This is a genomic window from Nostoc sp., from assembly GCF_036918015.1.
Taxonomy (GTDB): domain Bacteria; phylum Cyanobacteriota; class Cyanobacteriia; order Cyanobacteriales; family Nostocaceae; genus Nostoc.
Window position 1 is genome coordinate 1 of the sequence record NZ_JBALEO010000074.1, and the last position, 57,391, is coordinate 57,391.

Below are 57,391 nucleotides of genomic sequence, written 5' to 3' on the forward strand. Positions count from 1 at the left end.
CAACCTCACTGTTGCGCCAGATGAAGAGAACTTGGAATCTAATGCCCCAGCAGAAACTGCAATTGAGCTAGATCGAGCGATCGCAGTTTCTGAAGGACTGGCAATTACTACAGATGGCAACCTCACTGTTGCGCCAGATGAAGAGAACTTGGAATCTAATGCCCCAGCAGAAACTGCAATTGAGCTAGATCGAGCGATCGCAGTTTCTGAAGTACTGACAATTACTACAGATAGCAACCTTGCGATCACTGTTGTACCAGATGAAACGGAAGAAGATGAAGATATTCAGCCTGTAAGTCCTGTGTGGCTCAAAGGAGAGACGGCAGAGCAGATTTTACAAAATTTAATAGATTTAGCTTTACCCACCTCTGAACTGCTGCCCAAAGATGAAAAGGTTACAGATTCTTCGGCAACACAACTACCCCCACCATTACTGCTAACTTTAAGTCAGGATAATTATATTGCTCGTTGGGGACAAGCTCTGATAATCAACGGGTACATAGAATTCCAAGAAAAGACAAATCTAGATTGGGATGAAACATTATCTCCAAAAAGCTTGCGGGCGCTTGAAGTAGAAATTGAACTGCGATCGCCCAATAACTCGAAAATCTTGACTAAAGTACGGCAACCCTTATCTGATAATAAGGAGTTGCCCTTTAGTATCAATACCTCAATTGATATTCCTGCTGATTGTGAATCCAAGCTAATTTTGGCAGACATCAGTTTGTATGGTAGATTCGCCGATGCTGGTGAAGTCATTCGGTTAGCCAGCCAGTCTTTTACAATTACAGCAGATGTAACAGAATTACTGGCAATCACAGCCGCAGCAAAATCCAGTACATCTTTAAATAACCTCGTAGCAACATCGGACTTATCTGCTGCTTTCACAGAAACAGAGACACCTGTTAGGCTAGATTTGAAACTATTAAATCTGGTCAAGACTCCAAAAACAGACCAGTCTCAGATAGTTCATCTATCTCCAAACACACCTTTACCAGCGCAAATTAACCTGCAAGTTCTGCGAGAAGCTAATCTGCGCACATCTAAGTTCAAGAATTCAAGCATTTCGTTGCCTCAATTACCGAAACTACCTCCTATTCAAAGTAATGCCAACATTCCCACAGATGTTGTTGCAGAACCACAGACACCGGAGGAGCTTGTAGAAAAGGATGCTACTGCTACTATAGCCACTATCAACTTAGAGCAGTTGGTCATCAAGCAACGTCGAATGCCAATACTTGAGACTACTTTGCCATACTTGAAACGGCTACAAGCTTCGCCAGATGATGCCGAAGAAAAAGTAAAAAACAATGTTCCTCCAGATGCATTGGAAGTTAAAGCGGCTGAAGACTTGCCAAAGTTGGACGCAACTGTGGCTGAAGATGAAAATATACCTGAATTAGTAGTAGGTGATGCACAATTCCAGGAAGAATCTGTTGCTGAAGTCGTAGTCCCACAAAATGCACAATTTCAGGAAGAATCTGTTTCTGAAGTAATAGCCCCGCAAAATGAACAATTTCAGGAAGAATCTGTTTCTGAAGTCGAAACCCCCCAAAATGCACAATTAATTACAACCGGAAACCTTTATTCATCTCCCCTGCTCAGGAAGTGGATGCAGAGCCAAGGATACTCTTTGCCTGAATCTATCAACGATCTGCAACTTCAAGATTACAATAACTATGTTCCACCACAGCAAATACCCCTTCCTCCTAGTGCAGAAAATGCGAATGTTGATGTTAACTTGCCGTTAGACCTAGATGCCAACACGGAGAATAATCTGAGCGAAGATTGGAGCAGTTCACAACTTCTCCTGACTGAAACGCCCAAGGGACAAGAGACATGGGAAGAAGTCGAAGGGTTGGCTCCTGAACTTGAGAATTTTGGGGAAGATATAGACACAGCCAAGGAAGTGGAACTAGGGATTGGAGAAGATACGGAAATAGAAAAATTACTAGAAGAATCAACAATCTCATCGGCTTTGTTAACACAAGTACCGCCCCCTCCCCCTCCAATAAAAATGAATATAGCGTCAGCTTGGTTGGCGCAAGAAATCGTTGTAGATGATACAGATAGCGAACTGGAAGGCGATACAACAGAGAATTATACCTTTGAAGAAAAGGAGCAACCACTGTTATATTCATCTTCTTCCTTACCTCTAATTGCAGCAGCCACTGAGCCTTTGCCAACTCCACATTTGTATGTGCCAGAAGGTGAATTAATTGCTGGCAAGTCTGTCATCGTGCGCGTAGTACTGCCGGAAGTACCTCTGCAAGTTGTTGTCAAGTTATGGCTGGAAGATTATCAAACTCGCTGCTTACTAGATGGCCCCCATTTATTGACAAATTTACTTCCTAATGTGTCGGGAGATTTGGAAGTGATGACACAATTAAACATTCCCTTTGGCTGTTTGGAAATTCGCTTAGGAGCGATCGCACTCGATCTTACAACCCAACACGAGAGTCATAAAGTCACAATAGTGCGAACCGTGATTCCTCCAGACTTGCCAAGCTTGCAACTAGATGAACTCTTGGGTATGTGAGGTGGTACAGGAAGTTTTTGGTAAAGCTGATTGCGCTATTTTGCTGACATAGCGCAATCAGCTTGCCACTGAAGGGAAGTGAGGTAAGCAATTAACAACGTAAATAAATATTAAAAGCATCGGAGGTTTGAGGTGTTTTCTAGGTACGCGAATTATACCACTTGTATTCGTTCAGACAATTTTGATGCGATCGAACAGGAAGTGACGCGCTTGTTAGAACAGGAGCCAGACTGTCTGCGTATTCCCCAGCCTCCTCAGCTTGTATGCAATCTGGATGAATATCTGTGGGAAGTAATTGTACGCAAAGAGGGAATTGTATGCTTTTTTAATGGAAAGGGTGGGTGGATTGTTGGCTTGTTTGCTGGTAAGAGCGGGTGGACGATTGTTAAGACTTGGCCAGTCGATCTGCTTTGTGCGCGTGCAGAAGGTGCTAGTCGTCCTCGTTTGTCAGCACTGGCAATGGAATTAGGGTGCGATGCTTTTCATTTTTGGGTGACTCGTGACATCAACGGTATCTTGGTAGAAACTGATGCAACAGGTCACATCTTCATTTCTGGTTCGGCTGACAATGAAGAAGGTGAAAGTTATGAGTTTTATGGCGAACAAATTGATGCACCAGGCTTGTTCCCGCAGTTTTATCTATTGTCTGTGCCACAATCGATGGAGGCGGCAATGCGAGTGAACGAAGATCCTGAAATTGCAAGGATTGAAACTGAGTACGAGCGGGTGTTGTTAGAAGCTCCAGATTCAGAGTCATTATTTAACTTAGAAGATGAAGTACTTAAAGGTTCTGCCGAACGCATCGATAACGCTTTGGCGCAAGTCATAGACAGATCCAAATCCTGGTATGTGAATCTAGCTTACGATGTCTACACAGAACCACAGGAGTTAGAAGCCAAAGGGGTACGTTTGCTGTACTTCCAACCCCCAACTACGTACAATCCTCATCCTGTCATCCTGCTAGCACCTGAGCCTCTGTCTAAAGATGATGAGGACGAATCTTTCTAATTTTTAATTCTCAGTAACAGGTGATAATTGTCACTGAATTCACTAATAAAGATTTTAGATTAAGAGCTTTAGGGGCGGTAGTGCGTAGCTTGCCACTTTAAGCATCGCTGATTTCCCTATTCAGCTAGAGGTAGAAGTCCCAGCACTCTCAAAACTGGACAATCAATTAGACAGACTTAACAACCTAGCAGACAACAGGGAAAAGCTTACAGTATCAAGTCTTATAGTTGGACTGCGTGAGAAAATGATGGATTATATGGTGAATAGGCGATCGCGGCCTCATATCTTCCCCTGTGTTAAAAATATGAAAGAATTTTAAAAATTTGGCAGAATTTGCAGTAAGCTCATCTTGAATTGTAGTGTGATTTCATAGGAACCTTTACTATGGCAACTTCTTTTTTACCTACTGTCTTGGCTAGTACTTCGTACTTGTCTGCTATCTTCGTGCCCATAATTGGTTGGGTTTTGCCAGGTGTAGTCTTCGCGTTTCTGTTTTTATACATTGAAAGCGACGATATCAGCGATATCAACTGATACTGATGTAGTCATTAGTCACTTCTACTGAGCGTTCGCGCAGCGTCTCGTAGAGAAGCCGTTGGCGCAGCCTCTCGTAGAGAAGTATTAGTCATTTGCAAAAAACAAATGACAAAAGACAAAGGACAAATGACCAAAATTAATACCGCCCATCTCATAGAGACAGGCGGTTTTTTTAACGTTGATTTCTCAACAAATGCTAGAAAAGTTCTAACTTATAGTATTCGGTTCAAACTAACTAATGTTAAATCGAAGAACCGAGTCCGGCGTAGGCACCATAAAAGAAAATGCCCAAGACTGTAATTATACCTAAACCTGCGATCGTAGCGACGACCCACAGGGGAATTCTCCCACTTCCAGACACAGCTTCTCTCCTCCCTTAACAACAAATCAACACACGTTCAATAAACAAAGACTAACAACACTAGTTCTCAGTTAGTTAAAGAAGTAACTGGAAAACAGAATCCCCAGAACGAAAACTAGTAGTAGTCCCAGGTATAGCGAAGTCCGGTTTAGTTCAACCGGCTGATTATTGGGATTGGGCGATCTTTCTGCCATAGTTGCTCCTAACGATGAATAAATTGCATTGCGGCGATCGCGCCCAAAAAGAATACAGTTGGTACACCTAATGTGTGTACTGCCAGCCATCTAACGGTAAAAATTGGATAGGTAACTGGTTGATTGATGTTGTTTCCGCTAGTCATGATCTCAAACTACTTTCCAATAAATTCTTCAACTTGTTTTTTCGCTTCAAAACGGTTCTTCACAATTGGCACTTCTTGGCGTGCTGGTGTGAAATATTCGTTGGGACGGGGTGTACCAAAAGCATCATAAGCCAGTCCGGTGCTGACAAATAGCCAACCAGCAATAAATAATGCCGGGATGGTGATGCTGTGAATTACCCAGTAACGAACGCTGGTAATGATGTCCGAAAACGGACGTTCTCCAGTGGTACCTGACATTTAGATCCCTACCTTATACATAGAGTGTTATTGAGTTTATTATCCTACAAAGATAAGAAAGAGTTACAAGTTGCAACGTTCTTCTCAGAAATAAGTACTGGGGATTGGGTATTGGGTATTGGGAAAACTCGTATCCAGTCCCCAGTCCCCAGTCCCCATTAAGCTGCTTCAGGATTTGGTAGATATTTGAGCAAAACGCCGCGATCGCCAATTATAAATCCCCGCTCTGGCTCTAAGAACACAATCTTGTACAAATTAGCCGCAACTTCTTCTATGTCACGGTCTTTTTCCCAGGTTTTGCCACCGTCGCCGCTGCGTAGCAAATTACCGCTACCGCCACCTATCCAAATTTCATCGGGTGTGCGATATGCCAAATCCAGTAAACCCCAACTGGTGGATAACTCTGGATATTTTGGCTCTTGCCATTCTTCAGATTTAGTTGGGTCACTAAACTGAACTTGACCTCCTCTAGCTAGCAACCACAATTGCCCATTATCACCAAAGCCCATGTTTTCTACTCGTCGAGAACTATTGCGGTTATGGGGAACCCAAGCATCTTGGCCTGGTTCCCAAGTCGAGTAGAAGCTACCCTTAGCAGAAACGGCAACATATTTACCATCAGGAGAACGTTCCAAGTTACGCACCACACCCACTGCTGATTCCACCTGGGCTTTCCAGTTTTTGCCGCCGTCTGTAGTTTTATATATGGCTCCCACATCAGTAGCCATTTCAGCTGTATTGTCTGCTAGCGCCTTAACTGCGATCGGGCTACCAGGTAGCTTTTCGCTCAGGGGGATACGCGACCAAGAAGCACCTTCATCGGTAGTGTGTAGTAACAGTCCAGGCTCTCCGGCAATCCAGCCTTCTTTGCCTGTAAAACTTACTGAGTCAAAGCGATACTTCTGCTCATCCAGTTGCAGTGTTATTAGTTTCCAGGTATTACCACCGTCATTGGTTTCCAATAGGGTGGCATTGCTACCGACTAAGTAGCCATGCTCAAGGTTATCAGTAAAAGCAATATCCAGTAAATTCGAGTCTGTTGGCACAGAAATTACTTTCCAAGGGTTGTAGCTAACAGAGGGAACTTGGCTACAACCTATGCACATCACGACTACTATTAACAAGGCAAATATTCGTTGCCAACCTTTCACAATTGAATGCATCAGTATTTCTTAGTTATTTCTAAATTTTTGTAGGAGTTGGCAGCCAGGATGCTGTAAAGTCCTGGCTTTTTCATTTTGAATTTTGTTAGCGCAGTGTAAAGCCTCTGGTAGAGAGCGTTATTTGGAATTTCTTAAAGGCTGTCATTGTAAGCCGTAAAGACTGATAAAAAACAAGAAGCCAAGAGCCAAAGCACCAAAAATTAGGATATTCTTTTGGGTTGGCGTTAGGTTGTTAACACCCAAACCATAACCGAGATTTTCTTTAAAGCCGGATGCAGTACCGGCAGGGCCGATGTTGGCAAAAGCGGTCTTTTTAGCAGAACAAACTGGACAGCGCCAATTTATGGGCAGTTCTGCAAAGAGTACCCCGGAAGGAATATCATGCTTGTCATCTCCCTTCTCAGGTTCGTAAACATAACCGCAGGCGCGACACTCGTAGCGGTCTAACACCGGAGTCTCAACAGCTGGTTCGCTCATGGCTAAGGCCTCGCAGAGAAGAAATCTTAAATATACGTTAAAAATTATGACATAATTGTTAGACTTTTCTATCACTAGCAAAAGTGAATCAAATACTTGAAGTCCGTCTGTTTCCCAGATTTCAGAAAAACCAAACAGATATAATGTAAAAGAAAGTTACGCAGTTAAGGGATTGGGCGTTGGGTAAAACAGTTCCGAGTTCCGAAAGTTCTGAGTAAAGAAGTGAGATTCCCTACTCAGCACTCAGCACTCAGCACTCAGCACTCAGCACTCAGCACTCAAAACTCACTACTTAAAATACTCCATAAGCGGTAGATACTCATTGTGTTTGTCCTCAGCGGTTACGAGTACCTTCTAGGCTTCTTCATCATCTGTAGCCTAGTACCTGCCTTAGCGCTCTCAGCTTCCAAGCTCCTACGACCCAGTGGTTACAGCCCAGAACGTCGCACCACCTATGAATCTGGCATGGAACCCATCGGGGGAGCCTGGATTCAGTTCAACATCCGCTACTACATGTTTGCTCTGGTCTTTGTCGTCTTTGATGTGGAGACCGTATTCTTGTATCCTTGGGCGGTAGCTTTCCACCGTTTGGGGCTATTGGCTTTTATTGAAGCGCTAGTCTTTATTGCAATTCTTGTAGTCGCTTTAGTTTACGCATGGCGTAAAGGAGCTTTGGAATGGTCTTGAATTCTAACTTAACAACCCAGGGTAAAGAACGAATCATCAACCCCATTGAGCGTACCAATGTCACTCAAGACCTTTCAGAAAACGTCATTTTGACGACGGTTGATGACCTCTACGACTGGGCGCGGCTTTCTAGTTTGTGGCCGTTGTTATTTGGTACTGCTTGCTGCTTTATTGAGTTTGCAGCTTTAATTGGTTCCCGATTTGACTTTGACCGTTTTGGACTAATTCCCCGTTCTAGCCCCCGCCAAGCTGATTTAATTATTACGGCAGGGACTATTACGATGAAGATGGCTCCGCAACTGGTGCGTCTTTATGAACAAATGCCAGAGCCAAAGTATGTAATTGCGATGGGTGCTTGCACAATTACTGGCGGGATGTTCAGCGTTGATTCCCCCACAGCAGTGCGCGGAGTCGATAAACTGATTCCTGTGGATGTGTACTTACCTGGTTGTCCTCCCCGTCCAGAAGCAATTATCGACGCAATCATTAAGCTGCGGAAGAAAATCTCCAATGAATCGATGCAAGAGCGGGATAAAATTAAGCAAACCCACCGCTATTACAGTACGACTCATAACCTGAAGCCAGTAGAAGAAATCTTAACTGGTAAGTATTTGCAGTCAGACACTCGCTATGCACCACCGAAGGAATTGGCGGAAGCGATTGGTATGCCAATACCACCTGCACTGCTGACAGAAAAGGCGCAAAAGGAGGAACAAACCCGTGGCTGAAGAAGAATCTAAACCAGTACCAGCAGCGAAAGAAGAGTCATTGGTACAAGCGGGTAAAGTTTCCCAGTGGTTGACGGAAAATGGTTTTGACCATGAGTTTTTAGCACCAGACAAGAATGGTGTAGAGATAATTAAGGTGACGGCAGATTTTTTGCTTCCTACCGCTACAGCCCTTTATGCTTATGGGTTTAATTATCTCCAGTGTCAAGGTGGTATTGACCTTGGCCCAGGACAAGAATTGGTGAGTATGTATCACTTGATTAAAGTCGGTGATAATAGCGATCGCCCCGAAGAAGTTCGAGTTAAAGTGTTCTTACCACGGGAAAATCCTGTAGTGCCTTCTGTGTACTGGATTTGGAAGACCGCAGATTGGCAAGAGCGCGAGTCTTACGATATGTACGGCATTATCTACGAAGGACACCCAAATCTCAAGCGGATTTTGATGCCGGAAGATTGGGTAGGTTGGCCTTTGCGGAAGGATTACATCTCGCCTGATTTCTACGAGTTGCAAGACGCTTATTAGAGATTGCTGAATCGAGACGCGATTAATCGCGTCTGTACAAGATAGTGGTTTCGGCAGTGATTAACCCCTTTCCGGTGGCGGAGAGGGGTTATGTTTTTGGTGTTTCATGTCAAGTCGGTTGACAAAATTTGCTGTAATTCATTGACTGTATTTACTGTTTTAATTGCCTGTTGAATTGCTTTTAATTTTTGCAAATCTGTAATTTGAGAGATTATCGGCATCAATTCTAAACCTTGATTGCCAAACTTAATTTCTAATGCTAATTCAATTCCTGAATATAATTCCTCCTTTCTTCCTCGCAGTTCTCCACGTGCTTCCCCGCGTGCTTCCCCGCGTGCTTCTCCACGTGCTTCTCCTTCGCGTAAAATTTCTTGATACCAAGGCGATTCATGTAATACAGCCATATCCCACCTCATAATTTCTTGAACGAGCGTACTCTCTAAAACAAACGTAGCAAAAAAAGCCAAGACTGTTTCTAGTTGGTTTAGTTGTTCATCAGCACGAAGAATTTGTAATGCTTCTCTAATAGTAGATTCATTTTCACCACCTTTGAGAATGGGTACAAACGGCAGTAAGGATGGTAAGGGTTGTTGAAAAGCAATCTCGACATCAACTTCCCACAGGTTAATGACACGGTAATCTTGAATAGCACGTAAACCAGCAATATTTGATGCATAACTTGTCGGTATTTCAGCGTCACTTGCCTTGAGGATATTAATTAGTACTGGATACGTTGGCAAATTATATTTTTCTTCTGCAAGTGCTGCATAGGCACGCATTCTGCGCGGCATTTCCGGTTTATAGCGGAGTTGTAATTCGTTAAGAACGAGAAATTTTCCCTGCTGGGGACTTTCGACACGGATTAAAACATCACTTTCTCGACTTATCCACTGAAATTCTGAGTTGAGAATTTCGCCAGCAACAATATCAGGAATTTGCGTTACCCATTTTACCCAGTTATCAGGTGCAAGGCTGATTAAGCGTTTGGTGCTGACATCGGCGGGTTTTATCATGGGGTTGTAAACGCATTGAAAGTTATCAAATAATTGTACTTAAGACTGGATTACAGATATTCAGATTTTTGATTGGACTATTTAGAGAAAGCGTAGACAAAGCCCGCACTTCGACTTGGCTCAGTGACCATCGTAGACATCGCACCCAATCTGAGATAATTTCAGTGCGATCGCTAAAATGCTCAGTAAGATTTCCTAGTAATCGGAATCGCTATCTCTACCGTTGTATCTGTATTTGTGGGACAATTTAATCTAAATATTTAAAGTAATATGTCAGAAACACCCCAAAACGACGGCATTTGGATTGTGACGGATGAAGTGCCGCAAATATCGATTCCTGATGGTGCTAAAGGCGTGAGTACTAATACACGCAGTTGGGGAGAGGAACCTATCAGGGATAGTACTGGTAGCAAAGGGGTAGGAGATGCCGTTAAGGTTAGCGCTCAAACATTAGAGCAAAATATGACTCACTTTCTCAAACTCGTGGGAAGTTTGTTTAGTCAAGCTGAACAGCAAGCAAAAGTCAACTCCAAGATGCAGCTAGATGAAATTGAGCTATCGGTAGAAATTAGTGCAGATGGGGAAGTTAAATTAATTGGCAGTGGTGTCAAAGCTGGGAGTAAAGGAGCGATTAAGCTGAAGTTTAAGCGCCAAGAACCAGGGTGAGATGGCAAAAAATTGGGCGATCGCGATCGGTATTAACCAGTATGATTATCTGCAACCGCTAAACTATGCCAAGCGGGATGCACTGTTAATGCAAGAGTTTCTGGTCAATGAAGCTGGATTTGAGCGGATATTCTTCTTCTCCGATGACTCACCTGAACTTGCTGGAAAATCGACTCGCCCAACTCGCACTAACTTGCTGCGAGTCTTACGACAGTTATTTGAGAAACCCTTTATGGGAGCAGGGGATAATTTCTGGTTTTTCTTCAGTGGTCATGGGATAAGATACGCTGACCGTGATTATCTCATGCCCTGTGATGGCGATCCAGAGGATATTGAAAACACGGCAATTGCGATTAACTTTGTGAGTGAACGTCTGCGTCGCTGCGGTGCTGATAATGTTATCTTGATTCTGGATGCTTGTCGCAATGAAGGCAAAAAAACAGGTGAAGGAATTGGGCGACAAACCGCAGAAGAAGCACGTCAACAGGGAGTTATCAGCATTTTTTCTTGTATTCCCCAGCAATATTCTTATGAAATTGATGCTTTACAACAAGGTGCTTTTACCACTGCGTTACTAGAAGGGTTAGGAATTCAAGGTAAATGCGCTACTGTTGAACGATTGGAGCAATATCTCAAGTTTCGTGTGCCTGAATTGGTTCGCCAGTATAAGAATACAAGGCAAACGCCTTATGTGATTGCTGAACCTGTGAATAAATCTCACCTAATACTTGTGCCACGATATGCAACTCTAGCAGATATCGCCACGTTGAAAAATGATGCTTACCAAGCAGAAGTAAACAGGAATTTAGATTTAGCAGAGCAATTATGGATTCGGGTATTAGCTGCGGCTTCAGGGCAAGATATGGAGGCAATCAAAGCAATTCAAAGAATTGAAAGGTTGCGGTGGGAACCTCAAGAACCATCTTCACCATTGCCTAATTCTAGGATTGAAAATTCCACTAAGGGAATATTTACAGTTGAAAAAAATCCCTTAAAAACCTTTCAATTTGAAGTGGTTACAGTAAATGTAAAAGGAAATATCACTAACCGCCATAATGAAGAAGCGGAATATTTTGAAGAAGATTTAGGGAATGGTGTCACCTTGGAAATGGTGCAGATACCAGGGGGAACCTTTACGATGGGTTCACCACGAGGGGAAGCGGAACGATACGATAGTGAAAGTCCACCGCATCAAGTAACAGTTCCTGGGTTCTTCATGGGGAAATATCTAGTTACCCAGGAGCAGTATCAAGCAATTATGGGTAGTAACATTAACATTTTTCAAAAAATTCTAGGTAATAACAATAATCCTTCTAATTTTAAAGGTGATAAGCTACCTGTAGAACAAATAAGTTGGGATGAAGCGGTAGAATTTTGTAAAAAACTAAACCAGAAGACAAGACGTAAATATAGATTACCTAGCGAAGCTGAATGGGAATATGCTTGTCGTGCGGGGACAACTACACCGTTTTATTTTGGTGAAACGATTACCACAGATTTAGTTAACTACAACGGTAACTATCCTTACGGCTCTGCACCAAAGGGCGAATATCGTGAACAAACAACAAATATAGGAATATTTCCACCAAACTCTTTCGGTTTATACGATATGCATGGCAATGTATGGGAATGGTGTCAAGATGCATATAATGACAATTACCAGGGTGCGCCAAAAAATGGTAGTGCGTGGCTAACTAGTAAAAATAATGACATTAAGCTGCTGCGTGGCGGTAGTTGGCTTGACAGCATGCGTAATTGCCGTTCTGCCATTCGCGGCAATTACGCTCGCGCGTTTCGTATAACCGATGTTGGTTTTCGTGTGGTGGCGGTGGCTGTGACCTGAGTACTCCCCAAAGTCAGAGTTAATAAGTGGGAATTTATCGAGCGTACACCAGGGAGTCCAGACCTGAATCAGCGAGGAAGGCGACAACCTCCGAATATAAAACCGAGTCGGATAGCTTGGTAGGTTGCAAAACCGAACAGTTGTTCGACTCAATTAATTTTGCGAGATTCCCGACTTTTTGAAAAAGTCAATAATTTGACCACCCCAACTTACAATTAAGTCTAATTTGAGGTTTGACAATACCTTTAGCCCATTTGCGATCGCACTCAGCATCTCTATCGTAATTGGTGCGTAGGCGTAGCCCGTCGTAGACATCGCTGGACTGATTAAAATCCTAAAATCTGGCTAATACCAATATCTAGTGCAGGTTAAAATTAAATATGCTCGTGAAAAAAGTTGTATTCATAGCAGAGCTACTACAAAAATTAAAAGCTTATGACAGCAAGCAATATTAGGCAGCAAATTTTAGAGCGTCTTAAAACATTACCCGGAGAACAGGTGAAAACTATCCTGTTAACGTGGCTGACTGGTACATCCACTTCTTTAGAAGATTTTGAACGATTACTGACACATCAAGCTACTCAAACAACAGAAGAATCATTTGAGTACGGAGAGATAGACACAGAATTAAATTTTCAACCTCTTACTGAAGCCCAAATGGTTCAACAGAGCCAATCTGCTCTCGAAGCTTACCGTTCTACAGGTTCAGGAATAGCCCACGATCGCGTGCGTGAATGGGCAGACAGTTTAGGAACAGATCGAGAACGTCCATGTCCCAGATAGTTTGGACAGAAACTGCAATTGACGACTTAAATCGTCATTACGATTTTGTAAAACTGAATAATCCTGATGCAGCAGCACGCGCAGTACAAGCAATTGTTTCTTCAGGCGAAAGTCTAGAGCAGAATCCTCGTCGAGGTGCAATTGTAGATGAAATAGCAGGCTTACGAAAACTTTTGGTTTCTTTTGGTAAGTACGGCTTTATAATTCACTACGTTATTTTTGAGGATGATGTTGTTATTCTACGCATCTATCACGGGCGAGAGAATCGACCTCGTTAGTATTAATTTTAATGGTGCGTTGTCACAAAGGTCAACGCACCCTTATTTAAAGAAGCGGCGAGTCCAAACAATTACTTCACAGATGTCACTGTTTGGTTTACTACTGGGCGTGGTTTCTTGCGGTCTGACCTGCGCGTTCCACCAGCCATCCCATACTCATCACTATTTTTGCCATAGTGAGATGCAACATTCAACAGCATTTGCTCAGAATAAGTATTCAACTCACGTTCTGCTTCTATTAATGCATTGTGTGTCTTATCTACTATTATTTGTGCTTGATTATAAGCGGCTAACTTTTCTCGTAACTCAATTACTTTAGTGTTGTAAGTAGCAATTGAAAACCCATTACTAAAGTCTAACTCAGGGTTAATTGTCTGCATTCCTTCAATCCGTCGTTCAGCTTTAGTCAGTGAGATGGAGTTTCGTTTCCGTTGCATATAGTTTTCCTATTTGGATTTATTTATAAATAACCCTGACTTTATACACTGAGTTACTTATATATCATCAGAATACGCAATAGGCAGATGCAGCAGCCACAGTGAAGTTACAGAATTATAAAAGCATTGGATGGCATTAGCCAACTTGATAGATGCGGGTATATTTGCTGAAATTTGTTGAGAAAAGCTGGTTTTAATGTCGCAAAAGCTAGTTTTGATGTCGCAAAAGCAGGTTTTGATGTCGCAAAAGCTAGTTTTGATGTCACAAAAGCTAGTTTTGATGTCGCAAAAGCTAGTTTTGATGTCACAAAAGCTAGTTTTGATGTCGCAAAAGCAGGTTTTGATGTCGCGGAGCTTTATCTCATGTAGAGACGCGATTTATCGCGTCTAAAAAATTGACGCGTTAGAGAGACGCGATAAATCGCCGTCTCTACAAAGAATGTACTCGTCAATTATTCCTTGACAGACTACTAACTAATAGTAACAACAGCTACCATTACATCCGCTAGAGGGGGATGAGACGAAGCGCACTAAAAATTTATTTTTATAACTGAAAATTTTATTTTATTTATGTGTTAAGTAGCTTTCAGGATGTTATCTGTATAATCTATCATTCAGTTTAAATTATCGAATGTATAATCTATCATTCTATATTATTGATTATTGACCTCTGTTACTTATTGATAGGTTGAATGTTGGGAATTAGGGTATCTCTTTTTAAGACATAACATACCACTCACCTAGTAGTTATTTATTAACGGAATTTGAGAAATTATGTAGGCATACTCTATTCTAGACATGACCTAAACTTGTGCTTCAAAAATCATGAGCCATTATATGAATAGTTAGCACGTTTACGGCACTATCCAATGTCTGAAGACTTATTAAACTCCTTTCAAGAAGCATACAGCAATCTCGAACTGTTTCCGTTGATGGAACGGAACGAAATGGAAAGATTTCGAGTCGAATATGGTGATGATTTGATTGCAGACCTGAACCAATTAGTGGAAGATAGCCCTAATGGAGATGGCAAAATAGTCTTTACAGGACATCGAGGATGTGGTAAGTCTACTTTGTTAGCTGAGTTTAGCCGACAAATTCAAGATAAATATTTTGTAGTTCTCTTTTCTATTGCTGACAAAATTGAAATGTCGGCTGTTAATCATATTAATATACTGTTTGCGATCGCAGTTAATTTAATGACCGAGGCCGAAGCCCGCAAAGTTGATATTCCACAATCTACTAAAGAAGCTCTTTATAAGTGGTTTGCTACCCGCACTCGCACTGAAGAATTAAATTTGCAAGCAGAAGCTAGTATAGGTTTTGACCTTTTAAAATTGATTAGTTCTAAATTAAAAGCTGATGCTAGTGTTCGAGATGAAATCAAACAAGAATTTGAACGCAAGTTATCAGATTTAGTTGCCAGAATTAACGAAATCGCTGCACTAATTCAAGCTGCAACTAAACAAAACGTTTTAGTAATTATTGATGATTTAGATAAACTTGACTTAGGCAGAGTTAACGAAATTTATCGAGATAATATTAAAGCTCTCTGTCAACCTAATTTTCAAATTATCTACACCATCCCGATCGCAGTTCTTCGAGAAACATTTATTAGCACAATTATTGCCACTGAAACCAACGATCAAGTTGTGGCAATGCCTGTCTTAAAAATATTTGATAAAGGTAAAAATCGCTTCCCAAATGCCCAACCTCGCCCGGAAGCAACAAAGATTCTCGGTGAAGTTTTACAAAAGCGGATTCCTAGTGAATTAATTGCGCCTGAAACGGCTGAAAAAATCGTAATTTACAGTGGTGGCGTATTGCGAGAGTTAATTCGCATTTCTAAGGAATGTTGCCGCATTTGTTTGCGAACGATTCGGCGTAATCCTTCAGCCAAAGTTATCATTGATGATAAAATTCTTCTGCAAGCAATCAATAAAATTCGCAATGATTTTTCCATACGCTTAGGAAAAACTGATATCGATATTTTGCAGAGTGTGTATGAACAATTTATGCCCAACGATCCCAAACAAGCAGAGTTTTTAGATTTGTTACATGGGCTATATGTTCTAGAATATCGCACCGATGAAACTTGGTATGATGTTCATCCAATTATTATCGAAAGCTTGAGAAGACAGGGAGCCATTAATGTTAAATGAAGATTTATTAGATGATGAAGGAGAAAATCAGGATGCGTATGATGATTTAATTGTTTCTATTGAAGCTCAAAAGCGGGGATTAAATTTACTGATTGCGGTTTGCGATGATGCTAGCTTTCGCGAGCAGATTATTGCTCAATATGAAGCCGAACTACAACCCGCCTTCGGTGCATATCGAGTAACTTTAGCACGTCAAGAACCAAGCCTGAAAGCTGCTCTTAACCAACTGGTACAACAAGAAGAATATCTCCGTCAGCAGCATCCGGCGGTAATCACTGTGACGGGTGCTGAACAATTGTATTTTCTCAGGTTGGGAAATGAGCAATCGGAACAGGAGAAATTTTTTGGTTACTTACAGTGGACAAGGGAAGGATTGCGCGAATTTCCATTTGCGATCGTGCTTTGGGTAACTAACCAAATTTTAGTCAGCCTGATTAAAAAAGCTCCTGATTTTTGGAGTTGGCGCAATGGTGTATTTCGGTTTGAATCTAAAAAGACGAATGCTATTCCTGGTAAAGAACTAGAAAATATCCGCTTTGTTTTTCGAGACACAGAATTAGCCAGCACAGATACTAATGAAACTAATCGCTTTTTCTTACCTATTCAAGATTTACAAAAGCTAATCGAGAAAGTAGAACAAGAACAGGGAACTAAAGATCCTACCTTGGCTACTTTATATTCAAGATTGGGCGATATTTACCACAGCAGATTAGATCGGGGTGAATCTCAAAACTATCAAGAAGAACAGGAATTAGCAATTAAATATTGGCGTCAGGCGAGTGAGCTACAAAATGAATTGGGTTTGCAGATAGACTTAGCTAATAGCCTCAACAATTTAGCAGGAATATATCGTGCAACGGGAAACTATGCTGAAGCCGAACCACTATATAAACAAGCTTTAGAACTGAGGAAACGCCTGTTAGGAGAAAATCATCCTGCTTTTGCCACTAGCCTGAATAATTTGGCAGGATTATACAAATCAACTGGACAATATAATAAAGCAGAACTCCTATATCAACAAGCTTTGGAACTGAGGAAAGGATTGTGGGGAGAAAACCATGCCGATGTTGCCGTCAGTCTCAACAATTTGGCATTACTATATGATGAACAAGGACGTTATAACGAAGCAGAACCTCTGTATCTGCAATCATTAGAACTCGAAAAACGTCTGGTTGGTGAAAATCATCTTTCTTTCGCTCTCATACTAAATAATTTAGCGCTACTTTATTATCATCAAGGACGCTACAGTGAAGCTGAACCGTTATCGCAACAAGCAATAGAATTAGATAAGCAATTTTTGGGAGAAGAAAATCCTGATGTTGCCACAGATTTGCACAATTTAGGTTTAATATACCGCGCTCAAGGACGCTACAGTGAAGCGGAATCTTTGTTTTTAGAATCATTGGAACTCAAGCAGCGTGTATTACAAAAAGCGCATCCGCTTTTAGCAGATACGATCTATGCTTTGAGTTATATGTACAGGGAGCAGGGGCGTTACAATGAAGCGGAACCCTTATGTATAAAAGCCTTAGAACTTGATAAGCACCTATTAGGAGAAAATCATCCTAATGTTGCCGAAAGTCTTAATAATCTGGCAGAAATTTATCGTGCAACTGGACGTTACAGTGAAGCAGAACCGCTTTATTTACAAGCTTTAGATATTTGTGAACGAGTCTGGGGTGTAAATCATCCCCGTAGTGTTACTGTTCGTCAAAATTTAGAGAAGCTTGCCGCAGCAATGCAGAATAATTAAAAGGAAGTAGCGATTTGAATGATCTGTGATGAAAAACCTAATAACAATGACTTATAGCGGTTCTCGGTTGAGTGAGGTACAAGAACCCCACCCCCAACCCCCTCCCCGCAAGCGAGGAGGGGACTATGATGTACCTTGTAAGTAGTAGTGCAAAAATATTTATACATTTTGAAAACTTCAAACCCTTGTCATTGCGAGGAACGAAGCAATCGCAATATATATTTATATATATTTAATTTTGCTTAACCACTTATGATTAGTAAACGCTATAAGGTAGGCAATTTATGACTCAAGCTATACCCAAATTAGTAACCTTTGAAGATTTTGCAGCCTGGCGTCCTGAAGGTGGAAGGTATGAATTACATGATGGCGTGATTGTTGAAACGGCACAACCAGTAGGAGACCATGAAGATATTGTCGGGTTTTTGGTTGAAAAAATTGCCGTTGAGTACGTTCGCAATGGTCTACCTTATTTCATCCCAAAAACAGCATTAGTTAAATCTGCTATTAGTCAGTCTTGCTATTCTCCAGACTTGCTATTACTCAACCGTCCTGCTTTAAAATTAGAGCCACTTTGGCAGAAATATTCTACAGTTGAGTTTGCCGATTCTATTCCTTTAGTGATTGAAGTTATTAGTACTAACTGGCGAGATGATTATTATAAAAAGCTAGGTGAATATGAACAAATAGGGATAAAAGAATATTGGATTGTTGATTATTTAGCTATTGGTGGTAAAAAGTTTATCGGTAATCCTAAACAACCTACTATCTCTATCTACCAATTAGTTGACGGTGAATACCGAGTTACTCAATTTAGAGGTGATGACCGCATCGTATCACCTATTTTTCCCCAATTAAACTTGATTGCTCAACAGATTCTGCAAGCTGGTAGTTCCCAGTCGTAGCCGCGATCGCGCACAAGTCTATACTTCTAGATAAGATACCCGACCTCTTAAACAAGTCGGGTATCTCTGGAAAGCTTGCTCAATTGTCCTTCAAATAAATCTACTAGCGAACTCCAACAAAACCAGCTTGTTCAATTGCCCTTTGCCCCTGGTCAGTTAATAAAAGATTGGCATAAGCATTTCCAATCTGCTGTTCTGAACCTTTATTCTGCTTAATAATCACAAACAAATTAGCAATCATTGGATAGCTACCATTTTTGATCGCTTGAGTATTTAGCTGGTTGCGCTGACGCGGACACTGTTCAGGCGAAACCATCGGCTCCTGATACGGGGTAATTAGCTGACCAGAAGTGTTACCCAATGGTAAAGCTTTCACACTACATTGAAAGATTACTGAACGGGCAGAAGCGTAATACACACCACCAGGGGTTTTACTGAGTTGGCGCACTGCTTCTGTAGCAGAGTAGACATATTGCACATTAGCGCCAAATGCTTGCCCTTTTAAGTCGCTATTGCTAGGGAATATTACTGTATCTGCGTCCTCTGGTCGTTGCGAAAAAGCTGTGATGGGTAGATTTGGCCCGCCGACTTGACTCCAGTTTGTAATTTTCCCTAAATAAATCTGCTGCAATTGTTCAACAGTTAAACCAGGCACATTGAGTGATGGATTGACTACCACTGCTATCCCATCCATACCCACTTGACGTTGCTCAAGGGTGAAGCCTCGCTCTTTTGCCGTAGCTTTTTCTTCATCTGTGAGGGGACGGGAGGACTGAGCAAAGTCTAGTTTCCCATCAAGCAACATCCGAATGCCGGAGCTAGAACCAGGACTAGCATTAACAGGGTTTACATAGCGTAATTGTAGTTCGGGGCGATCGCTCTGGATCTGAGAATCTACTAATTGCCGAATAGATGCCCAAGCGGTACTACCTCCGTAGTTGAATGAGGCAGGGGGAACATCAGCAACTGTCTGAAAAGTTGATGCATTATTAGAGACGCGATTGAAATTTTGATTAGAGGAATTAACGCTGTTGCGGGACAATAAATTTGGCTTCAATAACCACCAAAGTAATCCGCCAATAACCATAAGTGTGAGAACTTTACCAATAATCAAACCTCTGAGAAAGAGGGAGATTTCGCTGTTAATTAAAGCTTTTCTTTGATTTGTATTGTCCATATTTTTAAATTTTGTTTAGTTGTATTTATCTTACAGGAATATCTAAGTATTTATCCTACAGTAATCTTGAAATATTTAAATTTACAGTAAATTTGTAATAGCTAGTTAATAGCCAGTCTGATGATTGCTGCTAGATGATTAACTTTTCTAATGTAGTGAAATTAAATTTGCTCTTTGGTAGTTTTTGCAATGGTGCAATTGCTTTGACAGATTCTTCTGTTAGGTGCTGCTTTAGCTAGTAGACTACTTGTATTAGTTAACGGGAACTCAACAAATCTTTCTAGAAAACTCTTTAGTGGAGTAGGTTGATTTGGAAGCGATGTCCCCGTATTAATAAATGTGTAGATTAAAACTATTACTATTAAACTAGTGGTTGCACCAAGACCGATGCCCAGCAGCAAAATAAAGTTTCTATAAGTTAGCAAATAGGTATCATCAGCCTTGTGGTTGATGTCAGCAGATTGTGGAGAATGTGACAACGTTACATCAGAATTAAGCGCTTGTAAAGCTTCTGTGGCAGACTGATAACGCTGGTTGTAGCGATCGCGAACCATTGTATCTAAAATATTTGCCAGAGTATCACTTACCTCTGCCTTGTCGCGCCAGATAACTTCTCCAGTACTGGGATCTTCTGGTAATTGCTCAGGTATTGTACCTGTTAAAGCTTGAATGCCAATCATCCCGACTGCATAGATATCGCTGCAAAGTTTTGGCTTTCCCTTAGCTTGTTCGCTTGGCATATAGCCAGGAGTACCAACAGCAATTGTTAAGCCTGCTCCCAAGGCACCAATTTTCTTAATACTCCCAAAATCAATTAGCACAATCTTTCGATCGGAGTACCGCCGCATTAAGTTTTGAGGCTTAATATCTCGGTGAATAATATCGTGTTGGTGGACGAAAGCCAGTACTTCTAGGATATCTTTTAATAAATTTACGACTGTATTCTCGTTAAGACGCTGACCTGGGACAATTTCTTGAGTCAACGCATGACCGTCAATGAATTCCTGGACTAAATAGAAATCTCCATCTTCATTAAAATGGGCAAACAGTCTCGGAATTTGATCGTGGTCATTGCCTAGCTGGTATAAAACTTCCGCTTCCCGATCGAATAGCTTTTTAGCGATGGGTAGAACAGCAGGGTTGGAATCTTTCGGGTGAAAATGTTTAACGACACAATGAGGTTGTCCTGGTAAATCCAAGTCAATAGCCAAGTAGGTATCACCAGAACCGCCACTTCCTAACTGTTTGACAATCTCAAAGCGATTCCGAAGTGTTTTTCTGTTGAGAGAGTATCTATGCCTGCTACGTGTAGCACCCCCTACTAAGTAAGTATTACCAGATTCTCCGCTTCCCATCACTTTGACAGTTTCAAAGCGACTTCGGAGTGTTTTTCTGACTAGAGGGTTCTGGCTCATGTGGCGTATACTACTTCTTAATTTACTGACCATTCAGAGCTTGAGTGAGGTTATGGATAACTGCTTGCTGCTAGATTTACTGGTATTTGTGGCAGTTAGCCATCGCGCGACCTATGCTTTAGATACGTTTGCTACTTAGTTGCTTGATTGCTTTGTTTAATACCCTTATAAGTATCTTAATACAAAATTAATTTATGAAATACTTCTGTAATATTATCACTTAAGTAAATTTAACACTAGTCCACAGGATTTAAACTGTGGGCAGAGAATAATTAATATTCTATGAGTTAGGATGGTTATTTATTTTAACTGCCAAGTCTGATTACTGACAAAACCTTGAATATTGAAATTTAAAGGCACAAATACCCTTACAGTGTTCGCCACAGTTTTGTTACCAGATTTTAGTCGTTACTAAGTGCGATCGCGTTGTCAGATCAATGTGGGTTTGACGAAAAAACTAAAAAATATCGGGTAAGTTTTTGAGTTAAATATCAAGTAATGGTTTTTGAGTTAATACCAATTTAATGTGAAGTTGCACATATCTTAATCCCCCTAAATCCCCCTTTTTAAGGGGGACTTTGATAGATGTTTTTCCGGTTCCCCCCTTATTAAGGCTACGGTGTACACACAGGTCGAATTACCCCACTTAACCCCCCCCGATATTTTGGGGGGAAACAGGAAAAGCCAGTTCCCTCCCCTTTATAAGGGGAGGGTTAGGGTGGGGTAAAACCTTGGTTAATCAATACTTTCTCCAAAACATCCTACTTTTCCGACCTTTCCCACCTTTTACTTTACTTGCATCCATATCACTTCCAATAACTCAATTGCATCTATAGGATTACTATTTGATTTTTGAACAACACGTAGGGTGTGTTATCGCGAAGCGTAACGCACCATTTTCAAGGCTTTGGTGCGTTAGACTAAAGTCATAACGCACCCTACAAATACTTAATTTTTTTCAGAAATCAAACCGGATTCCTATAGTAAAAGTAATAGTGGGAATAGTCTTAGCTTGTTTTTGTATATTTTTTATTTAACTTTTTTAGGCAAACAATAAATATGTGTTATCTGTAGCCATTGTATAAGGGTAGCACTGCTACGTCTCTACAATCTTTTACACTGATATTTTTATTCTGTTAATTAAAAAAGCCCCCTAGTGGGGGCTTATTAAGTTGTCCGCGTGGATTGAACAACTAATTAATTAATACTCACAGTAGATACAGTAATCCGAACAAAATAATCCAAATCACGTCAACGAAGTGCCAGTAGATTTCGGCTGCTTCAATACCAAAGTGCTTTTCGTTACTATAGTGACCAGGAACGCGCGATCGCCACAACACAGCAACAATTGCCAAAACACCGATAGTAACGTGCAATCCGTGGAAACCAGTCAAAACGTAGAATGCACTGGCAAATAAATTGGTAGTTAAACCAAATTCTAAATGGGTATATTCATATACTTGACCGATCAAGAAAGTAGCACCCATTACAGCGGTAATTGCTAACCAGATTCGCGCACCCCGTGTATCGTTCTTTTTAATAGCAGTGTCGGCATTGTGCATGACAAAACTACTAGAAATTAGATTGATGGTGTTAACTCCAGGTAGCAATAGTTCTAATTCTGGGGTACCTGCTGGCGGCCACACAGGTAAGGTCGCACGGAAAGCCAAATAGGCTCCGAACAGTCCCATAAAAATCATCCCTTCAGCAATCAGGAAAACAATTAGCCCAAACAGCCGATGGTCTGGATGTTCTTCATGATGACCGACAGACGCTTCCGCCGCGTGGTGATGATTCAGTTCCGTTTTAGCTGGGTCAATAGTTTGACTTTGCATGAATTTTGATAAGTGGGGAATGGGGAATGGGGAGTTAAAAGTTAGGAGTTAGGAGTTAAAAATTTTGAACTAACAACTTTATTAAAGTCATAACTCATCATTCATAACTCCTAACTCATAACTCTACTATTTCCGGTCTTCGGGATTGGCAGCAACCGCTGGGTCGGGTTCTGCTCTTAATACTGAGTTGGGGCCACCAGATAAGATTGGATTGGGATCGGATAAAGGTACACCTTCATTAGCATTTTCCAAACCGTAGTCGTAGGGGCCTGTAGCCAGCACTGGGGTTTGATCGAAATTTTCGATCGCAGGTGGTGAGGTTGTCATCCACTCTAAGGTAAGTGCCCTCCAGGGATTATTACCAGCTTTCTCGCCGTATAACCAACTCCAAATCGCATTGATGATGAAGGGAAATGTCGAAATTGCCAGTATGTAAGAACCATAGGTGCAAATTTCGTTTAGTGTGGTGAATTTGGGATCGTATTGAGCAATACGGCGATTCATGCCCATTAAACCCAGTTTGTGCATGGGTAAAAAGGTCATGTTTAGACCCACAATAGTCAGGGCAAAGTGAACCTTACCCCAAAATTCGTTTACCATCCGTCCCGTCATTTTCGGGAACCAATGGTAAATGGCTGCAAAAATCCCTAGAACGCTACCGCCAAATAGGACGTAGTGTAAGTGGGCAACCACAAAATAAGTATCGTGAACGTGAATATCAAAGGGCACTGCTGCCAACATCACGCCACTAATCCCGCCAATTACAAAAGTGCCAACAAAGCCGATGGCAAATAGCATGGCACTGTTAAGGCGGATTTTCCCACCCCACATCGTTGCTAACCAGCTAAATATTTTAATTCCTGTGGGTACGGCAATGATCATGGTGGTGATCATAAAGAACATCCGCAACCAACCGGGGATACCGCTGGTAAACATGTGGTGCGCCCAAACAATTAGCCCCAAAAAGCTAATGGCAAGAGACGAATAAGCGATCGCTTTATAGCCAAAAATCGGCTTGCGGGAATGGATGGGGATAATTTCTGAAATTGCGCCAAAGAAGGGCAAAATCATGATGTAAACCGCTGGGTGGGAGTAAAACCAAAACATGTGTTGGTATACTACCGGGTCGCCACCGCCAGTTGGGTTAAAAAATGTTGTCCCGGCAATTAAGTCAAAGGAAAGCAGAATCAGACCTGCTGCTAAGACTGGGGTTGATACCAAAACCAGTGATGAAGTGGCGAACATCGCCCAGCAGAACAAGGGCATTTTGTGTATGTCCATGCTGGGGATACGCATCTTGATCAATGTCACCAGGAAATTTATCGACCCCAAAATTGAGGACGTACCTAGCAGCAGGACACTCATAATCCAAATGCCTTCACCCACTTGTCCTGTCACCAAACTCAGGGGAGGATAGGAAGTCCAACCGGCATCCGGTGCATCGCCCACTACTAAACTGGCGATTAGCAACACACCCGCAGGGGGAATCATCCAAAAGGCAACAGCATTCAGCCGAGGAAATGCCATATCTTTTGCCCCAATCATCAGGGGAATTAGATAGTTAGCAAATCCTGCCCCGGCTGGCACGATCCAGAGGAAAATCATGATCGTGGCGTGCAATGTGAACAGACTATTGTAGACTTCCGGGGTAACAAAATCTACCTCTGGAGTTCGTAGTTCTGTACGAACCAAGTCAGCCATCACGCCGCCAATGCAGTAGAAAATAAACGAAGTGACTAGGTATTGAATCCCAATCACCTTATGATCGGTTTGAAAGCCAAAGAAGTCTTGCCATTTTCTAACCCCTGGTTCCTCAAGAAGGGCAGGGATATTGGCAGCTTCTTGCAACTGAGCTTGTGTCATAGTCGTTAGTTATCTTTTGTCATTTGTCTTTTGTCAGTTGTCCTTTGTCATTTGTCATTTGTCATTTATTTAGACCAATGACTAATGACTAATGACCAATGACCAATGACTAATGGTGAACTTGATGAAGGATTTCTGGCTTAATTCCCATGTCCTTGGTGTAAGGCGCGAGAAATTCATTTGGGGATAGATCGGCAGGGTTAACAGCGATCGCTTGATTTAGTGTTTCTTTGCTGGCAACTAGCTGTTCTTGTACCCATTTATCAAAGGCTTCTTGTGGCTCAACAACTACTGGCGCTCTCATTGCACCGTGGTAGGGGCCACAAAGTTCGGCACAGATCAGGACATAATCTCCTGCTTTTTTGGGGGTGAAGCGAATCTCGCTTTGCCTACCGGGGATCGCATCTTGTTTCAGGCGGAACTCTGGAACCCAGAAAGCATGAATGACATCGTTGGCTGTCATACTGATTTCCACTTCTCGCCCAATGGGGACGTGCATTTCACCTGTAGTTATACCAGTTTCAGGATAGGTGAAAATCCAGGCATATTGTAAACCAGTGACGTTGACCTGTAATTGTGCTGGTTTGCCTGCTTTATCAGGAGTTCCCCCAATTGTCGGAGCAACAATACCTACACCTGGAGCATTCCGCAGTTGAGGAATTTGGTCAGCATTGCGGACTTCTGCTGTAGCTGGATCTTGCATTGCCTCATCAGATTTTTCTTGATTGAGGTTGGGTTCAGTGCCAGGAGGTGTATCGCTTAAAGTTGCAGCGATCGCGGTTCCAGGCATTGCCATTGACTCCTGATTCATCATCGGTGCTTGATGGATAGCATGGGGATCAAAGCCACCGATTTCGTTGTACACATCAAAGCTGTAAACAGAAATACCGATAACGATAATTGCTGGGATCGCTGTCCAGAGAATTTCTAAAGGTACATTGCCCTCAACTGGTGGGCCGTCTTTATTGTCACCTGCACGCTGACGATATCTAAATGCAGAGTAAATTAAAATACCTTCAACAAGCAGAAATATCCCTGTAGAAACGATCATCATCGCGTTGAACAGACCATCCACCAAGACGGCTTCATCAGTGGCGGCTGCTGGCAACAGACCGTGATTTTGACCGTACCAAAGGCTGGCTAGCGTTAGCACGATGCCAATGAGTAATGTCCAGATGGAACTTGGAATCTTCACGGCTTACTTAATTGAATTTACTATGTTATCTCGAAGCTACTCACTTACTAAGGTAGTCTAGGCTGTCAGACATGGGGGACAAAGGTCTGAAATTTTTATTAATTTTTTTGGCTATTTTAGTAATCTTGAGTATGAGTCTAATATCATGCAACCCCCAAAATAGATGCAAATCAGTGAAAAAATTTAAGGAAAAATTTAGAATGCTTAAATTAATTGTCATTAATCAATTTCTGACATCTTGAAAAATACCTAAAGCTTCGGGCAAAACATTGCTGGAGTGATTCAAAGTATAAGTGAGTGCTAATCTATAAACCTTTAGCCTATACGCTAGGGTGAAGATGGGACACTAAAAGAAAATTGAAAATTTTAAGAGATCCACCAAGAGCGGGCAGAAGGTATCGTTCATGAGCGAATTTGTCCTACAACAACAAAATGAAGCGGTAGTTGAGCAGCAAAAGCCCAAGGAAATGATTCGGCGCTTGGTGTGGAAAATGTGCATAGCCACCTTAATTTTGATGGCCATAGGCAGTGCCACCCGCGTTATGAATGCTGGACTTGCTTGCCCAGACTGGCCCTTATGCTATGGCGAACTCGTGCCAGCCAAGCAAATGAATCTCCAAGTGTTTTTGGAGTGGTTTCACAGATTGGATGCAGCTTTAATTGGTGTAAGCGCGATCGCACTTTTTGGTTTGTCCTGGTGGCGTCGTCGCTTCTTACCCTCTTGGCTACCTTGGGCATCCACATTCGCCCTATTTCTCATCGTCTTCCAAGGCATCTTGGGGGGACTCACTGTTACCGAACTGTTGCGGTTTGATATCGTTACCGCCCATTTGGGAACGGCGCTGTTATTTTTTACCACCCTCCTGATTATCGGCACAGCACTCACACCATATCAGGGGAATGGAACCGTTGGTAAGTTGCCTTGGGTTGGTTTAACTGCCGCTGTTCTAGTTTACCTGCAAAGTATTCTAGGTGCTTTGGTAGGCTCTCGCTGGGCGCTACACCAATGCCTTGGCGGTTCTCAACTTTGTACTGTAATGTACAGTCATATTGCTGGTTTGGTGCCGCCAACAGTGGCAACCTTGGCAATGGTATTTATCTGTTGGCGGACACCAGCACTACATCCAGCCTTGCGGCGACTGGCAAATATGGCTGGTGCGTTGTTAACCTTACAAATCTTGTTGGGATTTGCCACTTTCAAATTACACCTCCAAGTCGAGCCTCTCACCGTCTCTCACCAAGCTATAGGAGCTACTTTACTAGGTACTTTGGTGGCTTTCACAGTTTTATCACTACGTGACTCAGTGAGTCCTGAGTCACGAGTGCTGAGTGCTGAGTAGGGAGTGGAGGAGATGAGGGAGCAGGAAAAGAACTCCTAACTCTTGTACAGGCGCGATTAATCGCGTCTCTACTCTTAACTCAGCCCTCAGTTTTCATTTGTCTGAAAGAGCCAGCTTGAGCGGGGGCTGCATATACAGCGGATTTCAAGGAAAGTGAAGTACACAAGCTTGCGTCTCAAAGCCAGGTATAAAGCCTGTTTTACTTCTGAATTCTGACTCACTTCTCTACGAGAGGCTGCGCCAACGACTACGCTCAGTGACCACCTGAATTCTGAATTCTGCTGTAAGTTGTTGAAAAATAAGGAATCAGAGCCAAAATGATTGAGACTAATGTCTCTCGCCACCACGAAACATTTTTACAGGTAGTTCAAAGCTACTACCAGCTAACCAAGCCTCGGATTATTCCGTTGCTTTTGATTACCACGGCTGGGAGTATGTGGATTGCTGCTAAGGGAGAAGTAGACCCATTGCTGTTGCTAGTAACTCTCACTGGTGGCACTTTGGCTGCTGCAAGCGCCCAGACGATTAACTGTGTCTATGACCGGGATATTGATTATGACATGGAGCGGACGCGCCATCGTCCGATACCTTCGGGTAAGGTGCAGCCACGCGATGCTCTAATTTTTGCGATCGCACTGGCGACAATTTCCTTTACACTCCTAGCAGTATTTGCCAACCTGTTAGCCGCTCTATTAGCATTCTCTGGCATCGTCTTTTATATTTTGGTCTATACCCACTGGCTAAAACGCCACACCACCCAGAATATCGTTGTTGGTGGGGCGGCTGGGGCAATTCCGGCGTTAGTGGGTTGGGCTGCTGTCACAGGTACTTTAAGCTGGTCAGCGTGGTTAATTTTTGCCATCGTCTTTTTGTGGACACCGCCCCATTTCTGGGCGCTAGCTCTAATGATTAAAGATGACTACGCAAAAGTTGGGATACCAATGTTACCTGTGATTGAAGGTACTACGGCAACTGTAAAGCAGATTTGGTATTACACGCTGGTGACAGTATTTGCAACCGTGTTGTTGTTTTATCCCTTGGGCGCAAGTGGAATTCTTTATGCTGCGATCGCCGTAAGTCTGGGAGGATTATTTATCCACAAATCTTGGCGGTTGTTGCAAAATCCAGAGGATCGCACTGTCGCTAGAGAGTTGTTTCTCTTTTCCATCTCCTACATGATGCTGTTGTGTCTGGGGATGGTAGTCGATAGCCTTCCCGTTACCCATAATTTAATTAGTGCGGTGAGTAATCATCTGCATTTTATTGGTTAGGGGATGGAAAATTTAGCGATCGCGTTTGGTAAAGGGGCGCGATCGCATTTTTGGAAGTTAAAAAATATACATAATAATTAGAGTTTCGTGTATTTGCGATGTCTACGATGGGCTACGCCTACACGAGTAAAGTTTCAGTCATAAGTGAATTTATTAAACATTAATTACACTTACCTATTTATCCATTTTTAATAGCTATGGAAAAATCAACGCAAGTAATTCGTCACGAGTGAAACCAGCATGAGCAGCAACATCTCTCAGTATGGCGTTAAGAGTACCAATTTTAATCGGGTCATGGGCGGGAACTGTGATATGATGCTCACCATTCTGTTGAGTAGTTAACCGAATATGACTGCCCTTTTGATGACTGACCTCGTATCCTAGACGAGCAAGAGCGTTAACTAATTCTGAACCAGATAAATCTCGTGGGAGCTTCAAGAAGCTATTACCTCATCACGTACTATGTGTAACCGAATAATTTTGGGACGGTTTTGTTCATTAGGAAAATGGCAGTGAACTGCATCACGAAGCATTTCGCGGAGTGTTTCTATATCGTCAGCTTGAGTAAAAATTGACTCGGTTAAAGCTCTAGCTGTATAACCACCATCAGGATCATCTTCAACGAGAAATACAATTTCAGTCATAGCTAATCTTTCCATAACTACTAAATTTTACAATCTACAAGACCTGACAAGGGAGAAAAAATCCTCCCAAGCGCAATTCTTTATGCTGCGATCGCTGTAATTCTGGGAGGATTATTTATCCACAAATCTTGGCGTTTGTTGCAAAATCCAGAGGATCGGGCTGTAGCTAAAGAGTTGTTTCTCTTTTCCATCTCCTACATGATGCTGTTGTGTCTGGGGATGGTAGTTGATAGTCTTCCCGTTACCCATAATCTAATTAATGCAGCGATCAATCAGTTGCATTTTATTGCTTAGGGGATGGAAAATTTAGCGATCGCGTTTGGTAAAGGGGCGCGATCGCATTTTCAGAAATTAAAAAAGAAAAATTTTATTAATCTTGACTAAGAGATCCCAATCGTTAAATGTTATATAACAGGATAGATTTATTCTGCTTTCTGCCATCCTTCAAAAACGGCTAGGATGATTTTAACTACAGGTTGACTTACTAGTATGTCTTCAAATGCTTGAGCAGCCCCTGCTTTCATCGCTCTGATTAGACGAGCTTGTAGAGTTTTATTTTTTTCTATTTCTTCAACAGCTTTAGTTGCAACTACCATTTTTTCGGCATTTGTTGTAGTTGGATAAGTCTGCTCAAGATTTTGAATAATTTGTTGAATTTCTGCTGCCGTTGAAGCGAGATTTTCCTTTTGTTGGGGCGTTTGGTCGGCAACTTTACTCCTAATTTGACTAGATTTAGCATTCTCTGTATTCATCAATACAATCTCATTTTCTTGAAAAGAACCATCTCTATATATTAAAATTTGGTCAGTCACGCCTTTAAGGCGTAACAGCGATCGCACTCTTGCTAATAGCTCATCTAAATCAATTGGTTTACGAATAAAATCATCGGCTCCAGTGTCTAGACCTTCTACAACGTTAGATTCAAGAAATGCTGAGATTAGTAGGATGGGAATATAAGGCAGAACATGGTTATTGCGGATGTGACGTGTAACCTCAAAACCATCCATTTCTGGCATTTTTACATCTAGAATAATCAAATCAGGTGGAGATTGTTCAATTTGTGCTAAAGCAGTTTTGCCATCTGCTGCTAAATTTATTTCATATCCTTCATCTTCTAAAATTGTACGAATTAAGATGAGATTATCTCGTACATCATCTACGACTAAAATGCGAGCATTGGTAGATTTTTGTGAATAAGTAATATTAGTTGGGGATTTAATAATATACCTATGTTCCTCAAGAAAACTAGCTATATCTTTAGGAATTAGCAGGTTTACTCCAGCAACATCTACTTGATACTCATCTAGACCAGATAAATTGCTAAATTCAGCAGATGCACTTTCTAAATTTCCACGAGCAAAATTTTGCATCCCACGACTATAAAAAAGTAACGGTTGAAAATCAACCAGTGGTTCTGCAAAAGTCTCTACCAGGGATGCCATGCGAACCCACTCTGCTTTTTCTGTAAATTTCAACTGTGAAAGAGTTAACGCTAATTCTCGTGCTGCTTCACTCGGTCGTGTATAAGCTAATGCTGTCCATTTCTGAGCCTGAGCAAAATCACGAATATCCGGGTCGTGGCTCTCAATTTGCTGCCGCACATAGGTAAGCAGAAAATCAGACAATTCATTAATCCGCTTTTCGCCAAAACGAGGATTCTCTTTTAACTCTCTCAACAGGGTATCTCGCACTGCTGCATCCATTTCGTATAGTTCATGCCCCACTTCATCGCAAAGGCTAGAAAGCAGCAGATCAGCCACAGCCAACCAGGGTATTTTCAACTCCTGCCTATGAATATCTCGTTGAAAATTTGCCCATAGCCGATAAAGCAAATCTGGGGTGAGGGCTAACGGAAAAGCAGCATGATAAGCAAAAGAGAGGTGCGCTTCCCCGAAACGTTGACCAAAAGACTCAATTCGACGACTAGCAACTTCTGGCTTCATGCTTTCTACCCTTGAAATACTTCCAGTTAAATTAATTACAGCCCCTGCCTCAATTGTGCATTGATTCCCCGACCACGTAAAACATCGATCGCACCATCAAAACCCTGTCGGCTAACTTCAAACATCGGCACTAAACGAGCAATTTCTCCTGCTGTTGTGCCAAACCAGCGCTCTGTTGCCATTGGATTCAGCCATGCAATATAACGCGATCGCTGTTTCAATTGGTCTAAAAATTTTTGGGTTAACTCCAGCCGTTCCAAACTAAAACCGCCCCGTGCTGCTCCCCCATCACTAAAAATTAATACAGCAGAACGCTCTGGGCGCAACTGAGCTAGAAAATCTGTCGCAGGTTCAGCTTTTTGGCGCGTCTGGTCATAGTAAAGATATTTAGTTGGGCAATTGTGAAAGTAGTAAATACTAGCTTTTCCTAAGCGTCCGCCTCGTAATGCTGTCTGGGCTAATCGCTGGGACAGTGCGTGAAAGGGAACCATTGACCCCTTGTGATCAATCAGCAACAGCAGTTCAGTTCTATTCACCCGACTGGGCATCAGTACAGGCTCTAGCAAAACTCCCTGCCGTACCACTTGCTCAATAGTTGCCTCTATGTCTAACTCTGTGGGCAAACCTTGGCGTACCATTCGGCGTAAATGCCGCCAGCTTTGTTTCATCTGCCGCCGCGTCACTGGAAAATACTCATCAGTTTCGGTAAAGCGATTAACAGTAATTTCCTCATTTTTTTGAGTAGTAATCTGTACTGCTTCAGCCACTTGCATCTCATCCTGTACTTCCATTAATTCCGATGAAACGGGTACAGTGGCAGGTGTTGTATTGAGCAAATCAGGTGAATAATTATCGTCGCTTTCTACCGCTTCTTGCATTCTGGAAGACGTTTTCTCTTCTTCTTTCCTGACAAAAGGTTTTACAGGATAAGGTTCTGTTATTACCTGTTGAAAGTGATAGTTGAACAGGTGTTCTTCATCCTGGGATTTTACCCACAAGGTACGGCACAGTTCTGCTAACGCTTCTTGGTTAGTCGTGCCAAAGCCTTCCTGTAAAGCTGTCAAAAAAAGGCGGTATTCATCGATACCCAAGGGCAAACCTGCCTCGCGCAGTTGTGTAAAAAGCTCAAGCAGTGGTAGTTCTTCGTAGAGAGCTTCTATCTTCATACTTCTGGCTGCGATCGCATCTGTTCACCATAACGGCGATAATCATCCCAACTCTTCAGCAACACCCCAGGATAGAGAAGTTCTGTTTTTAACTTGCTGAGAATTTGATCGTCTTGATGATGATTAAGAATCCGCACCCAATCCATCAGTTCGCTGGTACTGACCTTTTTTCCTGCTTCGCCCTTGTCCCGTCGCATCTCTTCGCGCAGTTCTAAAAAGCGGTCAATAATTGCGTCCACTAATTCCAAAGGTGAAACCGAAAACCGAGTTTTAACAATCTCGATTAACTGCTGACGTTCAGGGAATTTAACATAGTGAAATAAACAACGACGCAAGAAAGCATCAGGCAAGTCTTTCTCATCGTTACTGGTGATAAAAACAATTGGTGTTACTTTCGCTTGAATTTTCTTGAGCAGACTGTTTTGTTTTACTTCTGTGACTTCAAACCTTTGCTCATCAAGCTCTAACAGCAGATCGTTAGGAAAATCAATATCAGCTTTATCTATTTCATCAATCAAAACCACAGTTGGCTGCTCGTTGCGAAAGGCACGTCCTAACGGCCCCCATTCTACATAGGCATCAGCATTTTTTGCTTTGACTGCGGCTTCTTCATCGATTTTGGAAGCAGCAAGTTGAGCATCCCGCAATCTGCCAACGGCATCATAGGTGTAAAGACCATCCCGCGCTCGACTAGTAGATTTGATGTACCAAGCTTCATAAGGTAAACCCAATTCATAAGCCACAGCACGAGCCAATTTTGTCTTGCCGCATCCTGGTTCTCCCTTTAATAGTAAGGGGCGTTCCAGGGCGATCGCTAAATTCACAGCCTCTACCAATTTCTCACTAGGCAGGTAGGGATACAAGATTTGACCCGTCTCTGGGTCTTGCTCTCCTGGCTGGGGTTGAACCTTACCTATGTATTTCAGCCGCCTTCCGTCTAAAGTTCTAACCACCGGGTTTCTTCCTCCTGCCAGTTACAGCCACACAAACCAAAAATTTCAGCAAACACACGCTCTGGAATGCCTTCACTCTTCTCTAGAATCACCTGAACTGTATAGTCAATTTTTTTAGTCATCTGGATTGGTAGAACATCAATTGCATTTTCCATCCAGTTAACCAAGACTTGCTCAGATAAGGTGTCAATTATCGGTAGCCTAATGGGAATATGGGGTTTCCATACCAGATCGAGCCGATCTGCAAACTCAAGATTCCAAGTGTTGACACAACCATCTTGGTCAAGCAAAAACATCAGTAGAAAAAATTCGTTGCTTGAGCAAATTGTCTGTGGGGTTGAATTTACCAGAGGCAACCAAAAATCATGGATTAATTCGTACAGATAGGTTTCATCAATGCAATCGAGATCGTGAAATACTAGGATGATATGTTGAGTTTTTAATTGAGCTACGACATTCCTGGCAATCTCTTCATGGGATGAAAAATCTTGTACTCCAATCCGACGACCCAACTCTCTCCATAAGGCTGCAATATCAGTCCTAAGTGCCCGGCGTGAGAGATAAAATGTGATTGGGGGAGTTACTGTGCTTTCAGGAATTTTCTGTAACAAACGCTTCAGTAACCAGATTTGACCATATTCTGGCGAACCATGAACTAAGAAAGCTCCTATACGTTTTTCTGTAATAAATTCTCGGAATAACTGTACCTGTGCTATGTAGTTGAGGCGAAATAGTTCACTGTGTATTGGCTCACTCTTGCAAGACCTCTCAATAACCTGAATCTGCTTCAGGAGGCGATCGCGTTCTTTCTCAACCCGCTCAATTTCTTTGTCTAGCTGAAAAGCTACTGAAGCCCCCGCTTCAATGGCGTGTTGATTCCGCAACAACTTAATCTTTTCGCTAAATGCATCGTAGTGTTGTTGAAGTTCTTCCCGTTTTTGCTGTAAATGCCGAACTGAAGACATCTGTGAGGTTTTAATACCCAACTATTGAGATATTACTATTTTTATTGCAGGCTGTTTTCTAGCTGCTCAATCCGTTGAGTAAGTTGTGTTCTTTCAGCTTCAGCATTTTCAATTTGCTTTTCTAACTGAAACTTGACGACAGTGCCAGATTCTATCACTAAATCCAACCGTAGGCGGCTCAACTTCTGACTTAATAAATCATACTGTTGCTGGAGGCTTTCGATTTCTTGTAAAGTTCGCTGCCTTTGCCCCAGATTTAAACTAGTTGACTGTGCATTTGCTACTCCAGTTAATTTGTTTGAGGCTACCTCGTGTACCTCTGAGACTGGAGACACTGAGTTTTGTTTGGTGTACAGAACTGGAGTCAAATGTTCTGCAATGCCTTGCAATCTAATTTCGACACAACCGAACTTGTAAGCTTGATCTATCGTCCGCCTTGCTGCCAATGCTTTGTAAAAACCAACAGCAAAAGCGATCGCGGCTTGATCTCCAATTGCTTTATTCATGCCAATCACAAAGGGAATATGTTCTGCGATCGCTTTTGCTTGAGCTTCGGAATAGCACGCATTTAACACCACACAATTTATTTGCTCGGCTACTAGTTCAAATAACGCCGCTAGAGCATCGGGTTGTACAGGTTGGTATTTTCCCAGTAAATCTTCAAAACAAAGCTCACCTGTACTGGTTCCATGTCCAGAAAAATGCACAATCTGCGGCTCAACATCGAATATTGCTTGGCTGATATCTCCCGGACGTACAGATTCACGCGAGTCTAGAATAAATCTGTCTCGCTCTTTTGCTAGTTGCAGTTTTTCACGAATATCACGCAACTCTTGCCCCAAGCGCAATCGTGCAGCATCACTGGGATCTGCTGCCAGAAACAGAATTTTGATTTGACCATTACTACTCATTTAGATGAGCAACCCAGAGTATGATTTTTGACTAAGTTCATTTTTACATAAGTCAAGACCATAATTGTTGCACTTTTGCCGATGTTCCTATTAAAAACAGAAAAATCTGGCATTTAAGTTGAGAAATACTCAGAAAACAACCAAATAATTAATCTAGTTTCCAGGAGATAAACAATTTGTCATTAGGGTTAAAGGGATTTGAATAACTGGAATTAGAACAGTAAAGTATATTTGGGAATAAGCTGATGGTGTCTATTAAGTTTTCCCATTTTCTGCTGACTGGGTTTCACGAGTCTTTATATTTTTGAGCAGATTTGCTTCTCGTGGCGGCTACAGTCTCAAGTCACTTTTGCTAGCGTAGTGATATGAGGTTTATCGCTCCCCCAGTAAGTGGCTGGAAGCAAAAGGATTATATATGGCTCATTTAAATCAGCGTCGTCCCCAAAATGTCAACGGCGATTTTTATGTAGATACTACCTGTATTGATTGTGATACCTGTCGCTGGATGGTTCCTGAAGTATTTTATGATGTTGATGACCAATCGGCTGTTTATCATCAACCAACGAATGAGGTGGAAAGATTAGCTGCACTGCAAGCACTTTTAGCTTGTCCTACCAGTTCCATTGGCACAGTTGAAAAGCCAAAAGATATCAAAGCTGTTCAACAAAGTTTTCCAATATTAGTAACAGAAAATATTTACCACTGCGGCTATCATTCTGAAAAATCTTACGGTGCTGCTAGCTATTTAATTCAACTTCCAGAAGGTAACATTTTGGTGGATTCTCCCCGGTTTACGCCGCCTTTAGTCAAGCGCTTAGAAGAACTGGGGCCAATTCGTTATATGTACCTAACTCATAAGGATGATGTAGCAGATCATCAAAAGTTTGCCGAGCATTTTAAGTGCGATCGCATCCTCCACACTGATGATATTACTGCCGATACTCGCAATGTTGAAATACAGCTAACTGGTTCTGAACCATTCACTTTGACACCAGATTTATTAATTATCCCAGTTCCCGGTCACACCAAAGGACAAACTGTCCTACTCTACAAAAATAAGTTTCTATTCACTGGCGATCATCTCGCTTGGTCAGAAAGCTTGCACCAACTGACTGCATTCCACGGTGCCTGCTGGTATTCTTGGTCAGAACAGACTAAATCAATGCGTAACTTGGCTAATTACTCTTTTGAGTGGGTACTACCAGGACATGGGCGAAGGTTTCATGCCGATCGGGAAACTATGCGCCAGCAGATGCACAAGTGTATTGAGTGGATGGAATCTTTGAATTGACCAAATAATTATGAATTATTTGGTTCTCTGAAAAAGGCTGAAAAAACTTAACCCCCTAAGACAAAAAAACACCAGCTTTTACACTGGTATTTTTTTGTTCTTGTTAGAAAGAGATTATTTTAGTGTGTAATAACTTTCTTAAAGCTTCTCTTCTATAAAGCCCCGTCTTTAAGGTCTTGTAATTTTTGTTTCATCTCAGGAGTAGTGAAATCACTAGAATTAAGACTTTGAACGGCGCTTGTTAAGTCATCAACAGTATTTTTAGTGGCAGTTTCCTTTCCTAGATTTTGATCAACCCATCCTTTTGCGACTTGGCTCAATTTTTGAAATTTTCCCACTAAGTCTAAATCGTTAATTTTTCTTGCAAGGTCTATACCTTTATTAGCATAGTCAAAAACCTCTACCCAAGTTAAATTCCTTCCTTGAGCAAGATATTGAACATTTGTACTATTGTTTCCGTAGGACGGAGAAACATTCCCAGCAACAGTTATCGTCGCAGTTGTAACAGCCAAAAGACCAGCCAAAACACGTTGATTCAACATCTAATTTTTCCTAGTCTAGGTTTGTAAGAACAATAGTTAATACACAGAAATTTTTATCAATTTCAGAAAAAAATTTTACTTATTTATGTTTTAGTTACTATCAAAAATTGCCAATATAGTAGTTTTTCAACTCAGTATTAACTATCTATTAGCTTGATTGTACTGACAATGACGTAAAAATGAATTGTATACTTTGATTATATGTGTTATTCCAAGTTCAGTATTTTTGTCATCATTTTTTTACCAATGAAGCAATTTCAAGTTCTAGACAATGCTGATTCGATAACCGTAGACCCTCATAAATCTGGCTATATTCCTTATCCAACTGGAGCTATATGCTACCGCAACTCCGCAATGCAGGATTTGGTAAAACTTACTGCTTCTGTTGTCTACTAATGCTAAACCCTTCCCGAAGCTCTGAGAGAGAAAATTCAAAGTCTCTCTCCTTTTAGGAGAGAGATTTAGAGAGAGGTCAAACTGTATTGCATAGAAACGAGAAGCGCTATAACCTGAGTTTTAGCACCTTTTATAACCAAACACGGATTATGAAAAAGCTGATCAACAAGCCAGAAGACTTTGTGCGGGAAAGTCTAGAAGGTATGGCGGCGGCTCATTCCGATTTAATTAAACTGAATTACGATCCGACTTTTGTCTATCGAGCCAATGCACCTATTCCGGGTAAAGTAGCAATTATTTCAGGTGGTGGCAGTGGACATGAACCAATGCACGCTGGCTTTGTGGGCAAAGGAATGCTTGATGCAGCTTGTCCTGGTGAGGTTTTCACTTCACCTACTCCAGACCAAATGCTAGAAGCAGCCAAACAAGTAGATGGAGGCTCTGGTATCCTTTATATCGTCAAAAATTACAGTGGCGATGTGATGAACTTTGAAATGGCAACAGAGTTAGCCCGTAGTGAAGGCATTCGATCGCTAAATATTTTGATTGATGATGATGTAGCAGTGAAGGATAGCCTCTATACCCAAGGACGCCGGGGTGTGGGAACAACAATACTGGCGGAAAAAATTTGTGGCGCGGCGGCTGAGGCTGGGTATGATTTGCCACAAATAGCAAATTTATGTCGCCGAGTAAATCTGAATGGGCGGAGTATGGGAATTGCTCTAACATCTTGTACAGTGCCAGCTAATGGAACACCGACATTTGAATTGAGCGATCGCGAAATTGAATTAGGTATCGGTATTCACGGTGAGCCAGGAATAGAACGTACAGCCATCAAATCAGTAGACGAAATTACCGAAATTTTGACGCGATCGCTCCTTGAAGACACAGCATACAGCCGCACACTGCGCGAGTGGGATGAAGATAAAGGAGAATGGGTAGATGTAGAACTAACAAATCTCCCATTTGCCAAAGGCGATCGCTTATTAGCTTTTGTCAATAGTATGGGTGGAACTCCGATTTCCGAACTGTATATTGTTTACCGTAAACTCGCCCAAATCTGCGAACAGCAAGGATTTCAAATCGTGCGAAACTTGATAGGCCCTTACATCACATCTCTAGAAATGCAAGGTTGCTCCATTACCCTGTTGAAATTAGATGATGAGATGATCCGCCTATGGGATGCACCAGTAAAAACAGCAAGTTGGCGCTGGGGAAATTAACTAATTACGAATTATTATGGTAACTCAAGCGCAGATATTGCAATGGTTGCAGGCTTATGCAACGGATATAGAGCAGAATAAAACATATTTGACAGAATTAGATGCTGCGATCGGAGATGCTGACCACGGGATCAATATGGATCGCGGCTTCAAAAAGGTAAGCGCTCAGTTACCAACTCTTACAGACAAGGACATCAGCAGCATTCTCAAAGCTGTGAGTATGACCTTAATTTCTTCTATTGGCGGTGCTAGTGGCCCTCTTTATGGTACTTGGTTCTTACGAGCCAGTACAGCAGTAGTTGGTAAGCAAGAATTAACAGAACAAGATGTTTTAGGACTACTCCAAGCAGGCTTAGACGGGGTGCTACAACGTGGTAAAGCGCAACTAGGAGACAAAACGATGGTGGATGTGCTGTCTCCATCTGTAGCCGCTTTTGGGCAAGCTGTAGAAGAAAGTAAGGGAACACTGGAAGCTATGCAACAGGCTGTAGTAGCAGCTCAAAAAGGGTTGCAGGAAACTATACCAATGCAAGCGAAAAAGGGACGGGCTAGCTACCTGGGGGAACGGAGTATCGGACATCCAGATCCAGGAGGGACTTCTGCTTATTTGATGTTGAAAAGTTTGTTAGGGGTATTGGAAACCTAAAAATTGCAACTTATCTAATTATCTGATTCACAACAGATGTACTTTGAATACGCCATTTAGCTCGTTGTCGAATCAAATCATACCGAACTCGCAAATTATCGTTAGAAGAGTTTTTATACTGACCATTTTCATATAACTGCGTCGCTTCCTTCACTGTAGCTACTACTGCGGCACGATCTGCGAACAAATCAATTTTCTCTACAGATTCCACCTTTACGCTATGGTCGTACTTGCGGTAGCGGTTGTCAGACCTAGCCTGTTGAGCGATCGCCCGCCATTGAGACAAAGCCGAACCAGTTAGAATCTGCTCTAAATTATTAATCTCATGATTCGGCCCTAAAGCTTCGGCTTTAGTAGATAGCCAAGTGCGAATGATTTGCTCTGCCGCTGCATCTGTTAAAGGGCCATCTAATCCTTCTGGTGGACTATTTGGAGGGGGAATAGATATTGGTGGTTGATTTATTTGTACAAACAACTGTGAAGGAGGTGCAGGTCGTGTCGGAAAAAACAGATTTTTTAACCATCCAAAAGTTGTTGTGGCTAACACCCAGAAAACTAAAATACTCACTAAAGAAATAAACACTCTCCATACCAGCCGTGTTTTCCCTTCAATGGTGTTAGCAAAAGTTCGCCGCCGCCGAGGACGACGAGAATGGGGACGATTATCCGGTACACGCTCCCGGATATTAGATGGAGTAGGTTTTCTCCGCCGACGCTTTTGATTATGAACAGGTGTAGCACTTTTAGCTGAACCGTTCAAATTCTGATTAGTGCCTCTGCTCGTTCGTTCAGCAGCAGGAACCTCTGATTTTACACTTCCAGATGAATTCCACATCGGTGGTGAGAAGTTTAAATGTTCTGGTGTTTCTGGTAAATCTAGGTTAGGTGTTCTGCTATGGTTAAATTGCTTTGAAGTCCTAGTCGAATTTTTAGGGAAAGGCGAATTATTTGTCTGTGGCTGGGGAAAATTTTGGGGGTTAATTACAGCCCACTCATTAGTTGTTTCTGCATCCGTTGGCAGTGCTTCTAAATAAGCTTGTACCTGTGGGTTAGCAAAGTAATCTTTTAGAAAAGCTTGCTGGTTTGCTAAATCTCGAAAATGGGGAAATACTTCGTGTTGCAACCACTGTTCTGCATATAGACACAGCCCTGGTAACAAATCTGGAGAGTCTTGAGATTTTTCTCTAATAAAAGCTAAAGCTTCATACTCCTGACTAAGTTCTAAAACCCGAGTCGCTTCTTCAGTTTGTCCCAAAAGTAAAGCACATAGCGACTGTTCTAAATGTACATCTTGACGCTTACCCAGACGTATGAGCATTTGCCTTGCTTGACGAATTAAAGCCGGTTGCCGTTGAGCAAATCCCCGTGCTATCAAAGCATAAACAGCTAAGTAAGTGGCAACAGCAGAATTACGTTTGCTTTGGGCTTCAAATAACTTGTGCTGTTCGGCGACTGTTAAGTGGTTGCGTAACTGCTGGATAAACCGGAGAAAGTCATCTATATTTAAACCAGAGTCATCATTGTTCGTGCCATCAATTCCGCCACGATCTTCTAAGAGGTTTTGTAATAATTCTAAACCTTGGCTTCGTTCGGCAGTCTTCTCTTGAGGTAGTGCCAACAACTCCAAAATTCGATATGGTCGCAATTTATAAAGATCCGCCTGAATTTCTGCCTGGACACTGGCGAACAATCCTTCGCGTACTAACAGTTCTTGACCAGTTTCTAGGGATATGGCGGCATTTTCATAGTGACCTTGTTGCCACTGTTCGCGACCTAATTCTAGACAAGCAAGGGCAACAGTGAGAACGACATCAGGATGTTCAGCACTTTCGTGTATTTCTTCGTCTGCTAAATTATTGCCCTTTCTTGCACTTGTAGCACCATTTTTATTTACCAGGTACGGGCGACCTAGTTTTAATACAAGTTCGTATTCCCCCAACTCCTGCAAAATTAATAAAGCGCCAACCAACTCGTCTTGAGTAATTTCGATACCCAAACTCTGGATATCACTACCCCTTTTGGTGCTTTCTGGACGATTTTCCAGTGCTACTGCGGCAGCAGCAAGGTTATCAGGGTCATAGGCGTGAGCAAGATAAAGCTGATCGTAGGTACTGCGTTGTTTTGGATCTGATAAAACCACGTAAGCTTCTTCTATGAGTTGTTTACGAGAAGAAATTGCTGCCTGAGAATACTCACGTCGCGGCAATTGTACAATGCGATCGCTGTATGCCTGTCGCAATTGTTCTTCACTTGCCGCTAACGGTAGTCCTAAAATTCGGTAGTAATCTAGCGGAATTCGCACAGCCTACTTCCCCTGCACCGTGATCAACATAATTCACCTAGAGCTTTCCAGGCCTGTAAAACCGTGCCATAAAAATGCCGTATAGAATTTACTCTACAAGTGTATATTGCAACAACTTGTTTTGTACCTTCCCGAAATTTTGAGTCACATTCTAGTACTAATTTTTTGCTTTCGCCTAGAAAGCCTCAATTGTTTGTTTTAATTCTTAGTATTTTTGTTTAACACAACTATTATCAGCCTTCGATACCACAAACCACAACTACCGCTTTTAATCACGGCATAATTGTTGTGGCTGGAAGAATCTATTGATGATTGATTTTTTTGGGACTTTCCCACTAGATCGGTAACAAAAATACCACTATTGGGGATTTACCCTGATAACAAGAGAATGAAACTATATCATAATTTACTTTTAATTACAATTACCTATTTGGGTATTATAGGTTTTTGCCTCCTTTTTTTTTAAATTGTTAATGGATATGCAGAAAGCAGTCTATCTTGATTGCTAGTCTATGAAGGGGAATATTCGGGAGTGCTGAGTTTTGAGTGCTGAGTTCTGAGTAAGAAGTAATGAGTAAGACGTAGTACTTGTGAATCTTTTCCTAAGTACTCACTACTCGTAACTGATTTGATGCCTAATCGGTCTAATTTTACTTTTTACTCAGCACGGGCTAAACGCCCCGCTTCCGCTAACGGTACTCAGCACTGTTTTGGTGAGAGAGAAAAACCCAAAGCGGTAAATATTGCCGTTAGAGTCAAATCCTCACGGGGCATCAGCTGAAAAGTTAAAAATCAAAAATTAAAAATTCAGCTATTCCCTAAGACCCTTTTTTGGTGCATAAATAAAGTTTGTTGAGTCTTACAAACGCTAGCCTGTTAAAAGCTGAGGTGTTATCAGACCAACTTATTTAAGACCGTAACTTTAAGTTGTACAACAGGGATACTCAAAAATAATGGTTCAAGAGCGTACTTTACCCACATTTAATCCTGCTACTACGCATATTACAAAAGAAGAAGGGTTACGGTTGTATGAGGACATGGTATTAGGGCGCTTGTTTGAAGACAAGTGTGCTGAAATGTACTACAGGGGCAAAATGTTTGGTTTTGTCCATTTGTACAACGGTCAAGAAGCCGTTTGCAGTGGTGTTGTCCAGTCAATGCGACCGGGTGAAGATTACGTTTGTAGTACTTACCGCGACCACGTTCATGCTCTGAGTGCGGGAGTACCAGCAAGGGAGGTAATGGCAGAATTATTTGGCAAAGCCACAGGTTGCAGCAAAGGGCGCGGTGGTTCTATGCACATGTTTTCTGCCGAACATCGCTTGCTGGGTGGCTATGCTTTTGTGGCTGAGGGAATTCCTGTAGCAGCTGGAGCGGCTTTTCAAAGCAAATACCGCCGCGAAGTGCTGGGAGATAAAAACGCTGACCAAGTGACAGCTTGCTTTTTTGGCGATGGTGCTGCTAATAATGGCCAGTTTTTCGAGACGTTAAATATGGCAGCCCTATGGAAACTGCCAATTCTGTTTGTGGTCGAAAATAATAAGTGGGCCATTGGGATGTCTCACGAACGAGCGACTTCCCAGCCAGAGATTTATAAAAAAGCCAGTGTGTTTAACATGGTGGGCGTGGAAGTAGATGGCATGGATGTACTAGCAGTCCGAGCCGTGGCTCAAGAAGCTGTAGCCCGTGCCCGCGCAGGTGAAGGGCCAACATTAATTGAGGCGCTTACCTACCGCTTCCGGGGTCACTCTTTGGCTGACCCAGATGAAATGCGAAGCAAGGCAGAGAAAGAATTTTGGTTCGCCCGTGACCCAATTAAAAAGTTGGCAGCTTATTTGCTGGAGCAAAATCTGGCGGATGAGGGAGAAATTAAAGCAATTGACCGTAAAATTCAGGATGTAATCGACGAGGCCGTTAAATTCGCCGAAAGCAGCCCTGAACCAGACCCCAGCGAGTTATATCGTTTCGTGTTTGCAGAAGACGAATAAATAGTGCTGAGTTATGAGTGCTGAGTGCTGAGTGCTTTTTATTCTACTCAGGACTCAGCACTAGGTACTCAGCACTCCACCTTACCCAGGACTAAAATTTGTGTTTAGCATTGCAGTTCAAAAGCAACAATACAAGACCTATATTCTTTCGGACGAAGCCGCTGGTTCTCAGTTGGAAGTCGTACCCGAACGCGGCGGTATCATCACCCGTTGGCGCATTCAAGGGCAAGAAATTTTCTACCTGGATACTGAACGCTTTACTCACCCTGAGTTGAGTGTCAGAGGTGGCAATCCCATTTTGTTTCCTATTTGTGGCAATCTACCAGATAATACTTACACTCATAACGGTCAAAAATATACTCTCAAGCAACACGGTTTTGCTCGTGAATTGCCGTGGTCAGCAACAGAACAAGAAACTAAAGATAAAGCTAGCCTCACTGTCGTTCTAAATAGCAACGAGCAAACCAAGACTGTTTATCCTTTTGATTTTCAACTAGCTTTCACCTACGAACTTCAAGGTAATATCCTAGAAGTCCGTCAGCAGTATAAAAACTTGTCATCTACATCAATGCCCTTTTCGGCTGGTTTCCATCCTTACTTTTTGTGTGGTGATAAAACTCAGCTAGAGTTGGAAATTCCTTCTAAGCAGTATCAAGACAATCAAACTAAGGAAATTCACTCTTTTGACGGCAATTTTGACTTTAGCCGTGATGAAATTGATTTTGCCTTTGGACAGCTAACGAGTCAATCAGCCACCGCGATAGATCGTAGTCGGAAGTTAAAACTCACGTTGGATTATGATGATTTCTCTACCTATTTGGTATTTTGGACAGTCAAAGGCAAAGAATTCTACTGTCTAGAACCTTGGAGTGCGACTCGTAACTCTCTCAATACTGGTGATAACCTGACTGTATTAGCGCCAGGAGCTAGCCACACAGCATCTGTAAGGTTGACGGCTAATTTTTTCTAAACCCCTTTACAAATCTACAGATGTATATGCTATGATTGCAAAGTTGCGAAATGCAGCGAAAGGGTCGCTAACTCAACGGTAGAGTACTCGGCTTTTAACCGATTAGTTCCGGGTTCGAATCCCGGGCGACCCATATAGAAGTTTATTAAATGATGTAAAGTTAAATGATGTAAAGAGGCGATCGCTCCTCCTCGTAATTGCAGGAAGGAGAATTTGGGATACTGGGCTACCATAGCTACTAATTCTAGGGTAGCTAAATGTACAGCAATACAGAGCAGGTGTAGGGCATAGTACAACAGTAGAGAGCAAATATAGAACATATTTATAGTAACTATGGCGTAAAGTTTTTCAACATAGATACACCACACTAGTTATAATTTCCTATAAGTTGAAAAAACTCTTAAGATTTAGCGTAATGATTACGCTTCTCTCAGACCGACTAGCTGACAACCACATTAGGAGGACTATCTATGGCGCTTGTACCACTGCGGCTGCTGTTGGATCATGCAGCTGAAAACGGTTACGGCATCCCAGCTTTCAACGTTAACAATTTGGAGCAGATTCAGGCGATCCTGAAAGCTGCTGTCGAGACAGATAGCCCCGTAATTTTACAAGCTTCACGCGGCGCTCGTGCTTATGCAGGAGAAAACTTCCTCCGCCACCTGATTTTGGCAGCGGTAGAAACCTATCCTCACATTCCCATTGTGATGCACCAAGATCATGGTAATGCACCTGCTACTTGCTACTCAGCAATTAAGAACAACTTTACCAGCGTGATGATGGATGGTTCTTTAGAAGCTGATGCGAAAACTCCCGCTAGCTTCGAGTACAACGTTAATGTTACCCGCGAAGTTGTAAACGTAGCTCATGCTTTGGGTGTCAGCGTTGAAGGTGAACTCGGTTGTTTGGGTTCTCTAGAAACTGGTGCTGGCGAAGCTGAAGATGGTCACGGGTTTGAAGGTACACTCGACCATTCTCAACTGCTAACCGACCCCGATGAAGCTGTTGAATTCGTAGAAGCAACCCAAGTAGATGCTTTGGCTGTTGCCATCGGCACAAGCCACGGTGCTTACAAGTTTACCCGTAAGCCGACTGGTGAAATTTTGGCCATCAGCCGCATTGAAGAAATTCACCGCCGTCTGCCTAATACTCACTTGGTAATGCACGGTTCTTCTTCTGTACCTGAAGATTTGCTTGCACTGATTAACCAATATGGTGGTGCAATTCCTGAAACCTACGGTGTACCTGTAGAAGAAATCCAAAAAGGGATTAAGAGTGGTGTACGTAAGGTAAATATCGACACCGACAACCGTTTGGCTATTACTGCTGCTGTACGTGAAGCTTTGGCTAAAAAACCAGAGGAGTTTGACCCCCGTCACTTCCTCAAGCCTTCTATTACATACATGCAGAAGGTTTGTGCTGAACGCTATCAGCAATTTGGCACAGCTGGCAACGCCAGCAAGATTAAGCAAATTTCTTTGGAAGATTTTGCTGCTAAGTATGCTAAAGGTGAACTCAACGTTGTTACCAAGGCAGCTGCTAAAGTTTAATTTTGACAACCAACTAATAAATAGGGGCATAGTCTTGCTATGCTCCTAAAAAACTGAGGATTTGAATGTTGTCAGAAACCGGGTGTTTACCCGGTTTTTTGTTGTATTCATAAGGGCTAGAAATGGGGAATGGGGCTTGGGCATTGGTCGATAATCAATAGTTCTTCTTCCCCTGCTCCCCCTGCTCCCCCTGCCTCCCCAGGGCTGTTTCATTCCATTTCAAACAGGATTTGTCAAGATGGTTAGCAAGAAAATTGTCAGTAAGGGTGACGATGAGATGAACATTTAAGCACTTAAATATCAGTAAAATAGTTCGTTTTATCGACACGCTGGTAACAAAATAACCAATTTAAAATTGCTAGAACCCTTGATTTTTAAAGCTCTTTGGGGAATGAAACAGTCCTGCCTGCCTCCCCTGCTCTCTACTCCCTAGAACACCCGATGTTGTAAAGAGGGCATTTGACGGCGGACTTGTTCGAGTCTAGTAGGTTTGATTTCTGCGATCGCAATTCCCGGTTTCTCTCCAGCATCGGCTAAAATTACACCCCAAGGGTCAATAATGACCGCGTGACCGTGGGTTAGACGACGGGCGTAGTTATTCCCCGTTTGGGCGGGAGCAATGACGTAGGCGGTATTTTCGATGGCTCTGGCTTGTAGTAGTACTTGCCAGTGGTCTTTACCTGTAAAGGCGGTAAAAGCGGCGGGAATAAATATAACATCGGCTCCCTTATCTGCCAGATGACGATACAGTTCTGGGAATCGGACATCATAACAAATAGAAAGCCCTAAATTACCGAGCTTTTCTGAAAAATACACGGGGGGCAGTTGCGTACCAGCCACAACCGTGCTGGATTCGCGGTAGGTGTTGCCGTCGGGGACATCAACATCAAATAGGTGTACTTTGTAGTAGCGGGCAAGCTCTTGACCGCTAGGGTCAATGAGTAGAGTTGTGTTATAAACTTTGCCTGTATTATCTACAGGAAGTGGAAAGCTGCCGCCCAAGATGGTAATTTGAAAGCGTTGAGCCATTTTTTTGAGAAATTTTTCACTTTCAAGAGCGATCGCATCACCTTGTGCGAGTTTATCTTTTTCTTCTCCCATATAGGAAAAGTTTTCTGGCAAACCCACCAATTCAGCACCTTGACGCACGGCAAGCTCTATTAATTCTTCTGCCTGTGCCAAATTTTTATGTAAATCGGGCACACTGGTCAATTGAATAGCGGCGGCTAAATAAGACTTCATAGATTCAACAACGAACAGTTGATTTATGGAAGATAGATTATCAAAATATATCGCTACTTCAAAATCTGTGGAACTTAATTAGAAATCCATCAGGGTTCCTTTTCTTTAACAGACTTGTTTTATTGCTGCTCTTAATCTTCCTCTGGGTTCTAGCAAACTGAATAATATTGCGATGAGTTGCGATCAAACCCTGATAAAAGCCGCCTGATATGAATATTTCCGTATGACAGAGTAACTAAATTTATTTATGCGATTGTTATACCAATTCTATAGGACTCCTATTTGATTTGCGAAAAAACTTCAGTACAAATATATTCACTTCTTTTCTGTTCTCTCTTACCTTCCTAAGCAAGTAAGTTCAAGAATTAAATCAGATTCCTATATCTGAGTTTGAGCTTTATTCACGTAGGAATAATTCATCTAGACACATACTCCTACAGAGAAGCAAGTTATACCAATTTGAAAAAAAGAATTGATATTAATTTTGAATTTTGAGCATACCCTTCCTCTGGAACAAGCTAGGCACAGCCTCTCGTAGAGAATCAATGTACGTGACTCAGCTTTTGGGCTTTTTGTTAGCGGCGTTAGCGCTAGAAATTGCTAGTGCGGGAATTAGGCAGTTGTTTTTGAGGTAGAAAACTCCTAAAAATATTCTGGAACTGTATACAAATGTAAACAAGCTTGAGAGACAGAAAATTCATGCCTCTCAAACTTGTTTATAAAAATTAACTTAAAGTTAGAACAAAATGGATAACTCAAGAGGGTTTTATTGCCGATTGAGTTTCAAAGATGCTTTTCGAGAGTGGAAGCTAATGTAGTTTTAGGCACGGCGCCAACCACCATATCGACTTTTTGTCCACCCTTAAAAATCATTAATGTGGGAATGCTGCGGATGCCATACTGACTAGCAACATTAGGATTTTCATCTGTGTTGACTTTTACGACCTTTATTTGACCTTTGTACTGTTCGGAGATTTCATCGACAACAGGAGCTACCATACGGCATGGTCCGCACCAGGGTGCCCAAAAGTCAACTAAAACTGGTACATCGCTGTCGAGTACTTCTTGCTTGAAACTAGAATCGGTAACTTGTGCGGCTGTTGACATGCCTAAAACCTTCGCCAATAATATCTGAACTTGGTGAAAATTCTACCATAGCAAAAACCTCAGCTTGGGAGTGCGAGGATGTACATTTGCAAAGAAGCTCTAGAATTTATTTACAAACATAAGGAACCGCCCGAACAATAGTCCGGGCGGAGTGTGGTGTGAGGAGTGAACGGAAACATGCGTCTCCGCTATCTCTATTGTAAGCGACATATCGGATTTTTCCAGCAATTGTTTAGGGGCCAGAAAAATTTATTGAAGGATTATTGGGGATTAGGGATTAGGAATTAGGATTAAAATAACCCTTTTCCATTACCCAGTCCCCAGTTCCCAGTCGCTAATTTTATTTCCCCATACCTAATTGTTGAGCTTTTTGGTAAACTTTGCCTTCGGTTAATAAAGAAGGTGCAATCACAACTTCCACCTGCTGCATTTCTTTAATATTTTTCGCTCCCAAAGTGCCCATACTGGTCTTTAAGGCTCCTAAAAGATTGTGAGTACCATCATCTAGTCCTGCTGGGCCAATGAGTATTTGCTCTAGGCTACCAGTGCTGCCAACGCGAATGCGGGTGCCACGGGGCAAGACTGGGCTGGGAGTCGCCATACCCCAATGATAACCTCGTCCTGGGGCTTCTGTGGCTCTAGCAAAGGGGGAGCCAATCATCACACCATCTGCACCACAGGCGATGCATTTGCAAATGTCGCCACCGGTGATTAAACCGCCATCAGCAATAATGGGGATATAGTTGCCAGTTTCGTTGTAGTAATCATCTCGTGCTGCGGCACAATCTGCGATCGCAGTTGCCTGTGGCACACCCACACCCAACACCCCACGAGAAGTACAAGCAGCACCCGGCCCAATTCCCACCAGTACCCCAGCTGCCCCAGCTTTCAACAAATTCAACGTGACTTCGTAAGTCACACAATTCCCCAACACCACGGGGATGGGCATGGAACGACAAAATTCTGCTAAATCGAGTGGTACTAAAGACTCTGGTGACAGATGTGCAGTAGAAACTACCGTAGCTTGGACAAAAAATAAATCTGCCCCAGCTTTTGCCACTGCCTCACCGTATTTACTTGCACCGGCTGGAGTCGCACTCACCGCTGCAATGCCACCTTGTTGTTTAATTTCCTGAATACGTTGTTCAATTAATTTCGGTTTTATTGGTTCGGCATAGAGTTCTTGCATGAGGGCAACAAATTCATCTTTCCCCACAGAGGCAATCCGATCTAATATTGGCTCTGGGTCTGCATAGCGAGTTTGAATACCCTCTAAATTGAGGACACCTAATGCTCCTAACTGTGACAAACGCACAGCCATACGAACATCTACTACGCCATCCATAGCACTAGCAATTATCGGGATTTCTCGCTCAATATTGCCAATACGCCACTTAGTATCTGCCAAGCTGGGGTCTAGTGTTCTATTACCAGGGGCTAGAGCAATTTCATCTATTCCGTAAGCTCTGCGAGCTGTTTTTCCCCGCCCAAGTTGAATTTCCACGCTTTAACTTTACTCAAATCTGTTTAAGCTAGGGTATCAAATTGTGGGGAAATTTGGGGTATTTTTTTCCCGAACCATATAAGTGACTAATGACAACCGTCATTAGTCATTTGGATTTTGACCGATTAAAAATCCAAAATTAGTTTTATTTACCGTTTATTTTTAGCGGCATCCACACCAGTGTAACCAGTTGCTAACCAAATTATCGCTCTAGCTCCATCACGAACAGATTTTTCGATAGATTCAGGGGGTTTTTCGGAAGGAACTGGCACTGGTTTTAAATAAATACCCCGACTACCTAAAATAATTTCGCCGATGACACAAGCCCGGCGCATGTGGAAGTCGGAAGTAATCAAATAAACGCTCTTAATACCGCGAGCTTGCAAATCATCTACCAAAGTAGTAAAATTAGTAACTGTATCTACTGCTTCATAATCCAAGTGTAAACGTTGAGGATCAACACCAGCTTTGGTAAACACTCTTTGGGTGAATGTACGTGGACTGCCGCCTGTAATCCAAATCGGTATATTTGGATGCTCGCGAACGAATTTTGCTGTAAATTTTTCTCGCTCTAAATGTCTCGTTGAACCACCTAACACTACAACTGCTTGCGGCTGCACAAATTGGTTTTGTACTTCTTTGTATCCCCACCACATAAATATTGGTAGGACAAAAGCCATAAAACGAAAAGATTTATTTGTAAAGAGTAGCTTATTCAAGGCTCAATAACTTAATTTACTTAGTACACAATTTTCTCTGGATATAAGAAAAAACAATTCATAGTAGAGTAGCAAACTTCCCAAGAATCTGCCGAAATTCTGCCCAAATATAAATTTGGTTGGTTTTCGTGTAGCAGCGCGATTAAGCGTGCCTGGAGTTTTTCCTCTAATTGATGGATTATCCTAACCGATATCGGACGATTCATCAAAGGGTTTTAACCACTTTATATAGTAGTTCTCAATTGCACAGAATCAGCAGCCAGTCGCGTGGACGGATATCCCGACTTGGGCGAACAGGCGTACTACTATTACGGTCACAGCAATGCTATTACCATATTAAGTGCTGTATATATAAATTGTCTGAATATAACGGGACTGGTGCGACTTGAACGCACGACCTGACGCTTAGGAGGCGTCCGCTCTATCCAACTGAGCTACAACCCCAACTGCGAAGCATATATAATTATAGCAGTAGTTTTAGGGAGACTGCCAAAAATTATCCCAAGAGCCGCCGCCTACTTCTAAACCACAAAGAAAACTTTCGGCTTTTAGAATTATTTTAGATTTTCTGCCATTTAGTTCTCGTAACTCTAAATTTAGTTTTCCTTGCATGGTGTCTCGGCAACAGTATCTTAAACCTTCTGCTGTCGGCGCACGTAGAGGTGTACCAGGTAAATCTGTGATTCCTGTTAATTCAATTTCATAACTAGAATTGCTAGCTTTCATTTGCCATCTACCCCAAGGCTGAATTTCCCACTCTACTTGTGAATTCCAGGGAACAAATTCATAAAACTTGCCTTGATAGTGCAGTCCAATCATCGCTACAGATTCCATCCACCACAGCACACCCCGCCGTCCACCGCCAGCAGTTAATGCTAAGTCAGGTTCGCCCTCGAAGCAATTACAGTTTATCCAAAACCATTTCTGAGGAAAAGCACCACCCCAATTTTTCTCGCCGTAGGCTGGGGCATTAGTGAATTCGTAGATTTTGCCATTCCAGTCAATCTTCCCACTGGCTAAACCGTGAGCCATCAAAATTTGCCATCCAGGTTCAAAAATCTGCAAGAATGACAGCCAGCCTGCGGTTGATTGCTGAATGCCATTTTGATTGCCCCAACCGTATACTGGTTGAATTTCATACTGCCAACGGCAATAATTATTGGTGGCGCGATCGCGAATTATTCCCTGATTCAAGGTGGCTGTAGCTTGATATCCCTCTTGAACATGATACTCAAACTCTGCTGGCAGGAGGTATAGGGGAGAAACTTGCAAATTATTTTTACCCCAATGACCTAAACCCAAAACATCCCGACTACCCCAAAATTTGTTGACATCAGGAAAAGTACGGCAGAGGTACTCATCATCCGGGCCGAGGATTTGGGCTGCACCGCCACTGTAAGGTTTACCGCCGATGGGATCTTCAATAGAGTACATAAAGGCGAATGTTTGCCCAATTTCCGGCAACGTGACGCGGTAATACCACCCTTCAAAGAAGCGACGGCTACTGCCATCCCAGTGATAACCAGAATGGGGCGTTTGGATTGATTGGAGAGGATTTATGGGAATAGTTAACATAGGTTTAGATAGTTGCCGATTTTTTCAGTATGCGCGATGTCTTTGATATCAATGATGCTTATGAAATTCTTGGGCTGAAACCCGGTGCTTCTCAAGCACAGGTGAAGCGAACTTACCGTAAACTGGTGAAAATTTGGCATCCCGATCGCTTTGTCGATCAAAAGCAAAAACAGGAAGCTGAGGAAAAAATCAAATCAATCAACGCAGCTTACAACAGGCTCAAATCTGAAATTCCATCTGAGCCTCCTATTCCTGAAAATCCATCTTCATCTTCGCCTAAAAATCCCCCAAAAATATCTGTCAATCGTTGGGATGCAGAAACTTTCTATACTTTAGGAGTAGAAAATGCTACTCAAGGAAGATATGAGGATGCGATCGCAGATTTTACCCACGCAATTCGTCTCAATCCTCACTATATCGACGCGTATAAATATCGTGGGCTAGTTTGCTCACAATTGGGATACGAATATAGAGCCGCTTCAGATTTAAATAAAGCTGCACAAATAGAAGAAGAGTTAAGAAATCCGGGGAGTACGCGTAGATCGCGATCGCCGAGATATGTATCAAAACCTAGACCTCTGGTAGAAAGATTTTGTCAGAGGATAAAAAGTTTACTGCGGCTAAATCGGCGTTGGAGATAAGGACTTCAGACGGCGACACCAGACCTAGAGTTAGATAATACTTATATCTGGGAATACTAAGTGTAGTAAGATTTGCTGCTGATTTCTTAGTATGAGCGATCGCCTCGATATAAATCATATTTACGATATCCTTGGGTTAAAACCAGGTGCATCTGCTGATGAGGTCAAGCAAGCTTACCGCCAGATGGCTAAGACTTGGCATCCAGATTGTTTTTTTGAAGCGCAGCAAAAGCTAGAAGCAGAAGAAAAAATCAAAGAAATCAATCAAGCTTATGAAAGCTTAAAGTCTTATCAGCCAAATGAGAAAAATCAATCTGCTTGCACTTCTACCAAAATTGATTTCACTCCATCCAATGCTGAAAGCTTCTACAAACTGGGCATGGAGAAAGCTCAAAGAGGAAAATATAGTGAAGCAATAGAAGACTTTACCCAAGCGATTCGTCTCAACCCAAACTACTTTGAAGCCTATAAATACCGAGGGCTTGCTTGCTCGAAACTAGGATACGAAAATAGAGCCAAGTCAGATTTGAAAAATTCTATAGAACTGGAACTGAAACAGAAAAAAGCAGCACCCAAACCGACATCACCACCGCCAAAGCCACCAACACCACCACCCAAACCAACATCGCCACCGCCAAAGCCACCAACGCCAACACCACCACCTGAATCACAGTCTCAACCTTCACCGTGGAAATGTGTACACACGCTGACTCATCTAAACTGGGTTTTTACAACTGCAATCAGTCCAGATGGGCAAACTTTGGCTAGTGGAAGTAGTGATAATAGTATCAAGATTTGGCATCTAGACACAGGCAAATTACTACATACTCTCACTAGTCATACAAAATGGGTAAGATGCCTAGCCTTTAGCCCAGATAGCCAAACTCTGGTTAGTGGCAGTGATGACAGCAGCATAATGATTTGGCAAGTGTCTATAGGGAAATTACTTAAGACACTCAAAGTACATTCAACCTCAGTTTTTTCTGTAATCATTAGTCCAGATGGTCAAACTATCCTGAGTGGTGGTACAGATACTACTATCAAGGTTTCTCATATAGAGATGGGGCAATTACTGCAAGTCCTCAAAGGTCATTCTGGCTTGGTTTACTCCCTTGCTATTTGCCCAAAACAACAGGTTTTTGTAAGTGGCGGTGCGGATAATACCATTAAGCTGTGGAATTTGAAGAGTAACAAACTGCTGCAAACTCTCAACGGGCATTCAGGTTGGGTGATGTGTGTTGCTATTAGCCTTGATGGGCAAATTTTAGCTAGTGGCAGTTATGACCAAACTATCAAGCTATGGAACATCAATACAGGTAAGCTAATTAATACTCTTGCCGGACATCGCAGCTATGTTTGTGCGATCGCTTTTAGTCCCGATGGTCAGCATCTTGTTAGTGGTAGTGCAGATTGTACTGTGAAGCTATGGGATGTCAATACAGGACAAGAACTTTACACGCTGGATAACCATTCAGATTGGGTTAATTCTGTCGCTTTCAGTCCTGATGGCAAAACTTTGGTTAGCGGTAGTCGAGATATGACCATTAAGCTTTGGCGATGCGATATCTAACGACAAATTCAAAATTTAGAGACTTGAAGCAAATTGCCAGATTTTTTATCAATCCATTAATTGACAGTTTAATAACATCCATCTTTGGGATACTCTTTCTCTTGATTAAGTATTAACTTCCTACAGATAGAGCCACTTGCCGATCTCAGAGGTTATGCTGATAATCACCAACAATCGCGTAGCAAATAAAACCCAACATTTATCAGCAACATATATTTTTCAACTCAGTAAAACCTCTTGTTTTTACAAAGTTTTTAGTTTGTCAACATCATATCGAGGAGTGAAATAAACGGCTATGTCTATTCCCAATGAACGCGAAAGTAAAAACAGTGAAGTCAAGCAAGAATCTTACACTGATATTAATGGTAATACTCACACTGACTTGACGCGAACCACTGAAACAGTCAAGAACAATACAGCTAATCCCAACTCTTACACCAACGGTTATGTACAAGGTCGAAATGTTGAGCGTAGCAATCAAGCAGATTTAGCCCAGCGTGATGAAAACAATGCTAGTGGTGGTTTGCTGTTAGGTATTATCATTACTTCCCTGCTTGGTTTGGTTATAGGTGGGGTTTGGTACTTCAACCAGCAGAATAACGCAGCGGTTAACAATGCTGTGCCGGTCGTGGTTCCTGTACCGAGTAAGAGTAATCCAACTCCCAGTGCATCTCCTCAACCAACGACGATAATCGAAAGAACTAGGGAAGTACCTGTACCTGTTGCTGTTCCTGTTCCTGTTCCCCAACAACAGGTTACACCTCCCTCTGCACCTCGCCAACCGGATATTAACATTACTATTCCGCCCCAGCAGCCTGCGGCAGAAAAAGCACCTTCTGTAACCCAGCCAGCCCCTAAAGCGACACAAAGTCCGGCGACGAGTCCAACTACCAATACTCCGGCTTCGCAGAACGATAGTTCTACTAATACTGTTGCTCCTGGTACGAAAAGTGACACTTCTAAAACCACTACACCTCAAGGAGTAGACCAGTCAAACAGTACATCTAATAGTGGTTCTTCTACCGCAGGCGGTTCTGGTCAATAAAAGCTTCTGAACTTTCAGCCCACTTGGTAATGTTGGCGTGAATGCCAATATTATCAAGTGGGACAATTTTTAAGTAATATTTCTGAATTGTTGCGATAAATTAATGGTATTCAAGTTTAGTAAACGTGTCTTGTAGCTAAACAAACACAATGCTAGATTAAGACCAAGGTACAAACAGGTTAAAAGTTAAACAAAAACTTTCAAGTTAGAGCCTGTGCCTCCTGCTCTAATCTTCTCGCGATCGCTATGATTGGTTGTGGCATCCGTTGAATGAATGTGTTTTTGCCTTAAGTTCAATGAGTTGTTTTGGAGGTTTTAGAACGCACAGCCAGAAAATGCCTGCCTAGTTGGAATGTAAGGATGTGCAATTCTGAGTAAAGCGATCGCGAATACTGTCCACCTTATTTTGAGTTAGTCATTTCTGAATTCTCCAATCTTCAAGGAACCGCCCCAAGCTATTGAGATTTATCCATCGTAGCTTCAGGCGGTTTCTGCTTTGAGTTTGTTAGTAAGAATTCAGGAGTCAGAATTCAGGAGTCAGAATAATTAAAGAATCATGAGAATATTTGATGAATGAGTGTATCAGGCTAAACTCCTTATAAATTCTGGATTTTGAATTCTTTATTTATTGTTAATGACTAATTAAGGTAATTACAGTCACCTCTGGCGGACAAAATAAACGTCCTGGTTTATAAGTTCCTAAACCACGATTGACATATAGTTGATTTTCTTCCACCTTGTGAAACCCTTGCGCCCACTCCCAATATCGAACTACTTTCGAGCAGTCTCCTAATAAAAATGTTACCCAACGCCGTAATTTTTTGGGAATTTGTTTGAGTAGCTTTTTGTAATAGAGTACTAGAGGGCCAATGCCCGGAATGACGATGTGACCACCGTGGGTATGACCAGATAGTTGCAAATCTACGCGCCATTGTTGCAATATCTTGGCTGTATCTGGGTTATGGGATAAAACAATGCGCGGTGTCATCGAGTCTAGTTGATTCATCACTGGTGCGGGGTAGAATTCCCGTGACCAATAATCAGCTAGTCCTACCAATGGTAATTCTTTTCCTAGTGGATAGGCGATTTCATTCCAAAGTACATGAACCCCAATGCTAGTTAAAGCTTGTGTAACTTCTACTTTGGAGTGGCTGTAATAAATATCGTGGTTCCCAAGTACGGCGTAGATACCACAGCGACTTTGCAGATGTTTGAGTCGAAGCACCAATTGATGGATTGGTGTGGGATCGTCAGTTACGTAGTCACCAGTTAATAGAATTAAATCTGGTTCAGCTTCATTAGTAAGTGCGATCGCTTTTTCTAACATCTCTTCCGACAGTCGCAAACCATCGTAGTGAAAATCTGATAACTGTACTAACGTTGTACCTTGTAAAGATGCAGGAAGTTCCGCAATCTTAACCGTTATTTTATCTACTCTTAAATGTCCTGTAAACAACCAATGCATAAGTCAACCGATACTCCTCATACCAGCGCTTACAGCTTACCAAAAATAAAAATGTAACTTGATAAAATGCAATAATTTATGTCATCTACCCCAGATACAATTAATTCATTGATTTAAATTCTGCGATGAAACTAAGCAGGTTCTGATTGAGTTTGTAAGCACTCATTAGCCAGAATACCTGCTGTGATTGCGTTCTTTTATTTTGAATTTGAAATTATCTACTCACCTTGTAGAGTGATTATAGTAACTTCTGGAGGGCAAAATAAGCGTCCTGGGAGGTAAGTTCCCAAACCACGATTGACATATAGCTGATTTTTACCTAGCCGATGCAAACCCTGCGCCCATTCCCAATGCTTGACTACAGAAACATTTACTTCTAAAAATGGGAATCGACGCCTCACTTTTCTGGGTATTTTTTTTACAAGCTTTTCGTAAAACAACGCCGCAGGGCCAATTCCGGGAATCACGATTTGACC

The 57,391-nt window shown here is 42.1% G+C and carries 55 protein-coding genes, 2 tRNA genes and 3 pseudogenes (1 of these 60 cut by a window edge); 29 read left to right on the forward strand and 31 right to left on the reverse strand.

Annotation, left to right across the window (positions count from 1 at the left end):
* Nucleotides 1–148 precede the first annotated feature (148 nt).
* The 3 genes from V7K61_RS20075 to psaI all read left to right on the forward strand — a co-directional run bounded on the left by V7K61_RS20075 (nucleotide 149) and on the right by psaI (nucleotide 4,081).
* Nucleotides 149–2,539, forward strand: a complete 2,391-nt coding sequence (locus tag V7K61_RS20075) for a hypothetical protein (protein ID WP_442936343.1) — start codon at nucleotides 149–151, stop codon at nucleotides 2,537–2,539.
* Between the two features lie 132 nt (nucleotides 2,540–2,671).
* Complete coding sequence (locus V7K61_RS20080; RefSeq protein WP_335055937.1) at nucleotides 2,672–3,547, forward strand: hypothetical protein; 876 nt, start codon at nucleotides 2,672–2,674, stop codon at nucleotides 3,545–3,547.
* 384 nt (nucleotides 3,548–3,931) lie between these two features.
* A complete protein-coding gene (psaI, locus tag V7K61_RS20085) occupies nucleotides 3,932–4,081 on the forward strand; it encodes a photosystem I reaction center subunit VIII (protein ID WP_335055939.1) in 150 nt (49 codons plus the stop codon).
* Nucleotides 4,082–4,325: 244 nt separating this feature from the next.
* On the opposite strand, the gene V7K61_RS20090 is transcribed toward psaI, so the two are convergent.
* The 6 genes from V7K61_RS20090 to V7K61_RS20115 all read right to left on the reverse strand — a co-directional run bounded on the left by V7K61_RS20090 (nucleotide 4,326) and on the right by V7K61_RS20115 (nucleotide 6,683).
* Complete coding sequence (locus V7K61_RS20090; protein ID WP_012411803.1) at nucleotides 4,326–4,445, reverse strand: photosystem II reaction center protein J; 120 nt, start codon at nucleotides 4,443–4,445, stop codon at nucleotides 4,326–4,328.
* 71 nt (nucleotides 4,446–4,516) lie between these two features.
* Nucleotides 4,517–4,639: a photosystem II reaction center protein L gene (locus tag V7K61_RS20095; protein WP_094332364.1), complete on the reverse strand. Its 123-nt coding sequence runs from the start codon at nucleotides 4,637–4,639 to the stop codon at nucleotides 4,517–4,519.
* A gap of 8 nt (nucleotides 4,640–4,647) precedes the next feature.
* A complete protein-coding gene (gene psbF, locus V7K61_RS20100) occupies nucleotides 4,648–4,785 on the reverse strand; it encodes a cytochrome b559 subunit beta (protein WP_012411801.1) in 138 nt (45 codons plus the stop codon).
* Nucleotides 4,786–4,794: 9 nt separating this feature from the next.
* Complete coding sequence (gene psbE, locus V7K61_RS20105) at nucleotides 4,795–5,043, reverse strand: cytochrome b559 subunit alpha (protein WP_094348030.1); 249 nt, start codon at nucleotides 5,041–5,043, stop codon at nucleotides 4,795–4,797.
* A 158-nt stretch (nucleotides 5,044–5,201) separates the two neighbouring features.
* The gene (locus V7K61_RS20110; protein ID WP_335055941.1) at nucleotides 5,202–6,206 is read right to left on the reverse strand and encodes a photosynthesis system II assembly factor Ycf48; all 1,005 of its coding nucleotides are present in this window, start codon (nucleotides 6,204–6,206) and stop codon (nucleotides 5,202–5,204) included.
* Nucleotides 6,207–6,347: 141 nt separating this feature from the next.
* Nucleotides 6,348–6,683, reverse strand: coding sequence for a rubredoxin (locus V7K61_RS20115; RefSeq protein ID WP_181930964.1), 336 nt, complete (start codon nucleotides 6,681–6,683; stop codon nucleotides 6,348–6,350).
* Nucleotides 6,684–7,007: 324 nt separating this feature from the next.
* Between V7K61_RS20115 and ndhC the strand changes: the two genes are divergently transcribed.
* From ndhC to V7K61_RS20130, 3 genes are read left to right on the forward strand one after another with little or no spacing between them, the layout of a single operon-like run.
* Entirely contained in the window at nucleotides 7,008–7,370 is a 363-nt protein-coding gene (gene ndhC, locus V7K61_RS20120) for a photosynthetic/respiratory NAD(P)H-quinone oxidoreductase subunit C (RefSeq protein WP_094333328.1), read from the forward strand.
* Nucleotides 7,361–8,098, forward strand: coding sequence for a photosynthetic/respiratory NAD(P)H-quinone oxidoreductase subunit K (gene ndhK / locus V7K61_RS20125; protein ID WP_181930966.1), 738 nt, complete (start codon nucleotides 7,361–7,363; stop codon nucleotides 8,096–8,098). Before ndhC ends, ndhK begins: the two co-directional genes overlap by 10 nt.
* Nucleotides 8,091–8,621 carry an NAD(P)H-quinone oxidoreductase subunit J gene (locus V7K61_RS20130; RefSeq protein ID WP_335055944.1) on the forward strand — a complete coding sequence of 177 codons (531 nt, stop codon included), beginning with the start codon at nucleotides 8,091–8,093 and terminating at the stop codon, nucleotides 8,619–8,621. The genes ndhK and V7K61_RS20130 overlap by 8 nt, the downstream gene beginning before the upstream one ends.
* 104 nt (nucleotides 8,622–8,725) lie before the next feature.
* On the opposite strand, the gene V7K61_RS20135 is transcribed toward V7K61_RS20130, so the two are convergent.
* On the reverse strand, nucleotides 8,726–9,634 hold the full coding sequence (locus tag V7K61_RS20135; RefSeq protein WP_335055946.1) for an Rpn family recombination-promoting nuclease/putative transposase: 909 nt from the start codon (nucleotides 9,632–9,634) through the stop codon (nucleotides 8,726–8,728).
* Between the two features lie 270 nt (nucleotides 9,635–9,904).
* Here V7K61_RS20135 and V7K61_RS20140 point away from each other — a divergent pair, with 270 nt between their 5' ends.
* Both V7K61_RS20140 and V7K61_RS20145 read left to right on the forward strand, forming a co-directional pair.
* The gene (locus tag V7K61_RS20140) at nucleotides 9,905–10,300 is read left to right on the forward strand and encodes a Pepco domain-containing protein (protein ID WP_334893118.1); all 396 of its coding nucleotides are present in this window, start codon (nucleotides 9,905–9,907) and stop codon (nucleotides 10,298–10,300) included.
* Between the two features lies 1 nt (nucleotide 10,301).
* Complete coding sequence (locus tag V7K61_RS20145; RefSeq protein WP_335055948.1) at nucleotides 10,302–12,143, forward strand: SUMF1/EgtB/PvdO family nonheme iron enzyme; 1,842 nt, start codon at nucleotides 10,302–10,304, stop codon at nucleotides 12,141–12,143.
* A 153-nt stretch (nucleotides 12,144–12,296) separates the two neighbouring features.
* Here V7K61_RS20145 and V7K61_RS20150 read toward each other — a convergent pair whose 3' ends face one another.
* Nucleotides 12,297–12,458: a hypothetical protein gene (locus V7K61_RS20150; RefSeq protein WP_335055950.1), complete on the reverse strand. Its 162-nt coding sequence runs from the start codon at nucleotides 12,456–12,458 to the stop codon at nucleotides 12,297–12,299.
* Between the two features lie 120 nt (nucleotides 12,459–12,578).
* Between V7K61_RS20150 and V7K61_RS20155 the strand changes: the two genes are divergently transcribed.
* Together V7K61_RS20155 and V7K61_RS20160 are read left to right on the forward strand one after the other, a co-directional pair.
* On the forward strand, nucleotides 12,579–12,926 hold the full coding sequence (locus V7K61_RS20155; protein WP_335055952.1) for a hypothetical protein: 348 nt from the start codon (nucleotides 12,579–12,581) through the stop codon (nucleotides 12,924–12,926).
* Nucleotides 12,914–13,204, forward strand: coding sequence for a type II toxin-antitoxin system RelE/ParE family toxin (locus V7K61_RS20160; RefSeq protein WP_335055954.1), 291 nt, complete (start codon nucleotides 12,914–12,916; stop codon nucleotides 13,202–13,204). Before V7K61_RS20155 ends, V7K61_RS20160 begins: the two co-directional genes overlap by 13 nt.
* 71 nt (nucleotides 13,205–13,275) lie before the next feature.
* On the opposite strand, the gene V7K61_RS20165 is transcribed toward V7K61_RS20160, so the two are convergent.
* Nucleotides 13,276–13,641: a hypothetical protein gene (locus V7K61_RS20165; RefSeq protein ID WP_335055956.1), complete on the reverse strand. Its 366-nt coding sequence runs from the start codon at nucleotides 13,639–13,641 to the stop codon at nucleotides 13,276–13,278.
* A gap of 177 nt (nucleotides 13,642–13,818) precedes the next feature.
* Between V7K61_RS20165 and V7K61_RS20170 the strand changes: the two genes are divergently transcribed.
* From V7K61_RS20170 to V7K61_RS20185, 4 genes are all read left to right on the forward strand, one after another.
* Nucleotides 13,819–14,010 carry a hypothetical protein gene (locus V7K61_RS20170; RefSeq protein ID WP_335055958.1) on the forward strand — a complete coding sequence of 64 codons (192 nt, stop codon included), beginning with the start codon at nucleotides 13,819–13,821 and terminating at the stop codon, nucleotides 14,008–14,010.
* Nucleotides 14,011–14,510: 500 nt separating this feature from the next.
* On the forward strand, nucleotides 14,511–15,803 hold the full coding sequence (locus V7K61_RS20175) for an ATP-binding protein (protein ID WP_335055960.1): 1,293 nt from the start codon (nucleotides 14,511–14,513) through the stop codon (nucleotides 15,801–15,803).
* Nucleotides 15,793–17,556, forward strand: a complete 1,764-nt coding sequence (locus tag V7K61_RS20180; RefSeq protein ID WP_335055962.1) for a tetratricopeptide repeat protein — start codon at nucleotides 15,793–15,795, stop codon at nucleotides 17,554–17,556. Before V7K61_RS20175 ends, V7K61_RS20180 begins: the two co-directional genes overlap by 11 nt.
* A gap of 284 nt (nucleotides 17,557–17,840) precedes the next feature.
* Nucleotides 17,841–18,461, forward strand: coding sequence for a Uma2 family endonuclease (locus V7K61_RS20185; protein ID WP_335055964.1), 621 nt, complete (start codon nucleotides 17,841–17,843; stop codon nucleotides 18,459–18,461).
* 103 nt (nucleotides 18,462–18,564) lie between these two features.
* On the opposite strand, the gene V7K61_RS20190 is transcribed toward V7K61_RS20185, so the two are convergent.
* From V7K61_RS20190 to V7K61_RS20210, 5 genes are all read right to left on the reverse strand, one after another.
* On the reverse strand, nucleotides 18,565–19,638 hold the full coding sequence (locus V7K61_RS20190; protein ID WP_335055966.1) for a PstS family phosphate ABC transporter substrate-binding protein: 1,074 nt from the start codon (nucleotides 19,636–19,638) through the stop codon (nucleotides 18,565–18,567).
* A 161-nt stretch (nucleotides 19,639–19,799) separates the two neighbouring features.
* Nucleotides 19,800–21,053: a serine/threonine-protein kinase gene (locus V7K61_RS20195; protein ID WP_335055968.1), complete on the reverse strand. Its 1,254-nt coding sequence runs from the start codon at nucleotides 21,051–21,053 to the stop codon at nucleotides 19,800–19,802.
* A gap of 1,208 nt (nucleotides 21,054–22,261) precedes the next feature.
* Nucleotides 22,262–22,888 (reverse strand): cytochrome c oxidase subunit 3, encoded by a 627-nt coding sequence (locus V7K61_RS20200; protein ID WP_335055970.1) that lies wholly within the window; start codon nucleotides 22,886–22,888, stop codon nucleotides 22,262–22,264.
* 126 nt (nucleotides 22,889–23,014) lie between these two features.
* Nucleotides 23,015–24,751: a cytochrome c oxidase subunit I gene (gene ctaD, locus V7K61_RS20205; RefSeq protein ID WP_335055972.1), complete on the reverse strand. Its 1,737-nt coding sequence runs from the start codon at nucleotides 24,749–24,751 to the stop codon at nucleotides 23,015–23,017.
* A 109-nt stretch (nucleotides 24,752–24,860) separates the two neighbouring features.
* Nucleotides 24,861–25,946: a cytochrome c oxidase subunit II gene (locus V7K61_RS20210; protein ID WP_335055974.1), complete on the reverse strand. Its 1,086-nt coding sequence runs from the start codon at nucleotides 25,944–25,946 to the stop codon at nucleotides 24,861–24,863.
* Nucleotides 25,947–26,350: 404 nt separating this feature from the next.
* Here V7K61_RS20210 and V7K61_RS20215 point away from each other — a divergent pair, with 404 nt between their 5' ends.
* On the forward strand, nucleotides 26,351–27,286 hold the full coding sequence (locus V7K61_RS20215; protein ID WP_335055976.1) for a COX15/CtaA family protein: 936 nt from the start codon (nucleotides 26,351–26,353) through the stop codon (nucleotides 27,284–27,286).
* Nucleotides 27,287–27,603: 317 nt separating this feature from the next.
* A complete protein-coding gene (locus V7K61_RS20220) occupies nucleotides 27,604–28,557 on the forward strand; it encodes a heme o synthase (protein ID WP_335055978.1) in 954 nt (317 codons plus the stop codon).
* A gap of 195 nt (nucleotides 28,558–28,752) precedes the next feature.
* Here V7K61_RS20220 and V7K61_RS20225 read toward each other — a convergent pair whose 3' ends face one another.
* Nucleotides 28,753–28,995 (reverse strand): type II toxin-antitoxin system HicA family toxin, encoded by a 243-nt coding sequence (locus tag V7K61_RS20225; protein WP_069071817.1) that lies wholly within the window; start codon nucleotides 28,993–28,995, stop codon nucleotides 28,753–28,755.
* Nucleotides 28,992–29,201: a 2-oxoisovalerate dehydrogenase E1 subunit beta gene (locus V7K61_RS20230; protein ID WP_069071816.1), complete on the reverse strand. Its 210-nt coding sequence runs from the start codon at nucleotides 29,199–29,201 to the stop codon at nucleotides 28,992–28,994. The genes V7K61_RS20225 and V7K61_RS20230 overlap by 4 nt, the downstream gene beginning before the upstream one ends.
* A gap of 69 nt (nucleotides 29,202–29,270) precedes the next feature.
* On the opposite strand from V7K61_RS20230, the pseudogene V7K61_RS20235 reads away from it, so the two are divergent.
* Nucleotides 29,271–29,495: pseudogene (locus tag V7K61_RS20235) on the forward strand (heme o synthase); the annotation flags it as partial.
* Nucleotides 29,496–30,001: 506 nt separating this feature from the next.
* Here the strand turns inward: V7K61_RS20235 and V7K61_RS20240 are convergent.
* From V7K61_RS20240 to V7K61_RS20260, 5 genes and pseudogenes are all read right to left on the reverse strand, one after another.
* Nucleotides 30,002–30,403, reverse strand: a pseudogene (locus V7K61_RS20240) (response regulator); the annotation flags it as partial.
* 776 nt (nucleotides 30,404–31,179) lie between these two features.
* Nucleotides 31,180–32,310: a hypothetical protein gene (locus tag V7K61_RS20245; RefSeq protein ID WP_335055981.1), complete on the reverse strand. Its 1,131-nt coding sequence runs from the start codon at nucleotides 32,308–32,310 to the stop codon at nucleotides 31,180–31,182.
* Nucleotides 32,307–33,263: an AAA family ATPase gene (locus tag V7K61_RS20250; protein WP_335055983.1), complete on the reverse strand. Its 957-nt coding sequence runs from the start codon at nucleotides 33,261–33,263 to the stop codon at nucleotides 32,307–32,309. The genes V7K61_RS20245 and V7K61_RS20250 overlap by 4 nt, the downstream gene beginning before the upstream one ends.
* Nucleotides 33,248–34,228, reverse strand: coding sequence for a hypothetical protein (locus V7K61_RS20255; protein WP_335055985.1), 981 nt, complete (start codon nucleotides 34,226–34,228; stop codon nucleotides 33,248–33,250). The genes V7K61_RS20250 and V7K61_RS20255 overlap by 16 nt, the downstream gene beginning before the upstream one ends.
* A gap of 41 nt (nucleotides 34,229–34,269) precedes the next feature.
* Nucleotides 34,270–35,139: a CHAT domain-containing protein gene (locus V7K61_RS20260; protein WP_335055987.1), complete on the reverse strand. Its 870-nt coding sequence runs from the start codon at nucleotides 35,137–35,139 to the stop codon at nucleotides 34,270–34,272.
* Nucleotides 35,140–35,554: 415 nt separating this feature from the next.
* Here V7K61_RS20260 and V7K61_RS20265 point away from each other — a divergent pair, with 415 nt between their 5' ends.
* Nucleotides 35,555–36,430, forward strand: a complete 876-nt coding sequence (locus V7K61_RS20265; RefSeq protein WP_335055989.1) for an MBL fold metallo-hydrolase — start codon at nucleotides 35,555–35,557, stop codon at nucleotides 36,428–36,430.
* A gap of 152 nt (nucleotides 36,431–36,582) precedes the next feature.
* Here the strand turns inward: V7K61_RS20265 and V7K61_RS20270 are convergent, their stop codons facing one another.
* Entirely contained in the window at nucleotides 36,583–36,972 is a 390-nt protein-coding gene (locus V7K61_RS20270; RefSeq protein ID WP_335055991.1) for a hypothetical protein, read from the reverse strand.
* A gap of 246 nt (nucleotides 36,973–37,218) precedes the next feature.
* On the opposite strand from V7K61_RS20270, the gene V7K61_RS20275 reads away from it, so the two are divergent.
* The 3 genes from V7K61_RS20275 (at nucleotide 37,219) to dhaL (ending at nucleotide 39,237) form a co-directional block, all read left to right on the forward strand.
* A complete protein-coding gene (locus tag V7K61_RS20275; RefSeq protein ID WP_335055993.1) occupies nucleotides 37,219–37,368 on the forward strand; it encodes a hypothetical protein in 150 nt (49 codons plus the stop codon).
* A 149-nt stretch (nucleotides 37,369–37,517) separates the two neighbouring features.
* Nucleotides 37,518–38,591, forward strand: a complete 1,074-nt coding sequence (dhaK, locus tag V7K61_RS20280) for a dihydroxyacetone kinase subunit DhaK (RefSeq protein WP_335055995.1) — start codon at nucleotides 37,518–37,520, stop codon at nucleotides 38,589–38,591.
* 16 nt (nucleotides 38,592–38,607) lie between these two features.
* Complete coding sequence (gene dhaL, locus V7K61_RS20285) at nucleotides 38,608–39,237, forward strand: dihydroxyacetone kinase subunit DhaL (RefSeq protein WP_335055997.1); 630 nt, start codon at nucleotides 38,608–38,610, stop codon at nucleotides 39,235–39,237.
* Between the two features lie 10 nt (nucleotides 39,238–39,247).
* Here the strand turns inward: dhaL and V7K61_RS20290 are convergent, their stop codons facing one another.
* Nucleotides 39,248–41,539, reverse strand: coding sequence for an IMS domain-containing protein (locus V7K61_RS20290; protein WP_335055999.1), 2,292 nt, complete (start codon nucleotides 41,537–41,539; stop codon nucleotides 39,248–39,250).
* A 953-nt stretch (nucleotides 41,540–42,492) separates the two neighbouring features.
* On the opposite strand from V7K61_RS20290, the gene pdhA reads away from it, so the two are divergent.
* The 4 genes from pdhA to fba all read left to right on the forward strand — a co-directional run bounded on the left by pdhA (nucleotide 42,493) and on the right by fba (nucleotide 46,047).
* The gene (gene pdhA / locus V7K61_RS20295; RefSeq protein ID WP_190940265.1) at nucleotides 42,493–43,527 is read left to right on the forward strand and encodes a pyruvate dehydrogenase (acetyl-transferring) E1 component subunit alpha; all 1,035 of its coding nucleotides are present in this window, start codon (nucleotides 42,493–42,495) and stop codon (nucleotides 43,525–43,527) included.
* A 100-nt stretch (nucleotides 43,528–43,627) separates the two neighbouring features.
* Entirely contained in the window at nucleotides 43,628–44,497 is an 870-nt protein-coding gene (locus tag V7K61_RS20300) for an aldose epimerase family protein (RefSeq protein ID WP_335056001.1), read from the forward strand.
* A gap of 61 nt (nucleotides 44,498–44,558) precedes the next feature.
* A tRNA-Lys gene (locus tag V7K61_RS20305) sits at nucleotides 44,559–44,630 on the forward strand.
* A gap of 337 nt (nucleotides 44,631–44,967) precedes the next feature.
* Entirely contained in the window at nucleotides 44,968–46,047 is a 1,080-nt protein-coding gene (gene fba / locus V7K61_RS20310) for a class II fructose-bisphosphate aldolase (RefSeq protein WP_094348068.1), read from the forward strand.
* A 429-nt stretch (nucleotides 46,048–46,476) separates the two neighbouring features.
* Here the strand turns inward: fba and V7K61_RS20315 are convergent, their stop codons facing one another.
* Nucleotides 46,477–47,289 (reverse strand): carbon-nitrogen hydrolase family protein, encoded by an 813-nt coding sequence (locus tag V7K61_RS20315; RefSeq protein ID WP_335056003.1) that lies wholly within the window; start codon nucleotides 47,287–47,289, stop codon nucleotides 46,477–46,479.
* A gap of 551 nt (nucleotides 47,290–47,840) precedes the next feature.
* Between V7K61_RS20315 and V7K61_RS20320 the strand changes: the two are divergent.
* Nucleotides 47,841–47,924, forward strand: a pseudogene (locus tag V7K61_RS20320) (MarC family protein); the annotation flags it as partial.
* Nucleotides 47,925–48,072: 148 nt separating this feature from the next.
* Here the strand turns inward: V7K61_RS20320 and trxA are convergent.
* The 5 genes from trxA to V7K61_RS20345 form a co-directional block, all read right to left on the reverse strand.
* Nucleotides 48,073–48,396, reverse strand: coding sequence for a thioredoxin (gene trxA / locus V7K61_RS20325; protein WP_104909616.1), 324 nt, complete (start codon nucleotides 48,394–48,396; stop codon nucleotides 48,073–48,075).
* A 340-nt stretch (nucleotides 48,397–48,736) separates the two neighbouring features.
* Nucleotides 48,737–49,900 (reverse strand): GuaB3 family IMP dehydrogenase-related protein, encoded by a 1,164-nt coding sequence (locus V7K61_RS20330; protein WP_335056005.1) that lies wholly within the window; start codon nucleotides 49,898–49,900, stop codon nucleotides 48,737–48,739.
* 149 nt (nucleotides 49,901–50,049) lie between these two features.
* Nucleotides 50,050–50,580, reverse strand: a complete 531-nt coding sequence (locus V7K61_RS20335) for a YdcF family protein (protein WP_099101842.1) — start codon at nucleotides 50,578–50,580, stop codon at nucleotides 50,050–50,052.
* A 409-nt stretch (nucleotides 50,581–50,989) separates the two neighbouring features.
* Nucleotides 50,990–51,063, reverse strand: a tRNA-Arg gene (locus V7K61_RS20340).
* A gap of 33 nt (nucleotides 51,064–51,096) precedes the next feature.
* A complete protein-coding gene (locus V7K61_RS20345; protein ID WP_335056007.1) occupies nucleotides 51,097–52,194 on the reverse strand; it encodes a tocopherol cyclase family protein in 1,098 nt (365 codons plus the stop codon).
* A gap of 29 nt (nucleotides 52,195–52,223) precedes the next feature.
* Between V7K61_RS20345 and V7K61_RS20350 the strand changes: the two genes are divergently transcribed.
* The 3 genes from V7K61_RS20350 to V7K61_RS20360 all read left to right on the forward strand — a co-directional run bounded on the left by V7K61_RS20350 (nucleotide 52,224) and on the right by V7K61_RS20360 (nucleotide 55,450).
* The gene (locus V7K61_RS20350) at nucleotides 52,224–52,835 is read left to right on the forward strand and encodes a DnaJ domain-containing protein (protein ID WP_335056009.1); all 612 of its coding nucleotides are present in this window, start codon (nucleotides 52,224–52,226) and stop codon (nucleotides 52,833–52,835) included.
* A gap of 91 nt (nucleotides 52,836–52,926) precedes the next feature.
* Nucleotides 52,927–54,405 carry a DnaJ domain-containing protein gene (locus V7K61_RS20355; protein ID WP_335056011.1) on the forward strand — a complete coding sequence of 493 codons (1,479 nt, stop codon included), beginning with the start codon at nucleotides 52,927–52,929 and terminating at the stop codon, nucleotides 54,403–54,405.
* A gap of 295 nt (nucleotides 54,406–54,700) precedes the next feature.
* Complete coding sequence (locus tag V7K61_RS20360; protein ID WP_335056013.1) at nucleotides 54,701–55,450, forward strand: hypothetical protein; 750 nt, start codon at nucleotides 54,701–54,703, stop codon at nucleotides 55,448–55,450.
* A 631-nt stretch (nucleotides 55,451–56,081) separates the two neighbouring features.
* Here V7K61_RS20360 and V7K61_RS20365 read toward each other — a convergent pair.
* On the reverse strand, nucleotides 56,082–56,915 hold the full coding sequence (locus V7K61_RS20365; RefSeq protein ID WP_335056015.1) for a metallophosphoesterase: 834 nt from the start codon (nucleotides 56,913–56,915) through the stop codon (nucleotides 56,082–56,084).
* A 218-nt stretch (nucleotides 56,916–57,133) separates the two neighbouring features.
* Nucleotides 57,134–57,391 carry the 3' portion of a metallophosphoesterase gene (locus V7K61_RS20370; RefSeq protein ID WP_335056017.1) on the reverse strand. The gene runs 570 nt beyond the window's last position, so only the last 258 of its 828 coding nucleotides appear in the window; its start codon lies off the right edge, out of view; the stop codon is at nucleotides 57,134–57,136.

Bases quoted from the DNA above. Each gene is read 5' to 3' on its own strand.
- psaI (WP_335055939.1), top strand. From the start codon at position 3,932: ATGGCAACTTCTTTTTTACCTACTGTCTTGGCTAGTACTTCGTACTTG.
- V7K61_RS20095 (WP_094332364.1), bottom strand. From the start codon at position 4,639: ATGGCAGAAAGATCGCCCAATCCCAATAATCAGCCGGTTGAACTAAAC.
- psbF (WP_012411801.1), bottom strand. From the start codon at position 4,785: ATGACTAGCGGAAACAACATCAATCAACCAGTTACCTATCCAATTTTT.
- psbE (WP_094348030.1), bottom strand. From the start codon at position 5,043: ATGTCAGGTACCACTGGAGAACGTCCGTTTTCGGACATCATTACCAGC.
- V7K61_RS20110 (WP_335055941.1), bottom strand. From the start codon at position 6,206: ATGCATTCAATTGTGAAAGGTTGGCAACGAATATTTGCCTTGTTAATA.
- V7K61_RS20115 (WP_181930964.1), bottom strand. From the start codon at position 6,683: ATGAGCGAACCAGCTGTTGAGACTCCGGTGTTAGACCGCTACGAGTGT.
- ndhK (WP_181930966.1), top strand. From the start codon at position 7,361: ATGGTCTTGAATTCTAACTTAACAACCCAGGGTAAAGAACGAATCATC.
- V7K61_RS20135 (WP_335055946.1), bottom strand. From the start codon at position 9,634: ATGATAAAACCCGCCGATGTCAGCACCAAACGCTTAATCAGCCTTGCA.
- V7K61_RS20140 (WP_334893118.1), top strand. From the start codon at position 9,905: ATGTCAGAAACACCCCAAAACGACGGCATTTGGATTGTGACGGATGAA.
- V7K61_RS20145 (WP_335055948.1), top strand. From the start codon at position 10,302: ATGGCAAAAAATTGGGCGATCGCGATCGGTATTAACCAGTATGATTAT.
- V7K61_RS20150 (WP_335055950.1), bottom strand. From the start codon at position 12,458: ATGTCTACGACGGGCTACGCCTACGCACCAATTACGATAGAGATGCTG.
- V7K61_RS20155 (WP_335055952.1), top strand. From the start codon at position 12,579: ATGACAGCAAGCAATATTAGGCAGCAAATTTTAGAGCGTCTTAAAACA.
- V7K61_RS20160 (WP_335055954.1), top strand. From the start codon at position 12,914: ATGTCCCAGATAGTTTGGACAGAAACTGCAATTGACGACTTAAATCGT.
- V7K61_RS20165 (WP_335055956.1), bottom strand. From the start codon at position 13,641: ATGCAACGGAAACGAAACTCCATCTCACTGACTAAAGCTGAACGACGG.
- V7K61_RS20175 (WP_335055960.1), top strand. From the start codon at position 14,511: ATGTCTGAAGACTTATTAAACTCCTTTCAAGAAGCATACAGCAATCTC.
- V7K61_RS20180 (WP_335055962.1), top strand. From the start codon at position 15,793: ATGTTAAATGAAGATTTATTAGATGATGAAGGAGAAAATCAGGATGCG.
- V7K61_RS20185 (WP_335055964.1), top strand. From the start codon at position 17,841: ATGACTCAAGCTATACCCAAATTAGTAACCTTTGAAGATTTTGCAGCC.
- V7K61_RS20190 (WP_335055966.1), bottom strand. From the start codon at position 19,638: ATGGACAATACAAATCAAAGAAAAGCTTTAATTAACAGCGAAATCTCC.
- V7K61_RS20195 (WP_335055968.1), bottom strand. From the start codon at position 21,053: ATGAGCCAGAACCCTCTAGTCAGAAAAACACTCCGAAGTCGCTTTGAA.
- V7K61_RS20200 (WP_335055970.1), bottom strand. From the start codon at position 22,888: ATGCAAAGTCAAACTATTGACCCAGCTAAAACGGAACTGAATCATCAC.
- ctaD (WP_335055972.1), bottom strand. From the start codon at position 24,751: ATGACACAAGCTCAGTTGCAAGAAGCTGCCAATATCCCTGCCCTTCTT.
- V7K61_RS20215 (WP_335055976.1), top strand. From the start codon at position 26,351: ATGAGCGAATTTGTCCTACAACAACAAAATGAAGCGGTAGTTGAGCAG.
- V7K61_RS20220 (WP_335055978.1), top strand. From the start codon at position 27,604: ATGATTGAGACTAATGTCTCTCGCCACCACGAAACATTTTTACAGGTA.
- V7K61_RS20230 (WP_069071816.1), bottom strand. From the start codon at position 29,201: ATGACTGAAATTGTATTTCTCGTTGAAGATGATCCTGATGGTGGTTAT.
- V7K61_RS20245 (WP_335055981.1), bottom strand. From the start codon at position 32,310: ATGAAGATAGAAGCTCTCTACGAAGAACTACCACTGCTTGAGCTTTTT.
- V7K61_RS20255 (WP_335055985.1), bottom strand. From the start codon at position 34,228: ATGTCTTCAGTTCGGCATTTACAGCAAAAACGGGAAGAACTTCAACAA.
- V7K61_RS20260 (WP_335055987.1), bottom strand. From the start codon at position 35,139: ATGAGTAGTAATGGTCAAATCAAAATTCTGTTTCTGGCAGCAGATCCC.
- V7K61_RS20265 (WP_335055989.1), top strand. From the start codon at position 35,555: ATGGCTCATTTAAATCAGCGTCGTCCCCAAAATGTCAACGGCGATTTT.
- V7K61_RS20270 (WP_335055991.1), bottom strand. From the start codon at position 36,972: ATGTTGAATCAACGTGTTTTGGCTGGTCTTTTGGCTGTTACAACTGCG.
- V7K61_RS20275 (WP_335055993.1), top strand. From the start codon at position 37,219: ATGAAGCAATTTCAAGTTCTAGACAATGCTGATTCGATAACCGTAGAC.
- dhaK (WP_335055995.1), top strand. From the start codon at position 37,518: ATGAAAAAGCTGATCAACAAGCCAGAAGACTTTGTGCGGGAAAGTCTA.
- dhaL (WP_335055997.1), top strand. From the start codon at position 38,608: ATGGTAACTCAAGCGCAGATATTGCAATGGTTGCAGGCTTATGCAACG.
- pdhA (WP_190940265.1), top strand. From the start codon at position 42,493: ATGGTTCAAGAGCGTACTTTACCCACATTTAATCCTGCTACTACGCAT.
- fba (WP_094348068.1), top strand. From the start codon at position 44,968: ATGGCGCTTGTACCACTGCGGCTGCTGTTGGATCATGCAGCTGAAAAC.
- V7K61_RS20315 (WP_335056003.1), bottom strand. From the start codon at position 47,289: ATGAAGTCTTATTTAGCCGCCGCTATTCAATTGACCAGTGTGCCCGAT.
- trxA (WP_104909616.1), bottom strand. From the start codon at position 48,396: ATGTCAACAGCCGCACAAGTTACCGATTCTAGTTTCAAGCAAGAAGTA.
- V7K61_RS20335 (WP_099101842.1), bottom strand. From the start codon at position 50,580: ATGGCTTTTGTCCTACCAATATTTATGTGGTGGGGATACAAAGAAGTA.
- V7K61_RS20345 (WP_335056007.1), bottom strand. From the start codon at position 52,194: ATGTTAACTATTCCCATAAATCCTCTCCAATCAATCCAAACGCCCCAT.
- V7K61_RS20350 (WP_335056009.1), top strand. From the start codon at position 52,224: ATGCGCGATGTCTTTGATATCAATGATGCTTATGAAATTCTTGGGCTG.
- V7K61_RS20355 (WP_335056011.1), top strand. From the start codon at position 52,927: ATGAGCGATCGCCTCGATATAAATCATATTTACGATATCCTTGGGTTA.
- V7K61_RS20360 (WP_335056013.1), top strand. From the start codon at position 54,701: ATGTCTATTCCCAATGAACGCGAAAGTAAAAACAGTGAAGTCAAGCAA.
- V7K61_RS20365 (WP_335056015.1), bottom strand. From the start codon at position 56,915: ATGCATTGGTTGTTTACAGGACATTTAAGAGTAGATAAAATAACGGTT.